Source organism: Micromonospora sp. NPDC050795, from assembly GCF_044456785.1.
Classification (GTDB): Bacteria; Actinomycetota; Actinomycetes; order Mycobacteriales; family Micromonosporaceae; genus Micromonospora.
The window spans coordinates 56,775-114,445 of the sequence record NZ_JBITGE010000020.1 but is presented as its reverse complement, the minus strand read 5'-3'; the positions used below and the strand labels follow the sequence as shown (position 1 = coordinate 114,445).

Here is a 57,671-nt window from a genome sequence, read left to right as displayed (position 1 = left end):
GAACAGCACCGGCAACTGGCCGAGCAGCTTCTTGTCGATCGCGCGGGTGGTGATGCCCACCGAGACCAGACCGACGAGGCGTCGCTGCTCGTCGTACACCGGCACGACCGCACGCACCGACTCGCCGAGCGTCCCGACGTTGGTGGTGGTGAACGCGCGGCCCGCCAGAGCGGGCCCGATCTCGCCGACGAACGGCTCGCCGATCCGGTCCCTGGTCGGGTGCGAGAAACGGGTGCGGTCGGGGGCCATCACCACCACGAAGTCGGTGCCCGTCGCCTGCCTTGTCGATTCGGCGTACGGCTGGAGGACCTTCGCGGGGTCGACGGTCGTGAGGGCCGCGCGGACGTCGGGGGAGCCGGCCACGGTCTGCGCCACCGCGAGCACCTCCTCCTGCGCGGCCTGGCGGGAGTCGCTGCGGGCCAGCCAGACGGCACCCGCCGCGCCGGCCAGCACGAGCAGCGTCACCACCATCGCCTGGAGGGCGAAGAGTTGCCCCGCGATGCTCCACTGGCGTCGGGCCACCTCCACCACCCTCCTCGTCGCGCCACCGTTTCCGCCGACGCGGTGAACAGAATGACCGCAAGGCTGTCAACGGGTGAGACGCGCTTCACATTGTCGACATGGACACCACCGCATCCGCCACCACCCCGGCACCGGCGGTCCGCCGGGACCGTACCCGTTACCTGTATCTGGCCGTCATCGTGGCCGTGGTCGCCGGCATCGTGGTCGGCCTGGTCGCCCCCGATTTCGGCAAGGAACTCAAGCCGATCGGCACCGGCTTCGTCAACCTGATCAAGATGATGATCAGCCCGGTCATCTTCTGCACCATCGTGCTCGGCGTCGGCTCCGTACGGCAGGCCGCGAAGGTCGGCAAGGTCGGCGGCCTGGCCCTCGGCTACTTCCTGACCATGTCGACGGTCGCGCTCGCCATCGGCCTGGTCGTCGGCAATCTCATTCACCCCGGTTCGGGCCTGAACCTCGGCCCGGATCTGGTCGGCTCCGGCAAGGCCGCCGCCGGTGACGAGGCCGCCGGTACGGCCGAGTTTCTGCTCGGGATCATCCCGACGACGCTGCTCTCCTCGCTCACCGAGGGCAAGGTGCTCCAGACGCTGCTGGTCGCCCTGTTGGTCGGCTTCGCCGTGCAGGCCATGGGCCGGCGGGGTGAGCCGGTGCTCAGCGCCATCACCGTCATCCAGCGGGTCGTCTTCAAGGTCCTTGCCATGATCATGTGGCTGGCGCCGATCGGCGCGTTCGGCGCGATGGCCGCTGTGGTCGGCGCGACCGGCGTGGACGCCCTCAAGAGCCTCGCCCAGATCATGGTGGGCTTCTACGCCACCTGTCTGATCTTCGTGCTGGTGTTCCTGGGCGCGCTGCTGTGGTTCGTGGCCCGAATCTCGATCTTCTCGCTGCTGCGTTACCTGGGCCGGGAGTTCCTGCTGATCCTGTCGACCTCGTCGTCGGAGTCGGCGTTGCCGCGGCTGATCGCCAAGATGGAGCACTTCGGTGTGAGCAAGCCGGTCGTCGGCATCACGGTGCCGACCGGCTACTCGTTCAACCTGGACGGTACGGCGATCTACCTGACCATGGCGTCGCTGTTCATCGCCGACGCGCTGGGCAAGCCGTTGGCCGTCGGCGAGCAGATCTCGCTGCTGCTGTTCATGATCATCGCGTCGAAGGGTGCCGCCGGGGTCACCGGCGCCGGGCTGGCCACGCTGGCCGGCGGCCTCCAGTCGCACCGCCCGGACCTCGTCGACGGGGTCGGGCTGATCGTCGGCATCGACCGGTTCATGTCGGAGGCTCGGGCGCTGACCAACTTCGCCGGCAACGCGGTGGCGACGGTACTGGTGGGAACCTGGACCGGCGAGTTCGACCGGGAGCGGGCGACCGCGGTGCTGAGCGGCAACGACCCGTTCGACGAGGCCACCATGGTCGACGAGCACGACGACGAGGCGGCGTCCCGCCCCGACGAGAAGGAGTCCACGCCTGCCGGAGCCCCGGCCTGATCCATGGCGTGGACCGGGCTCGCGGTGGCGTCGGCCGCCACGATCCCGGTCCACGCCGTGGTCTCGTCACAGGGGACGCCGATGCCGACGTTGACGCGGTCGGTCTGGCCGTTCGACGTCACGATTAGTGGTACGCAGGCGGCCTGCGCGACCCAGGTGCCGCCGACGAAGGCCAGCCACTGAGCCTGCCCACCCTCCGGCGCGCAGGCGTGCACGGTCACGGCCGCAGCGGGCGTGTCGGTGCCGCCCCAGCCGAGCCGCGCCTTGTCCTGCCACCCCGGTGCCACCCGCAGGTCGACGACTGTGCCGGCACGGACGACGAGCCCCCATTTGGCGAACAGTCGCGCCGCCGGATCGGCCTCCCCGGAAGTCTCGGCCGACATCACGGGGGCGTCGGGCACCGCCACGTCTTCGCCCACCAGCCGGTAGCCCGCCGGCGGTGCTGGCAGCGTGTCGACCGATCGCGTGCACGGCGACCCACCAACGCTGGCACCCGTCGACGGCGCCGCACGGTCGGCCGGTGGCGTGGTGTGCCGGCGCGAGTCACCTGCCGATGTGCAGGCGGACAGGACCATCACCAGGCTCAGGAAGCCCCACCAGGCGGTCGGCCTGTTCCGGCTGCCCGCCCCGGGATCTGGAAGGGCTGGGACGCGCGGGGGCCGGGTCGCACCGGCATGGGCACTCATCCGACATTCATAGCTGGTGGCCGAACCTGGCGCGGTCCTGAACGGCGGGGCTCGCCGCCTATCTGATCACGGCAGCCGGGCGCCAGGCAGAAGTTGGCGGGCCAGCTGAGCGCTGACGGCAGGGGCGTCGTCGCCAAACCCGCCGCCGGTGGCGAGGCGCAGTGAAGAATGGTGGGCCGGGGAGGGGTGCCGCGACGAACCGGGGGGAGCGGTAATGCTCGCAACCAGCCTCCTTGGCCGGCTTCGCCGCCGTGACCCGGGTGACGCCGTCCTGCGGCGCGCGGTCCGGCTGACGCTCGTCGCGTCCGTCGTCTTCTACGGCTGCCGGTACGGCGCGGGCAGCTCGACGCTCGCCACGTACGGGTTGTTCGGCACGATCGCCGCCGGGTCGTTCGCCCAGCTACCTGGTCCGGCGCCGCAACGGGCGCGGATCCTCGTGCTGTCGCTGCCGGTGGTGTGGGCGCTCATCGCGGTGGGCTCGCTGTTGGCGTGGAGCACCTGGGCGGCCGCCGGTGGCATGCTGGTCGTCGGGTTCGTGGTGGCGTTCGCCGGGGTCGGCAACCCGCGCCTGGTGGGGTTGGCCAGCGCGTTCCAGCTCTTCTACATCCTGGCGTCGTTCCCGCCGTACCAACCCGACACCCTGCCGGAGCGACTCGGTGGGGTGACCCTCGCCGTCGTGCTGCTCGCCGTGGCCGAGGTGTTCCTCTGGCCCGACCCGGTGCCGGTCTCCTACCGGCAGCGCCTGGCCGAGGCGGCCGACGGCGTCGCCGCCTTCATCGACGCCACCGCCAAGCGGCTGACCGGCCCGCACCCCGCCGTGGGTGATCAGGATGCGCGACGCGAGCGGGCGCACGACGTGGTGGCGGCGATCGCGCTGAACCGCAGCCCTCCGGCGTGGGCGCCCACCGCTGCGGGCGCTCAGGATCGGGCGTTGCGGATCTGCGGGGCAGCGTTACGGGAGGTGCTCGCCGACGCGGACCGGTTGGTGGCGGACGCCCCGCCGGAGCCGATCCCGGACCTGGCAGCGGCGCGTCTGCTGCGCTCGTGCGCGGACACCACCCGCGCTGCCGGCCGGAGCCTGTCTCCGGGTGCCCCGGGGGTGGCCCCGGCCGACCTGGACCTGGCGGTCGGACGAGCCGAGGCGGCGTACCCGGTGGGTTCCGGCCAGGTCCGCGACGCGCCGGACGTACCCCGGTTGTGTCGGGACGCGACGGCGCTGGCCCTCGCGGACCAGGTGCGGGTCTTCGTCGTCGGTTCCCGGGTGGCGACCGGGGCGCGGCTCGGCGGCGACGATGATTCCTCGGAGCTGTTCGCGTACGCCCGGCGCAGTCCGTGGACGCTGTACTGGTGGCAGTTCCGCTCACACCTGGCGCCGCGCTCGGCCCACCTGCACAGCTCGCTGCGGCTGGCCGTGGCGCTCGCCATCGCCCGGGTGGCCGCCGGGGTGTTGGAGCTGACCCACGGTTTCTGGGTGCTGCTGGCCACCCTCACGGTCCTGCGCACGTCCGCCGCCGACACCCGCACGGCGCTGCGACCGGCCGTGCTGGGGACCATCGTCGGTGCGGCCGTCAGCGGCGGGGTGATGCTCGTCGTCGACGAGCCGATCGTGTACGCCGTCGTCCTGCCGGTCACCCTGCTGCTGGCCTTCGGCGTCGGCCGGCTGCTCGGCCCGGTGTGGCAGCAGGCGCTGTTCACAGTGCTGCTGACAGTCGTCTTCGCCCAGCTCAGCCCGGAAGGTTGGCGGCTCGCCGAGGCGCGCCTCGTCGACGTGCTGCTCGGCGCGGTGATCGGCGTGCTCGCCGGGGTGGCGATCTGGCCGAGCGGCGCGGGCCACGACCTGCGCCGCAACGCCACCCGCTACCTGGCGGCCAGCGCGGACGCTGTCGAACAGACGGTCCAGGCGATCCTCGGTGACGCTCCGCCGCCCGCGGGCGCCCTCGACCGGGTCCGTCGCCGGATGGTCCTCATCGACTCGTCGTACTGCCAGTACCACTCGGAGCGGCACGATCCGCACCGGCAACAGGTGAACTGGGACGCCGTGCTGAGCGCCGGGCACCACGTCGTGCCCGGAGCGGAGTCGCTGCTGCGGCGCAACCCGCCCGGCTGCCTCGCCGGCTGGCCCGGGGCGGCGACGCTGCTGCGGGACTCCGCCGGACGCCTGCGATCGGCGTACGACGCCCTCGCCGAGGACGTCGCCCACGGCCGGGCATCGGACCGGAAGCCCGTCTCGACCACCTGCGTCGACCAGCTGGACCGGATCCGTCCGCTCCTCGGCGAGGCCGACCATCAGTCGGTCCGGCACCTGGTGGAGGTCGACCGGTGGCTCGCCGGCCTCGCCGACAGCCTCGCCCGGATCCACCCGCCTGCCGCTGGCGGGCCGACCGGCCATCGCGACAAGCCCTGACGAGCCGCGTCGTCGCCGCTCGGCGCTCGGCGCTCGGCGCTCGGCGCTCGTGGAGCAAGTCAGGGCGACCGCGTCCTCGGGCTGACCATCGACGGACTGCGAGCTGCGCCTGCTCACTGAGCAACCGCACCCCGCCCCGCAGGGTGCTCGCGAGCGTGATGACTGTGAGTCATCTTGATGCCTCACAGTCATCACGCTCTTCAGGGATTGATGCCCTACTGACGCAGCTCGGAGCCCCGGGAGCGCGCCACAGGTCGCCGAGCCCCGGGAGCGCGCCACAGGTCGCCGATTGGTCGTGCCCGTCGCGCGTCGTTCGGCATAGCGTCGAGGGCATGGAGATCGAGCAGGCGCAGAAGCTGTGGAAGCCGGAACCGGGCTGGTTGAACACCGCCAGTTACGGGTTGCCGCCGGAGCCGGCGTGGGCGGCGTTGCAGGAGGCTCTCGCGGTCTGGCGGGTCGGTCGTACGTCGTGGGAGGGCTGGGGCGAGTCGACGAGCCGGGCTCGGGTCACCTTCGCCGGCCTCATCGGGGTGCCGGTCGCTGACGTGGCCGTCGGCGTGGCGGTGTCCCAGCTCCTCGCGCCGGTCGCGGCGGCGCTGCCGGCCGGTGCCACGGTGGTGGTCCCCGAGGTCGAGTTCACCTCGAATCTCTTCCCCTGGCTGGTCCAGGAGGAGCGTGGCGTCACGGTCCGCACGGTGCCGCTGGGGTCTCTGGTCGACGCCATCGACGCCGATACCGACCTGGTGGCGTTCAGCCTGGTGCAGTCGGCCGACGGGGCGGTCGCGCCGTACGACGAGATCGTGGCCGCGGCCCGCGCGCACGACGCGCTGGTGGCGGTGGACGCGACCCAGGCGTGCGGCTGGCTGCCGTTCGACGGCAGCCGGGCCGACGTGGTGGCGGTGGGCGGCTACAAGTGGCTGATGAATCCGCGCGGGACCGCGTACGCCTATCTGGCCCCCGGGTTGCGCGAGCGGCTGCGCCCCGACGCGGCCGGCTGGTACGCGGGCCGTGACCCGCACGCCTCCTACTACGGCCCGCCGCTGCGGCTGGCCGACGACGCCCGCCGGTTCGACATCTCACCGGCCTGGTTCAGCTGGGTCGGTGCGGCGCCCGCCCTGGAGGTGGTCGCCGAGATCGGCGTGCCGGCGATCGGGGCGCACAACGTGGCGCTGGCCAACCGCTTCCTGACCGGGCTGGGCCGGGCGCCGGGGGAGAGCGCCATCGTCAGCGTGGACGTGCCGGACGCGGAGCAGCGTCTGGCGGCGGCCGGCATCCGGGCGGCGGTGCGCGCCGGCCGGGTGCGGGCCTCGTTCCACATCTACTCCACCGAGGCCGACGTGGACGCCGCGTTGACGGCGTTGACCGGCTGAACCTGGTGCCGAGGACGGCCGGGCGTCAGGCCAGGTGGCCACCGATCTTCGTGTACCCGCGCAGCAGGTCCCGCGAGATGATCAGTCGCTGCATCTCGTCGGTGCCCTCGAAGATCCGGTAGAGCCGGACCTGCCGGTACCAGCGTTCGATCGGCAGCTCCCGGGTGTAGCCCATGCCGCCGTGGATCTGGAGCACCCGGTCGACCACCCGGTTGACCATGCCGGCGCCGTAGAGCTTGCCCATCGACGAGGCGTGCCGGGGGTCCAGGCCCGCGTCGACCGTCCACGCCGAGCGCAGCACCAGCCAGCGGGCGGCCTCCAGCTCTGTCTCCGAGTCGGCGATCATCCACTGGATGGCCTGGTTGGTGCCGATCTTCGTGCCGAAGGTTTCCCGGGTGTTGGCGTACTCGATGGCCATCTGCAACACCCGCTCTGCGATGCCGATGGCGTGCGACGGGATGGTGTAGCGCCCCTTGCCGATCCACTCCATGCCGAGCGTGAAGCCCTGCCCGATCTCACCGAGGATGTTGCGGTGCGGCACGCGTACGCCGTCGAAGATGAGTGACGCGGGCCCGCCCTCACCCATGGTCTGGATGAACTCCGAGCGCCAGCCCATCGACCGGTCCACCAGGAACGCGGTGGCGCCGCCGTTGCGGGCGCCCTTCTCCCGGTCGGTCACGGCGACCACGATGGCGAAGTCGGCGTCGTGACCGCCGGTGATGAAGGTCTTCTCGCCGTCGAGGATCCAGTCGTCGCCGTCGCGGCGGGCGGACAGCCGGATGTTGGCCGCGTCGGATCCGGCACCCGGCTCGGTGATCGCGAAGCAGGAGCGTCGTTCGCCCTCGATGGTCGGGATGAGGAACTCCCGCTTCTGTTCCTCGGTGGCGTGGAACAGGATGTTGTCCGCCTCGCCGCCGAAGCGGAACGGCACGAAGGTCCGGCCCAGCTCGGTCCAGATCAACGACTGGAGTACGGCTGGCAGGTTCATCCCGCCGTACTCCTCCGGGGTGGCCAGGCCCCAGAAGCCGAACTTGCGCGCCTTCAGTTGCAGTTCGCGCACCTCGGAGTGGTCGAGGCCCGGCTGGTGCGCCCGTTCCCGGCGGAGCACCTCCGCTTCCAGGGGCATCACCTCGCGGGTGATGAACGCGCGCACGGTGTCCCGGACGGCGCGTTCCTCGTCGGACAGTGCGAAGTCCACGGTTCCCCCTCGGTCGGCGTGGTGGTGCGCCGCCACGGGCCGTAGCGGTCCCTCATAAACTAGCGGTGTAAGTTTTCATTCGTCCAGACCCCTCCTCCGGCCGACGTGGTGACGCCCGTCCGCAGGTGGTCCCCGATAGGGTGCGTGAACAGGTGGTTCCCACGGGGAGGGACACCGCAGACCGAGGAGTTCTGACGTGCCCCGACCTCGACGGCCTCTGCTCACCCGCGACCGGATCGTCGAGACGGCGCTCGCGCTGATCGACGCCGACGGGCTCGACGCGCTCTCCACCCGCCGACTCGCCGCCGCGCTCGGCGTGCAGGGTCCCTCGCTCTACAACCACTTCGCCACCAAGGACGAGATCCTCGACGCGGTCGCCGACACGGTCACCGGTGCCGTCGACACCAGCGGCTTCGCCAGCCGGGACTGGCTCGCCGCGCTGCGGGACTGGGCGTGGTCGTACCGGCGGGCGCTCACCGCGCACCCGAACGTCGTGCCGTACCTGGCGCAGGGCCCGGGTCGTCGACCGGCGGCCCTCGCCATGGCGGACGCGGTCTACGGAGGGCTGGTCCGGGCCGGTTGGCCGCCGGCCCGGGCCACCCACATCGGCGCGGCGCTGCGCTACTTCGTGGCCGGGTCGGCGCTCGGCTCGTTCGCCCGCGGTTTCGTCGAGGACCCCGAGCTGTACGCGGCGCACTACCCGCACCTGCGCCAGGCCCACCGGCTCGCCGAGCACCAGCAGAGCGTGGACGAGGGAGCCTTCGCCCTGGGCCTGGATGCCCTGCTGCACGGTCTGGCCGCCGAGTACACCCGCAGCGTCGACACGGTGGAGTCCACCCGGCCCAACGGGTAGCGTCCAAACTCCCAGCGCTAGTTTCATCGCCCGTCGCGACCCCATCGCCCACCCCCTCGAAGGGACGACATGGACCTCGCCGCCCCGCCGTCGCTGTTGCCCGACTCCCTGCGCCTGCGGCGTCACCTGCACGTCGGCGGGGAGTGGACTCCTCCTGCCGACGCCGGCCTCCTCGACGTGGAGAACCCGAGCACCGGGGAGCTGATCGGGCAGGTGCCGGCCGGCACCCCGGCCGACGTGGATCGGGCCGTTGCCGCGGCCCGGTCCGCGTTTCCCGGCTGGTCGGCCGCCACCCCCGCCGAGCGCTCCGCCCACCTCGACCGGCTGCACGCGGCGCTCACCGCCCGCGCCGACGACCTCGCCCGCACCATCGCCGTCGAGCTGGGATCTCCGCTCAAGCTCGCCACCCGGGTGCAGGTCGGGCTCCCCCTGACCGTGCTGCGCGACCACGTCGCGCTCGCCGCCCGCGCGCCGGTCGAGGAGAGCATCGGCAACTCCCTCGTCGTCCGGGAGCCGATCGGCGTGGTCGGCGCGATCACCCCGTGGAACTACCCACTGCACCAGGTGGTGGCGAAGCTCGCACCCGCCCTGGCCGCCGGCTGCACTGTGGTGCTCAAACCCAGCGAGCTGACCCCGTTGACCGCGTACCTGCTCTTCGACGCGGTCACCGAGGCCGGCCTGCCGCCGGGCGTGCTCAACCTGGTGCCCGGCACCGGGTCGGTGGTGGGTGAGGCACTTGCCGGGCACCCCGACGTCGACCTGGTCTCCTTCACCGGCTCCACCGCCACCGGTGCGCGAATCATGCGGCTCGCCGCCGACCGGATCGCCCGGGTCGCGCTGGAGCTGGGCGGCAAGTCCGCCAACGTGATCCTCCCCGACGCCGACCTGGCCACCGCCGTCAGGGTGGGCGTCGGCAACGCCCTGCTCAACTCCGGGCAGACCTGTACCGCCTGGACCCGAATGCTGGTGCACCGCGACCGGTACGACGAAGCCCTCGACCTGATCGCCGCGGCGGTGGCCGGCTACCGACTCGGCGACCCGTTCGATCGGGCGACCCGGCTCGGCCCGCTGGTCTCCGCCGCCCAGGCCGAGCGGGTGCGGGGCCACATCGACCGGGCCCTCGCCGACGGCGCCCGGCTGGTCGCCGGCGGGCCCGACGCCCCGGTGCCGACCCGGGGGCACTTCGTCGCCCCGACCGTCTTCGCCGACGTGCACCCCGACAGCGCGCTCGCCCAGGAGGAGGTCTTCGGCCCGGTGCTCGCCGTCATCCCGTTCGCCGACACCGACGAGGCGGTCGCCATCGCCAACAACTCGAAGTACGGGCTGGCCGGCGCGGTCTGGTCCGCCGACACCGACGCGGCGCTCGCGGTGGCCCGGCGGCTGCGTACCGGCGCCGTCGACATCAACGGCGCCCCGTTCAACCCGCTCGCCCCGTTCGGTGGCTACAAGCAGTCCGGCCTGGGCCGGGAGTTGGGCGTGCACGGGCTGGCCGAGTTCTGCGAGCTGAAGGCGATCCAGCGATGACCGGTCCCGAGCTGTCCCCGGCCGTGCCCGCAGGCCGTCCCGACCTGTCCCCGGCCGCGCCGGGTGGCGGCACCGGACCGGCGTCCGCGCCGGTCATCGTTCGCGCGTTGGTCGCGCGCGGTTCCGGCGCCGAACTGCGGGTCGAGCGGGTACGCCTGCCCGCGCCCGGCCCCGGCGAGGTGCGGGTGACGATCCGGGCGGCCGGTGTCTGCCACTCCGACCTGTCCATGGTCAACGGCACCCTCGCCGCGAGGTTCCCGCTGGTGCTCGGGCACGAGGCGACCGGTGTGGTGGCCGAGGTCGGGCCGGGCAGTCAGCTGACCGTCGGCACACCGGTGGTGCTCAACTGGGCTCCGGCGTGCCGGGCCTGCTGGTGGTGTCGGCGTGGCGAGCCGTGGCTCTGCGCCGACACCACGGCCCCGACCGTGTCGCGCGGCGAGACCGACGACGGGGTCCCGTTGCACCTGACCCTCGGCCTCGGCGCGCTCGCCGAGGCGGTGGTGGTACCCGAGCGTGCCGTCATTCCGATCCCCGCCGGGCTGCCGCCCGAGCAGGCCGCACTGCTCGGCTGTGCGGTGCTCACCGGCGTCGGTGCGGTCCGGAACACCGCCCGGGTGACACCCGGCGAGTCGGTCGCGGTCGTCGGGCTCGGTGGGGTCGGGCTCGCCGTGCTCAGCGCGGCCCGCCGGGCCGGTGCCACGACCATCCTGGCCATCGACGTCGCCGAGGCGAAACGGGACCTGGCGCTCGCCGCCGGCGCGACCGACTTCCTGCTCTCCGACGACCGGCTTTCCAAGGAGGTACGGGCGCGCACCGAGAGCCGGGGCGTCGACCACGCCTTCGAGTGCGTCGGTCGGGCCGCCACCATCCGCGCCGCCTGGCGGCTGACCCGGCGCGGGGGAGCGGTGACAGTGGTCGGCATGGGCGCCAAGGACGACATGGTCAGCCTGGGCGCGCTGGACATCTTCCACTCCGCGCGCACCCTGCGCTCCTCGGTGTACGGCTCGTCCGATCCGGACCGGGAGGTGCCGGTGCTGGCCGCCGAGCTCGCCGATCGCGCACTTGATCTGGGTGTGCTGGTCAGCGGGACGATTCCGTTGGACGACGCGCCCGCCGCGTTCGACCGGTTGGCCCGGGGCGAGGGCGCCCGCTGGGTGGTCACCCTGGATTGAGCTGGCGCCTCACCCGATCAGCGTGATGCTGCCGAGCCCCCGGGGTCGATCGCGAGGGTCGACCCCGGGTACCTGGGGCCAGACGCCCAGGCTGACCCCGGGTGGGGCCAGCCTGGGCGTCCCAGTGACGAGAACCGGACGACTGATCAGAAGGGTGGGGCGTCCTCGCCCATCAGCGCCAGCACGACGCCACCCTTGCCGCTCTTGAGGCCCTGGACGACGACTTTGCCGGTGCTGCCGTCGGGCAGCTCCAGGGTGAAGGTCTTTCCGACCGCGTTCTTGGGGCCGTTTCCGGCGCTGTTGGCAGGTCGGAAGTCGCCTGCCCAGGGCGGAATTCCGCCCCTACGGGCCGGCTCGGCGAAGAGCGCGGCGGTGCCGGGGGTCCTGGTGCCGTCTGAGGAAAGGAGCACTGAGGCGCTGCGGAAGGTAGCCATATGTGCAAAGGCTAACCCGGACAACGCCGATCGCGGCGGCACAGGTGCCCCGTGGCGGCGATTCGGTCGACTTCTGGCCGACCCGCCAGTGGTGGGCCGGCCTCGGATCACTTGCCGGTGACGATGCCCGGGTTGATGCAGAGCCCCGGGTTCGCACCGTTCTTCTCCGCGATCTCCAGACAACGTGTCACCTTGTCGACCTTCGCGTTGGTCTCGGTGATCTGCTTGGAGATCTCGGCGTTCTTGCGGTCCTGCTCCAGGTTGCGGGTCTGCGCCAGCTTGTCCTGGAACGCCTTGATGTTGCCCTCGGTCTTGTCGTCGTGGTTCACCCGGGTGATGGTCACCGAGAGGATGTCGACGTCAGTGGTGAGGCGCGCCTCCGCGCTGGTCTTGATGTTCGCGGAGAACGGCTTCAGGTCGACGTTGAGGTCGCCGGTCTGGGCGTCGATCTTCTCCAGCGGGTTGTACGCGGCGAAGGCGTCGTTGACCGCGCTGTCCAGCTGCACACCCACCCGCTGACCCCGGAAGCTGCCGAAGTCGCCCTTGTAGTCCATGAACTGCTTCGGCGCGTTCTCCGGCTTGACCTGCCATTCGACCAGCACCTCGACGCAGGCGTCGGCGAGGGTGCCGGTGCGCACGCGGACGCAGTTGTTGCCACCGATGTGGTCGTACTTCTGGCGGCCCGCGTCCCACTCGCCGACCTTCTGCCAGGGCGCCACCCACTTCAGGCCCGAGCCGGTCACCTTCCCGGTGGGCTTGCCGAAGCTGGTGACGATGCCGACCGAGCGGATGGGCACGGAATGGGCGCTGGAGGCGACGCCGACCACCAGCGTGAGGGCGAGGAAGCCGAGCGCCGCGAGGGCGGCCATCCGCTTGAGTGGCCGTGCGGGAGCGACGAGAGCGACGACGGCGCTGACCGCCAGGGCGACGGCGAAGACGATCGCCATGGTGAAGCCGACGGGCATGGGGTGGAGACCTTCCGGTGGGCTGTGTGGATCATCAACCTAGGGGGTCCGGTCAAGTCGCGGAAATTGTGCGACGGCGCATCCGTCGTGCGCACGTCGAGCGAACACCCGGGTAGAGAACGTCTACCCGGGGGTACGTCTGGTGCTGACCGATCCGATGTCGGCGGAGGCCGTGGAGATCGCGCGCAAGCAGGTTTTGCTGGCGGCCGAGGACCTGGACGCCAACGGCGTCGCGACGCTGGTGCTGGAGTTGGTCCAGGCGTGGGGCGTGCCGGCGCTGTGGGATCAGGTCTGCCGGCCGCTGCTGGCCCGGCTGTCGGGGCGTACCGCCGCCGAGATCGTCATCGAGCACGCCCTCTTCGAGGGCGTCCGAGTCGGGTTGGACGCGTACCGCCGGGAGCCGGGCCGGTCACTGCCCGCCGGCGGGTTGTTGCTGGCCGGTGCCGAGAAGGAGGCGCACAGCCTGGGTCTGCTGGCGCTCGCCGCCGCGTTGCGCGAGCAGGGCCGCGGCTGTCTGAACCTTGGCCCCGCGCTTCCCTGGTCCGCGCTCACCAGTGCGGTGTACCGGGCCCGTCCGCGCACCGTCGTGCTCTGGTCGCAGACGCCGCTGACCGGCCGCGCGTACCGCCTGGTGCGCTTCGCCCGGGACTTTCCGCGCCTTCGGGTGTACGGCGCGGGGCCGGGCTGGATCGAGCCGCTCAGCGGTCCGGCGGTGCGTCTCGGCACGTTGACGGAGGCCGTCGACGCCTGCCTGTCGGTCGCGTCCGGGCGTGATGCCCACCACATACGATACGGATCGGTGCCGTATCGTTAATGCGCGTCGTAGGCTGATCCGCGTTACGAGTCTGACCCGTATCGTATTGCGTCTCGGGTGACAAGCGTGGGGGGAAAGCCAGGCATGGAGCTGCACAACAACACCGGACACCCGAGGCGGTGGGCGATCCTGGGGGTGCTGGTGATCAGCCTCCTCGTGGTCGTCCTCGACAACACGATCCTCAACGTCGCCCTGCGCACCCTGGCCGACCCGGTGCACGGTCTCGGCGCCAGCCAGGGCGAGCTGGAGTGGTCCATCAACTCCTACACGCTCGTCTTCGCCGGGCTGCTGTTCACCTTCGGAGTCCTCGGCGACCGCGCCGGCCGCAAGCGCTTCCTGATGATCGGACTGGTGCTGTTCGGCCTGGCGTCGCTGCTCTCCGCGTACGCCCAGAGCCCCGGACAGCTCATCGCGGCCCGCGCCCTGATGGGGGTCGGCGGCGCGGCCATCATGCCGGTGACACTGTCGATCATCTCCAACGTCTTCGACCCGCGCGAGCGTGGTCGGGCCATCGGTGTCTGGGCCGGCGCGGTCGGTCTCGCCGTGGCGATCGGCCCGATCCTCGGCGGCGCGCTGCTGGAGCACTTCTGGTGGGGCTCGGTCTTCCTGATCAACGTGCCGGTGGTCGCCGCCGGCGTGGTCCTGGTGGCGCTGCTGGTCCCCGAGTCGCGTGACCCGCGGCCCGGCCGGATCGACGTACTCGGCGTGCTGCTCTCCGTGGTCGGCCTGGTGGCCCTCTCCTACGGCATCATCGACGGCGGCGAGCACGGCTTCGACCGCCCGGTGGCCTGGGGCTCGATCCTGGTGGGCATCGCGGTGCTGGCCTGGTTCGTGCAGCACGAGCGGCGCAGCGACCACCCGTCGCTGGACGTCCGACTGTTCAAGGTGCCCCGGTTCGCCGCGCCGGTCGCCATCGTCGGCCTGGTCTTCTTCGCCGCGATGGGCTCGATGTTCTTCGGCTCGTTCTACCTGCAACTCGTACGCGACTACAGCCCGTTGCAGACCGGCCTGCTCTTCCTGCCCTTCGCCGGCGCCCAGCTGGTCTTCGCGCCGCGCAGCGCCGCGATGGTCCGCCGCTACGGCGGTAAGGCCGTCGCCGCCGTCGGGTTGGGGTTGACGGTGGTGTCCCTCGCTGCCTTCGTCTTCATCGGCGCCTCCACCCCGATCTGGATCGTGCTGCTGGTCTTCCTCATCCAGGGCGCCGGGATGGCCAACATCATGCCGCCGGCCACCGAGTCGATCATGTCGGCGCTGCCCCGGGAGAAGGCCGGTGTGGGCTCCGCGGTCAGCAACACCATCCGCCAGGTGGCCGGCGCGCTCGGCGTGGCCGTCCTCGGCTCGGTGCTCTCAGCGGTCTACCGCAGCGACATCGGTGACGCCCTGACCGGTCTACCCACCCAGGCCAAGGACGCGGCCAACGAGTCGATCTCCGGGGCGTACGCGGCGGCGGGCCAGCTCGGCCCGGCGGCGCCGGGTCTGATCTCGGCGGCCAACGACGCCTTCGTCACCGCCATGCACTGGGCAGCCGGGCTGTCCGCGGTGATCGCCGCACTCGGGATGATCGTGGTGCTGCGCTGGATGCCGGGCAAGGAGGACGCGAGCGTCGCCCCGGCGGCGCCGGTCGCCGAGCCTGAGTTGGCCGGCACGGCATAGGTCCGGGAAGAATGACGGAAATGACGTCCACTGCCGATGCTCCGCGGTCGCCCGGTCGACCGCGGAGCATCCGCGCCGACGAGGCCATCATCGAGGCCACCCTCGACCTGCTCGCCGAGGGCAGCACCATCGAGGCGCTCTCGATCGAGGCTATCGCCGCCCGCGCCGGAGTCGGCAAGGCCACCATCTACCGGCGCTGGGCCGGCAAGGACGCGTTGCTGCTGGACGCGTTGCGCCGCCTCAAGGGCGTCATGGCCCAGCCGGCGGGCCACTCCGTCCGCGACGACCTGGTGCTGCTGGTCGGCGCGATCGGCAAGAACGTCGACCCGCGGGCAGCCAAGATCATGCCCTGCCTAGCACCCGCGGTGAACCGCAGCGCCGACCAGTTCCAGCTCTACCAGAACATCATCTCGCCCCGACGGCAGCTGATGCGCGAGGTGCTGCGGCGCGGCATCGACGAGGGGGTGCTGCGCGCCGACATCGACGTCGAGGTGACGATGGCGCTGCTCACCGGGCCGATGCTGATCCAGCGGGTGCTCCAGTGGAACCCGGACCTGGACGAGCAGACCCTGCCCGAACGGGTCGTCGACGCCGTGCTGGAGGGCATCCGGGCCCGCTGACGCCGCGCGTTCGGTCGGCGCGTTCGTGCCCGGCTGAGGCTGGGCGTCTGCCCGCCCGCTGATCGCCGCGTGCTCGGTCGACGGCGTTCCTGCCGCCGGCCGGCCTCGGTCAGCCGGCCGGTGCGCGCAGTCGGTGCAGGCGCAGCGCGAGTTGCACCTCCAGCGCCCGCTCGGGCCGCTGCCAGTCGACGCCGAGCAACTGCCCGACCCGCTCCAACCGCTGGGTCACCGTGTTGACGTGCACGTGCAGTTGCTCGGCGGCCCGGGCCAGGCTGCCGCCCACACCGAAGTACGCCTCCAGCGTCTTCACCAGAGCCGTACCGCGCCGAGCGTCGTAGTCGAGCACCGGCCCGACGGTGGCGGTGAGAAACTGGTCCACGTCCTTCTCGCCCCGGTCACCGACCGTGCCCAGCAACAACCCGACGAAGCCCAACTCCACGGTGCTCGCGCCCTGCCCGGCGCGGCCCAGCGCGCCCAGCGCCGTCAGGCACCGGTCCGCCTCCTGAAACGTCCCGGCCAGCGCCGACGGCGTGTCCGACGGGCCACTCGCCCCGGCGGTCACCGGTCGACCGGTCACCCGGGACAGGTCCCGGGCCACCGCGCGGGCGCTGCCGCCCGCGTCCAACCCCGGCAGCATCAGCACCACGCGGCCGTCGCGCGCCGCGGCCAGCCCGCCGCGCGCCGACGCGTACGTGGTGGCCCAGGACAGCACCCGCTGCCGAGCCGAACCGGTCGCGGCGATCGCGTCGTCGCCCACCGCCACCAGCACGTGCGGCGCGTCCAGGTCCACCCCCAGCCGACGGGCCCGACTGCGAAGCGCGTCGGTGTCGCGCAACGGGCGGGCGATCAGGTCGTCCAGCAACTCGCCGCGCACCCGTCCCTCCGCCTCCGCGACCGTCCGGCGGAACAGCAGCAGCAGCGCGGTCACCAACGCGGCCCGCTCCAGGATGCGCTGGTCGGCGTCGACCAACTCGTCGTCCGGGCGCAGCACCAGGGCGCCCAGGTTCTCCGCGCCCGCCACCACCGCCGCGTACCAGAGCGGACCCCGACGTACGCTGCGCCCCTCGGTCCGGGACGCGGCCACCGCCTCGACGATGTCCGCGCGGTCCGGCTCCTCGATCTCACCCACCCGGGCCAGCAGGCGGCCCTCGGCGTCCAGCGCCAGCAGCGCGCCGCCCAGCACCTCGGTCACCGCAGCTGCCACGTCCTCCACGCCGCCGCCGCGCAGCACCAGCGCGGTCATCCGGTCGTGTGCCGCGGCGGCCCGCTCCACCGAACTGCTGTGCGCCCGGATGGTGGTGTTCGCCGCCGACAACTCGGCCAACGCCGAACGGGTCTCGGTCAGCAGCCGGGCGGTGTCGATCGCCACCGCGGCGTGCGCGGCCAGCGACACCAGCAGCGCCACCTCCTCCCGAACGAACGGCCGGGCCGAACGGTTGGCCGCGTAGAGCACCCCGATCGAGGTCGACCCGAGCCGCAGCGGCACCCCCAGGATCGCCACCAGACCCTCCTCGCCCACCCCGGCGTCGATCTCGCCGGTGTGGTGGAAGCGCGCGTCCTCGCCGTAGTTGGCGGTGACGTACGGGGCGCCGGACTGGGCCACCAGGCCACCGAGACCGGCACCCATCGGCAGGCGCAGCCGCTGGAAACGGGCCGAGACCGACCCGTCGGTCACTCGCATGTAGGTGTCGCCACGTTCGTCGTCGTTGAGCGTCATGTACGCCACGTCCGCGCCCAGCAGATGACGGGCCCGGTGCACGATCGCCCGCAACACGTCGTCCAGATCGCGCAGCCCCGCCAGGTCGCTGACCGTGTCGTACAGGCCGGACAGCTCGCTCTCCCGGCGGCGGCGACGCTCCAGTAGCGCGCGGACCCGCAACGCCACCGACTTGGCCTGCTCCAGCTCGGCCAGCCGGTCCGGCGGCAGCCCGGCGGCCCGCGCGGCCACCAGGGGTCCCTCGAACTCGACCGCCGCGGCCTCTCGGGCGAGCAGCTCCAGGAACTCCACCGGCGAAGACATGGTCGACATTGTGCTCAGCCCCACTAGTTGGCCGTCCAGCCCCCGTCGAGGGCGATCGACGCCCCGGTGATGAACGCCGCCGGCGGCGAGCAGAGGTACGCCAGCAGCTCGGCCACCTCCTCCGGCTCGATCAACCGTTTGATCGCGGCCCGGGCCAGCATGATCTTCTCGATCACCTCGGCCTCGTCGATGCCGTGACTGGCCGCCTGGTCGGCGATCTGGCTCTCCACCAGCGCGGTACGCACGTACGCCGGGTTGATGCAGTTGGCGGTGACGCCGTGCGCGGCCCCCTCCAACGCGACCACCTTCGACAGCCCCTCCAGGGCGTGCTTGGCCGAGACGTAGGCCGCCTTGTACGGCGAGGCGCGCAACCCGTGCACCGAGGAGATGTTGACGATCCGCCCCCAGCCCCGCGCGTACATGTGCGGCAGCGCCCGGCGGATCAGCAGGAACGGCGCCTCGACCATCACCCGCTGGATGTACTCGAACCGCTCGACGGGAAAGTCCTGCAACGGTGCGACGTGCTGGAGCCCGGCGTTGTTCACCACGATGTCCACGTCCACGTCGAGCGAATCCACCGCCGCGGCGTCGGACAGGTCCACGCCCTCGGCCCGGCCCCCGGCCTCGGCGGCCACCGCCTTGGCCGCCTCCAGGTTGCGGTCCACCACCAGCACCTTGGCGCCGGCCGCGCCCAGCCGCAGGGCGCACGCCCGCCCGATGCCGCCGCCGCCCCCGGTCACCAGGGCGGTCCGACCGGAGAGGTCGACCTGTACGACGTGGGGGACCACCACGGGTTCTGCCGTCATGGCGCAAGAAGTTACGAGCTGTGTGCTCCCCGGCACATGGGCCAGCGACACATACTCCGTACCAAAGCTGTGTGGCCCACCCGCCCTCTGCAACCGCTCCCACCTACCGCCCCCTTCCGCCTCGCCTCGTCTCGTCTCGCCGCCTCGCCTTGCCGCCTCATCTCGCCGCCCCGCCCGCCCGGCCCATCCCGTCTCGCCGCGCCTTGTGCCGCGCGGTCCCGTCTCGCCGCCCCGGCCGGGCCTCGGACCGCCCCTGCCGGGCCTCGGACCGCCCCTGCCGGGCCTCCCGCTGCCGGCACTGGCCTCTGCCGCAGCCCGCCACGCCGCGCGCCGCAAGATCGCGCAACATCCTGGATGTAGTGGCATCCCGGCGCGCCGTGGCCACTAAATCCTGGATCGAGCGTGACCTTGACGGCGGTGGGCGCCGAAGGCCGCTCCCGGCCACTCGGAACGGCGTTTGTCGTCAAGATCCGCGCAATAACAGGGATGTTGCTGTCTCTCGCGCGCCGGAGGCAGCAACATCCGGCAAGTTGCGCAGATCTTGGGGCGAGGGTGCGGGGCAATTGCGGACGTGCGGGCGTGGGGCGCGAGGTGCGGGGCGCGCGAGGTGCGGGGCGCGTGGGGCGCGGTGGGGTGGGGCGCGGTGGGGTGGGGCGCGGTGGGGTGGGGCGCGGTGGGTGGGGCCGCCGGCTCGTCCCTGTCGTGCGGGGGATGACGCGCGGGGGTGGCGGGGGATGATGCGCGAGGCGGGGGGCGGGTGGGGCCTGCGGGGGGTTGCGGGGCGCGCGGGCCGCGTTGCGTGGGGGTGCGGGCGCGTGGGGCGCGCGGGGGCGTGCGGGTGAGACGGCGTTGGGCGCGTGGGGCGTGAGGGGGTGGGGTGTGGGAGGGCGTGTCCCGTGGGGCTGGTGGGAAGGGCGCCGGTTAGGGTGTCGAACACACGTACTGCTGATGGCTGGGGAAGGGGCGGCGTGCGCGTGCTCGGCGTGGACCCGGGGTTGACCCGGTGCGGGGTGGGTGTGGTCGAGGGTGTGCCCGGCCAGCCCTGCACCCTGGTCGCCTACTACGTGGTCTACACGGACCCGGCCGACGACCTGGCGTTGCGCCTGTTGCACCTGGACCGGTCGCTGAACGAGCTGGTCGCCGAGCATCAACCGGAGAGCGTTGCCGTCGAGCGCGTGTTCAGTCAGCACAACGTTCGTACCGTGATGGGCACCGCGCAGGCCAGTGGCATCGCCGTGCTGGCCGGGGCGCGGGCCGGGCTGCCGGTGCAGACGTACACCCCGAGCGAGGTGAAGGCCGCCGTGACCGGCTCCGGTCAGGCCGACAAGGCGCAGATGACCGCGATGGTGACCCGGCTGTTGCGCCTGGCCGAGCCGCCGAAGCCGGCGGACGCCGCCGACGCGCTGGCCCTGGCCATCTGCCACGTGTGGCGCGGCGGGACCCGCTCCAAGCTGGCCGCCGCGGCGGACCGGGCACGACGAGGAGGAGCGCGATGATCGCCAGCGTGCGCGGCACGGTGACCGCGACGGGTCCGGACCAGGCGGTGATCGAGGTCGGCGGGGTCGGGCTCGCCGTGCACTGCGCCCCGGGGACCCTCGCGGAGCTGCGGGTCGGCCAGGTCGCCCGGCTCGCCACCAGTCTGATCGTGCGGGAAGACTCGCTGACTCTGTACGGCTTCGCCGACGACGACGCCAAGTCCCTGTTCGAGCTGCTCCAGACCGCGAGTGGTGTCGGCCCGCGACTGGCCCAGGCGGTGCTGGCGGTGCACACCCCGGACGCGGTACGCAAGGCGATCGCCAACGCGGACACGGCCGCCCTGACCCGCGTACCCGGGATTGGCAAGAAGGGCGCGGAACGTCTGGTGCTGGAGCTACGTGACCGGATCGGCCCGGTGCCGATCGGCGCCGACGGGGCGGCGGGGGTGACCCGCGGCAGCTGGCCCGACCAGGTCCGGCAGGCGCTGGTGGGGCTGGGCTGGACGGCCGGGCAGGCCGATCAGGCGGTGGCCGCGGTGGCGGAGTCGATCGAGGGTGAGACCCCGCCGGTGCCGGTCCTGCTCAAGCAGGCCATCCGACTGCTGGGCCGCACCCGATGACCGCCCGGGCCGCACGATGAGTGAGACCGAGGGGCTCGTCTCGGCGTACGTCAGCGACGCCGATCGGGACGCGGAGGCCACGGTGCGGCCGAGGCGGCTGGCCGAGTTCATCGCCCAGGATCGGGTACGCGACCAGCTCGACCTGTTGTTGCAGGGCGCGATGCGGCGGGGGTCGCCGCCGGACCACATCCTGCTGTCCGGCCCACCCGGGTTGGGTAAGACGAGTCTGGCCAACATCGTCGCCGCCGAGCTGGGCGCGGGCATCCGGGTGACCAGCGGCCCGGCGATCGAGCGTTCCGGCGATCTGGCGGCGATCCTCACCAGCCTCGCCGAGGGCGACGTGCTCTTCATCGACGAGATCCATCGGATCGCGCGGCCGGCAGAGGAGTTGCTGTACAGCGCGATGGAGGACTTCCGGGTCGACGTGGTGGTGGGCAAGGGGCCCGGGGCGACGGCGATCCCGCTGGACGTCGAGCCGTTCACCCTGGTCGGCGCGACGACCCGTTCGGGTCTGTTGACCGGGCCGATGCGGGACCGGTTCGGCTTCGTGGCGCACCTCGACTTCTACGCGCCGGCGGATCTGGAGACGCTGCTGCACCGTTCGGCGCGGATCCTGGGGGTGCCGATCACCCCGGAGGGCGCCACCGAGATCGCCGGTCGGTCCCGGGGCACGCCCCGGATCGCGAACCGGCTGCTGCGCCGGGTCCGCGACTACGCCGAGGTCCGGGCGGACGGGGTGGTCGATCTCGACACGGCGCGTGCGGCCCTGATCGTGTACGACGTGGACGCGCTCGGCCTGGACCGGCTGGACCGGGCGGTGTTGACCGCGTTGGTCGACTCGTTCCGGGGCGGCCCGGTCGGGTTGTCCACCCTCGCGGTGGCGGTGGGGGAGCAGCCGGACACGGTCGAGGAGGTCTGCGAGCCGTTCCTGGTGCGGGCTGGGCTGTTGGCCCGTACGCCGAGGGGGCGGGTGGCGACCGAGGCCGCTTGGCGGCATCTGGGGCGCACGCCACCGAATGGTACATTTGGTGCGGATAGCGCACCTGTGCCCGACTTGTTCTCCTTGGACGTCGATCAGCCGTGATGTGAACGTGATCTGTGCCGCATTCGGCGTTCCCAGGTGCAGGGTTTAGACTTCGCCGCGGTCTGTACAGGACGTGAGAATCCGCCTCCGCTCCGGCACCCCGGTGCCGGGCAGGTGGCCAATGGGAAGGTCAGTAACCGTGCAATTGGCAGCAGCGGGTGGCGGGGCCGGCGGTTTCACGCCGATCCTGATGATCGCCCTGCTCTTCGGTGTCATGTACTTCATGATGATCCGGCCGCAGCAGAAGCGCCGCAAAGAGGCAGAGGCGATGCAGTCCAACCTCGGCCCCGGCGACGAGGTCGTGACCATCGGTGGGCTCTACGGCACTGTCACCGGCATCGAGGACGACACCGTCCTGATCGAGGTCGCCCCGGGCGTGCAGACCCGGTACGCCCGCCCGGCCATCGCGCGGGTGGTCACCCGCGCGGAGCTGCCGAGCGAGCCGGTCACCGAGGACGCGGACACCGTCAAGGAGTGACCCCTTCCCTCGGGGAGCGGCGATTGCGGCGTACGGCCGGGCCGCCTTCCGGGGTCGTCGCGCCCGGACGGGGCAGCGGGCGAGACGTGAAAACTGGATAGTTGGGTCGACGCCGGGCGTCGGCACGTTCCCGTGACCGTCGGCGTTCCGCGCCGGGGGCGCCCGGTCCTCGTGTCGGCATTCCGTCGGCTCAAGGCAGACCCGTCGGGCGGGACCCCCGGCCCGACACCGCCGCCGCTGTGACAGCGGCGCGACCGTACAGGGAGACAGGACAGCCGTGGCACCACCTCAGGGACAGATGCGCCCCGGGCGGCAGCTCGCCGTGCTCGGGTTCATCTTCGTGGTCCTCTATCTTCTGGTGTTCTTCGCCGGCGCCAGCGGCAGCTGGAAGGACCGGCTCGAGCCCAAGCTCGGCCTGGACCTCATCGGCGGCACGCGGGTGACACTGGAGGCGACCAACAGCGTCGACGGCAAGCCCCCGACGGCGGAGAACCTCGAGGAGGCCCGCGAGATCATCGAGAGTCGGGTCAACGCGTTCGGCGTGGCCGAGGCCGAGGTGGTCACCGAGGGCAACCGCAACATCGTCATCTCCCTGCCCGGTGAGAACCGGAACCTCGACGACGTGGGCGAAGCGGCCGAGTTGCGCTTCCGCAAGGTGCTCAAGGGCGCGTCCGGCAGCGGGGTGGCCGAGGCGCCGCCCGCCGCCACGCCGACCCCGTCCGGCAGCGCCGCGCCGACCGGCAGCGCGACCCCGTCCGGTGCCGCGACCCCGTCCGGCAGCGCCTCGCCGAAGGTGACCTCGTCGCCCAGCGGCGGTCAGGGCGGGATGGCCCCGGCGTCGCCCAGCGCCACGCCTACCCCCTCCGCGTCCGCCACGGCCTCGCCGAGCGCCGCCGCGCCGAGCGCCAGCACCGAGCCGGTGCCGGCCAGCGTCGAACAGCAGCGCAAGGTCGTCGAGCAGAAGGTCGGCGCCGCCGCGTGGCAGGCCGCCAACGGATTGCAGGCCCCAGCCGATCTGACCGCCGATCCGTCGTTGGCCGAGAAGCTCAAGCCGTTCGGCACGCTGTCTCCGCAGGAGGTCGCGGTGCTGCCGGCGCAGATGCAGTTCAACGTGCCGACGATCGGCTGCGCGCAGCTCGACCAGCGCCCCCCGGCGTCGATCTCCGACCCGAAGCAGCAGGTGGTCTCCTGCGAGGACGGCGCGACGAAGTACCTGCTCGACCAGGCCAAGGTCGAAGGCACCGACGTGTCCGACGCCGACGCGGTGCTCGACCAGACCAACGCCTGGGTGGTCAGCCTGGACTTCACCGGCGACGGCCAGGGCAAGTGGACCTCGCTGACCCGTGAGGCGTTCAACAACGAGGGTCAGGCCTGCGACGCGACCGCCCTGGGCCAGGACGGCAAGTGCCGAGTGGCCGTCGTGCTGGACAACAAGATCGTCTCCTCCCCGGAGATCCAGGGCGTGCTGACCGGCAACTCTCAGATCACCGGCACCTTCACCCAGAAGGACGCCAGCACCCTCGCCGGTCAGCTCCGCTACGGCGCGCTGCCGGTGACCTTCGAGCAGCAGGAAGCGCAGAACGTCACCGCCACGCTGGGTGCCAGCCACCTGCGCGCCGGTCTGCTCGCTGCCGGCATCGGCATGCTGCTGGTCATCATCTACGCGTTCTTCTACTACCGGCTGCTCGGCTCGGTGATCTTCCTGAGCCTCATCCTCTCCGCGCTGCTGGTCTTCGGCGCGCTGGTGGTGCTCGGCCGGCAGATCGGCTTCACGCTCACCCTCGCCGGCATCGCCGGAATGATCGTCTCGCTCGGTGTGGCGGCGGACTCGTTCGTCATCTACTTCGAACGACTGAAAGACGAGATCCGGGAGGGGCGCAGCCCGCGTAGCGCGGTGCCCCGCGCCTGGATCCGGGCCCGTCGGACGATCATCTCGGCCAACGCGATCACCCTGCTCTCCGCCGTGGTGCTCTACGTGGTCTCGGTCGGCACCGTCAAGGGCTTCGCGTTCGCGCTCGGCCTCGCCACCGTGCTGGACCTGGTCGTGGTCTTCCTCTTCCGGCACCCGATCATGACGATGTTCGCCCGGACCCAGGCGTTCCTGTCCCCGCGGGTCAGCGGTCTGGGCCGAGCACTGCCGGCTCGTAACCAGCCGACTCAGCCCCGCAACCCGCGCGCCAAGGAGGCCTGAGATGGCTGAAAACGGTTTGGCGAGCCGCCTCTACAACGGCGAGGCCGGTCTCAACATCGTCGGTCGACGCAAGCTCTGGTTCGGCGTCGCCGGAGTCCTGGTCCTGATCGCGATCCTCAGCTTCTCGATCCGTGGGTTCAGCCTGGGCATCGAGTTCGCCGGCGGCAACTCGTTCCAGGTGCCGGCCAGCGTCGGCACCCTGGACGACGCCGAGCGGGAGGTCAACTCGGCCCTCGCCGCCGAGAACACCGGCGTCACGGTGGCCACCACGCAGAAGGTCGGCGGTCCGGGCGGCGACTCCTACGAGCTCCGCACCCCGCAGCTCACCGCCGACCAGGCCACCGCGGTCAAGGCCCAGATCGCCGAGGATCTCGGCATCAGCGCCGACCAGATCAGCGACAACCAGGTCAGTGAGGCCTGGGGCAGCCAGGTGACCGAGCGGGCCCTACTCGGTCTGGTCATCTTCATCGCGCTGGTGATGGTCTACCTGATCCTGCGGTTCGAGTGGCGGATGGCCGTGGCCGCGGTAGCCTCGCTGATCACGAACCTGATCCTCACCGCCGGCATCTACTCGCTGGTCGGCTTCGAGGTCACCCCGTCGACGATCATCGGCTTCCTCACCATCCTGGGCTTCGCGCTCTACGACGTGGTGGTGGTCTTCGACAAGGTCCAGGAGAACACCCGGGGCATCACCGCCAACAACAACCAGACGTACGCCGAGGCGTCCAACCTGGCCGTCAACCAGAGCCTGATGCGGTCGTTGAACACCTCGGTGGTGGCCCTGCTGCCGGTCGGTGGTCTGCTCTTCATCGGTGCCGGCCTGCTCGGTGCCGGCACGCTGAAGGACCTGGGTCTGGTGCTGTTCGTCGGTATGGCGGTGGCGTTCCTGACCTCCATCCTGGTGGCCACGCCGCTGCTGGCGCTGTTGAAGAACTACGACCCGCGGATCCAGGCGCACAACAAGCGCGTCCTGACCCGGCGGGGCGCGATCGGCCGCGGCGAGGTCACCGGTAAGGGTGCTGCCGCGAGCCCGGTGGCCCAGGCCGACGCGACCGACGAGCCGGTCGACCAGGACGCCGCCGCGCTGGCCGGTGCCGCCCCCAAGGTGGGCGCTCGGCCGGCGGGCAAGCGGTCCACCGGTGCCCGGGGCGGTCGCCCGGGTGGTGGCGGCAACCGTCCGGGTGGCGCCAAGCGGCGCTGACCCGACAGGAAACACCCGAACGGCGTCCGGCATGCTGTTGCCGGACGCCGTTCGTCGTCGAAGGAGAGCGAAACAGCCGTGACGGAGACCCACAGCGCCGCAGTGCACGGGGACAGTGGCCCGGAGGTGGCCCGACTGGTCGCCAGTCGGGTGCTGGACGTGCCCGACTTTCCCAAGCCCGGCGTCATGTTCAAGGACCTGATGCCACTGTTCGCCGACGGCGCGGTCTTCCGTGAGGTGATCGACGGGATCGTCGCCCACCACGGGCGGGACACCTTCGACGTGGTGGTCGGCATCGAGGCGCGCGGGTTCGTCGTCGCGGCGGCCATCGCGTACGCGACCGGGGTGGGCGTGGTGCCGGTGCGCAAGGCCGGCAAGCTGCCGCGCCCCGCGCACTCGGTCTCCTACGAGTTGGAGTACGGCGAGGCCACCCTCGAAGTGCACGAGGACGCCTTCACCGCCGGGCACCGGGTGTTGGTGGTCGACGACGTGCTGGCCACCGGTGGCACGGCCGAGGCGACGCTGGACCTGGTCGAGCGGGCCGGCGGCACCGTCGCCGGCTTCACGGTGCTGCTGGAACTCGGCTTCCTGGGTGGGCGCGAGCGACTGGCGCCGCGTCCCGTCCACGCCCTGTTGACTGTTTGAGCCGGTCGGTACTCTGCTGACCGTTTGGTCCCGGACCGGTCGGATGGACGCGGCGCCGACCGTCCGGCGGAGCGGCAGGGGGCCGTCCGTGCGGGTAGCATTGCCCTTTGCTGACGCCGGCGGTATCCCCGTCCGGCGGGCGAGACCAGGCCGGCCGATCTTCGGTCGGCGTGTTTCCGGCGAGCGGTGAGGAGGCCGGTGTCCCACGATGTCGTCCCTCCGGCGGAGGGCACGGTGCACCCGACAGGCGACGCTGACGGCTCGGTGACCGACCCGACAGGCGACGCGCCGGCCCGGGTGACGGGCAACGGCAACGGCTCCGGCCGGGCTCCCGGCGAGAGCGCGGTGAATCCGACCAGCGGCCCGCCGAGCGTCGAGGCGTCCCCTGGCGCCGATGGCGTCGTGGTGCCGTTCCCGACCGACGCCGGCATCGACCCGTCACCCAGCGGCGGGTTCGGGCTGTCCAACGCGCCCACCGGTCGGCGGGTCCGGGCCCGGCTGGCCCGGTTCAACGCGCCCTGGCAGACCTCCCAGGTCAGCGAGGTGCTGGAGCCGCTCATCGCCAGCCACCGGGACAACCACCCCAAGGCGGACGCCCGGCTGCTCCAGCGCGCCTTCGACACGGCCGCGCGGTGGCACTCCGGGCAGTACCGCAAGTCCGGTGACCCCTACATCACCCACCCCCTCGCCGTGGCGACGATCCTCGGCAACCTGGGGATGGACACCACCACGCTGGTCGCCGCGCTGCTGCACGACACCATCGAGGACACCGAGTACACCCTCGACCAGATGCGCGCCGACTTCGGTGGCGAGGTCGCCCTGCTGGTCGACGGCGTCACCAAGCTCGACAAGGTCAAGCTGGGTGACGCGGCCAAGGCCGAGACGATCCGCAAGATGGTCGTGGCCATGGCCAAGGACCCGCGGGTGCTGGTGATCAAGCTGGCCGACCGGCTGCACAACATGCGCACCCTGACCTTCCTGCCCCGCCCCAAGCAGGAGCAGAAGGCCAAGGAGACGCTGGAGATCCTGGCGCCGCTGGCGCACCGGCTCGGTATGAACACGATCAAGTGGGAGCTGGAGGACCTGTCCTTCGGCACGCTGTTCCCGAAGCGCTACGAGGAGATCAACCGGCTGATCGGGGAGCACCAGCCGCAGCGTGAGGCGCTGCTGCGGCAGGTGACGCAGAAGGTGCAGACCGACCTGAAGGCCGCCAAGATCAAGGCGGAGACCACCGGCCGGCCGAAGCACCTCTACTCGATCTACCAGAAGATGATCGTGCGGGGTCGCGACTTCAACGACATCTACGACCTGGTCGGTGTGCGGATCCTGGTCGACACGGTTCGGGACTGCTACGCGGCGCTGGGGGTCATCCACGCCAACTGGCAGCCGGTGCCGGGCCGGTTCAAGGACTACATCGCGATGCCCAAGTTCAACATGTACCAGTCGTTGCACACCACGGTCATCGGACCCACCGGCAAGCCGGTGGAGATGCAGATCCGCACGTACGCGATGCACCGCACCGCGGAGTTCGGCATCGCCGCGCACTGGAAGTACAAGGAGCACAAGGGCACGCAGATCGTCGGCCCGCCCGCGCACATCGACGAGATGACCTGGCTGCGGCAGTTGCTCGACTGGCAGCGTGAGGCGGCCGACCCGAGCGAGTTCCTCGACGCGCTGCGCTTCGACCTGTCCAGCCAGGAGGTGTACGTCTTCACCCCGAAGGGTGACGTCATCCCGCTTCCGACCGGGTCGACGCCAGTGGACTTCGCGTACGCGGTGCACACCGAGGTGGGGCACAAGTGCATCGGCGCGCGGGTCAACGGCAAGCTGGTGCCGCTGGAGTCGACGCTGTCCAACGGCGACGTGATCGAGATCTTCACGTCGAAGTCCGAGACGGCCGGCCCGACGCAGGACTGGCTGGGCTTCGTCAAGAGCCCGCGCGCCCGGACGAAGATCCGCCAGTACTTCAACAAGGAGCGGCGCGAGGAGGCGATCGAGGCCGGCAAGGACGCGATCGTCAAGGCGATGCGCAAGCAGGGCATGCCGTTGCAGCGGATGCTCACCTCCGACGCGCTCATGTCGATCGCCCGGGACCTGCACCTGGCCGATGTGGCGTCGCTCTACGCGGCGGTCGGCGACAGTCAGGTCTCCGCGCAGTCGGTGGTGCAGAAGCTGATGGCCGCGTACGGCGGCGAGGAGGGCGCGGCGGAGGACATCGCCGAGACCGCCGTCGCCACCCGGCCGCCACGCAGCCGGCAGAGCAGCAGCGACCCGGGCGTGGTGGTCCGAGGCGTCAGCGACGTCTGGATCAAGCTGGCCCGCTGCTGCACCCCGGTCCCACCGGACTCGGTGTTCGGCTTCGTCACCCGCTCCGGCGGGGTCAGCGTGCACCGCGACGACTGCGCCAACGCCGAGGACCTGCGCGCGCAGAGCGAGCGGGTCGTCGAGGTGAGTTGGAAGCTCACCTCCGCGTCGACGTTCCTGGTCGCCATCCAGGTCGAGGCCCTGGACCGGCACAAGCTGCTGGCCGACGTCACCAGGGTGCTCTCCGACGAGCGGGTCAACATCCTCTCCGCTACCGTCACCACCACCCGCGACCGGGTGGCGGTGAGCCGGTTCAGCTTCGAGATGGCCGACCCGAAGCACCTGGGCCACCTGCTGGCCACGGTTCGCAAGGTCGACGGCGTCTTCGACGCCTACCGGGTCACCTCCGGGGCCTGAGCGCCCGTACCCCGTACCCTGGGAACACGACAGCGCCCGCCGGCTCAGCCGGCGGGCGCTTCGTCGTGCGCGTGGGGTCAGCCCTGCGGGTTGCTCATCGTGAGGTCCTTGATGATGACCTCCTTCTTCGGGTGGCCGCCGCCGGCCTGCTGGGCGAACGCCCCGTCGTCGCCGGCCTTGGCCACGTCCTTGACCAGGTCCATGCCGCCGGTGATGGTGCCCAGCACGGTGTACGCCGGGTCCAGCGGCGAGTCGCCGTAGACGATGAAGAACTGGCTGCCGGTGCTCCCGGCATCCTGCGACTTGGCCATCGCGATGACGCCCTCCGGGTACGGCGGGCGCTTGTCGGTGGGCAGGTTCTCCTCGGCCATGCGGTAGCTCGGGCCGCCCTGGCCGTCGGTGTCCCTCCAGCCGTTGCCGGTGGCGCTGGGGTCACCGCACTGCAACACCTTGATGCCCTCGCTCACGAGGCGGTGGCACTTGGTGTTGTCGAAGAAGTTCTTCTCCGCGAGGTAGGTGAAGCTGCCCGCCGTGCACGGCACCAGCGAGCGGTCGACCTTGGCCGTGATCGGGCCGAGGTTGGTGTCGATCGTCATGGTCTGCACGCCCGTGGCGGACTGTTGGTTGCTCGGTAACCCCACGTCCTTGATCTGCGGGGGCCGCTGGTCGGTGGGCAGCGCGTTGTACGCGCACTCGGCCGCACCGGCCGCCGGCGCGGCGGTGTCGCCCTTGTCGTCGTCGCCGCCGAGGCTCACCGCCAGCCAGACGGTGCCGGCGACCACGAGCACCAGCGCGGCAGCCGCGCTGACGATCGCCGTCGTCTGCCGGCGCTTGCGGGCCTTGGCCGCGCGCTCGGCCATCTCCTTCTCGAGCCGGGCGCGTGCCGCCGCGCGCTGCCGCTCTCTGGTGGACGTCACGCCTGGATCCTCCTGGCTGTCTGCTGCTGGGTGCCGCTTGGGTGGTTGGTGGCGCCCGGTCAGCCGGCGCTCGGGCTGCTGGCCGGGGTGCCGGAGGCCGACGGAGCCGGTGCCGCACCGGTGACCGGCTCACCGACCGTGAGGCTCTGGATCGTCACATCGGTGCTGGGCTTGACCTTCGCCCCGGTCCCATTGTCCACGGTCGGGAGGGCGCCGATCTTCTCCACCACGTCAAGCCCGCCGGTCACCCGGCCGATGACCGGGTACTTCGGGTCGGCGGTGGTGAAGTCCTTGAAGAAGATCAGGAACTGGCTGCCGTTGCTGCCAGGCGGGTTGGAGACCATCGTCACCGTGCCCTTGGGGTACGTCGGCGGCTGGCCGGGGGCCGGGCTGGCCGACGGCGACGCCGACGGCACGGTCGGCACCTCTTCGTCGTAGAACGAGTAGGTCGGCCCACCAAGACCCGTGCCGCTGGGGTCGCCGCAGCGCAGCGCGCCCTCGGCGGTGATCTCGTGGCACTTGGTGTTGTCGTAGAACGACCGGCTCGCCAGGTGGGCGATGCTCGCCGCCGCGCACGGAGAGTTGGTCAGGTTCAGTTCCGCGGTGATCGGCGCGCCCTGGTTGGTGGTCACGGTCATCGCCCGGGTGCCGTCGGTGGGCAGATCCTTGGTGGCCGGCGTGCCGACGTCCTTGAGGTTGGTGTTGGCCGTCGCGTCCTGTGGCGTCCAGAGGCAGGTGTCCTCCGCGGCCGTGTTCTGCTTCGGGTCGGAGTCGAAGGCCCCGAGCGCCCAGGCTGAGCCGGCCACGACCAGCACGAGGATCAGAGCGGCGCCGACTCCGGCCTGGATCTGCCGTCGGCGCCGCGTCGAGGCGGCCCGGCGGGCCAACTGCCGGTCGAGCTTGGCCCGCGCCAGTTTGCGCTGCCGGTCCCTGCTGGAAGCCACCGGTGCTCCCCTTTCCTCTACCTGGTCGTCGCCGGCGGCCGGTCGCCCCGGCCCGTCCGGGCGTCACGTGTGCCGCGCCACACGCCCGCCAGAGTGTACGGCTAGTGACTGGGAATGTGGTGTACGAGGTCCACCCCATCCCGAGCAGCGCTTATCGGAGGTTGTCACTGTGCCTGACGGGACGTGTGGGACGGACGCGGCAAACTCGCTCGGCCCGCCCGATAGGCTGCTGTGCAGGACGACAGCTGCTCGACGGAAAGGACAGCGCCTGTGCTCGTGGCCGGCTTTCCCGCGGACGCCTTCGGCACCAACTGCTACGTGGTTGCCACCGCGCCGGGGGAGCAGTGCGTGGTGGTCGACCCGGGCATCGGGGTGCTCGACCAGCTCGACGCGCTGCTCGCCGAGCACCGCCTGCATCCGGCCGCCGTGCTGCTCACCCACGGCCACCTCGACCACACCTTCTCGGTCGCGCCGGTCTGCGGCGCACGCGGCATCACGGCGTACGTGCACCCCGGTGACCGGGAGATGTTGGCCGACCCGTCGAAGGGCCTCTCGACCGACCTGACGTCGCTCTTCGGCGGCCGGCTGAGCTACACCGAGCCGGAGGACGTGGCGGAGTTGACCGACGGCGCCACCCTCACGCTCGCCGGCCTGGAGATCGCCGTCGACCATGCGCCGGGCCATACCGGCGGGTCGGTGCTGTTCCGGCTGCCGGGCGCGGGGTCGGGCTGGGAGGCTGACGAGCTGTGCCTCTCCGGTGACGTCCTCTTCGCCGGGTCGATCGGCCGCACCGACCTGCCGGGCGGGAGCATGCCGGCCATGCTCACCAGCCTGCGCGACAAGATCCTTCCGCTGGCCGACGACACCGTCGTGCTGCCCGGCCACGGCCCCAGCACCACCATCGGCCGCGAGCGCGCCAGCAACCCGTACCTCATCGAGGTGGCTGGCACGTCGCCGGCCGCTCCCACCCGGGGCCTCTAGATCTTCTGTCCGCGCCGCGCGCGGACCCACGACACCACCGCGCCACCGGCGCGGAACCGCAAGGAGTACGCCGATGAGCAAGCCCACGCCCATCTCCGGCTTCCCGGAGTGGACTCCCGGACAGCGGATGATCGAGCAGTTCGTGCTCGACAGGATCCGGGCCACCTTCGAGCTGTACGGCTTCGCGCCGCTGGAGACCCGCGCCGTGGAGCCGCTGGACCAGCTGCTGCGCAAGGGCGAGACCTCGAAGGAGGTCTACGTGATCCGGCGGCTGCACGCCGACGCCGAGGGTGCCGGTGGTGACGACCAGCTCGGCCTGCACTTCGACCTGACCGTGCCGTTCGCCCGATACGTGTTGGAGAACGCCGGCAAGTTGAGCTTCCCGTTCCGCCGCTACCAGATCCAGAAGGTGTGGCGGGGCGAGCGGCCGCAGGAGGGCCGCTACCGGGAGTTCGTCCAGGCCGACATCGACATCGTCGACCGGGACACTCTGGCCGCGCACCACGAGGCGGAGATGCCGCTGGTCATCGGCGACGCCTTGCGGTCGTTGCCGATCCCGCCGGTGACGATCCAGGTCAACAACCGCAAGATCTGCGAGGGTTTCTACCGGGGCATCGGGCTGACCGACCCGGAGGCGGCGCTGCGGGCCGTGGACAAGCTCGACAAGATCGGCCCGGCGAAGGTGGCCGAGCTGCTGGCCCAGACCGCCGGGGCGAGCGAGGCGCAGGCCAAGGCGTGCCTGGCGCTGGCCGAGATCTCCGCCCCGGACGCCTCGTTCGCCGACGCCGTCCGGGCGCTCGGGGTGAGCGACCCGCTGCTCGACGAGGGCATCGAGGAGCTGGTCCGGGTGGTGGACACCGCCGCCGAGCACTCGCCCGGCCTCTGCGTGGCGGACCTGCGCATCGCCCGTGGGCTGGATTACTACACGGGCACCGTCTACGAGACCCAGCTGCGCGGCTACGAGCGCTTCGGCTCCATCTGCTCCGGCGGCCGGTACGACAATCTGGCCAGCGCCGGCGCTGTCTCGTACCCGGGGGTGGGGATCTCGATCGGGGTGACCCGGCTGCTCGGTCTGCTCTTCGGCGCGGGGGAGCTGTCGGTCTCGCGGGAGGTGCCGACCGCCGTGCTCGTCGCGGTGACCAGCGAGGAGCACCGTACGGCCAGCAACCGGGTGGCCGAGGCGCTGCGGCGGCGCGGGGTGCCGACCGAGGTGTCGCCGAGCGCGGCGAAGTTCGGCAAGCAGATCCGTTACGCCGAGCGGCGCGGAATCCCGTACGTGTGGTTCCCCGGTGCCGAGGGAGCGCCGGACGAGGTGAAGGACATCCGCTCCGGTGAGCAGGTCACGGCGGGTGCGGGGGAGTGGACGCCACCCCCGGGAGACCTCAAACCCACTGTCGGTTGAGCGTCCCCACTGGCGCTGACGGCCGCGGGGACCTACGGTAGCGTAAGTTACGCCACCGTAGGGAGTTTCTCGTGACCGTCAGCACCACAGTGAGCCAGACCGCGCTGCTCGTCGAGTTGGAGCCGGTTGTCGCACGCAACCTGGACCGCCACCTCTCGCTCGCCAAGGAGTGGTTCCCGCACGAGTACGTGCCGTGGAGTGAAGGGCGGACCTTCGACGGGCCGCTCGGCGGCGAGGCGTGGTCACCGACCGACTCCACCATCCCGGACGTGGCCCGCACCGCGCTGATCGTGAACCTGCTGACCGAGGACAACCTGCCCTCGTACCACCACGAGATCGCGACCCTGTTCGGACGCGACGGCGCGTGGGGCACCTGGGTGCACCGGTGGACCGCCGAGGAGGGCCGGCACGGCGTCGCGATCCGCGACTACCTGACCGTCAGCCGGGCGGTCGACCCGGTGGCGTTGGAGCGGGCCCGGATGACGCACATGTCGGAGGGCTACACCAACGCCCACGGCGACGAGGTGCTGCACTCGCTGGCGTACGTCTCGTTCCAGGAGCTGGCCACCCGCATCTCGCACCGCAACACCGGCAAGGCCACCGGCGACCCCACCTGCGAGGCGCTGCTGGCCCGGGTGGCCGCCGACGAGAACCTGCACATGGTCTTCTACCGCAACCTGCTCGCTGCCGCGTTCGAGCTGGCCCCGAGTCAGGCCATGCGGGCCGTCGCCGACGTGGTGGCCGATTTCCAGATGCCGGGCAGCGGCATCGACGGGTTCGCCCGCAAGTCGGTGGCGATCGCCCTGGCCGGCATCTACGACCTGCGCCAGCACCGCGACGAGGTGCTGCAGCCGGTCCTGCGTCAGTGGGACGTCTTCAACGTGACCGGCCTCAACGCCGACGGTGAGGCCGCCCGCGAGCAGCTCGCCGCCCAGTTGGAGAGCCTGGACCGCGCCGCGAGCCGCTTCGAGGAGAAGCGCGACGCCCGAGCCGCCCGCCTAGCCCTCCGCTAAAACCCAACCCCCCACCCCCCACCCCCCACCCCCATCCACCCCACCCCACCCCTTGCCCAGCCCTTGTTGATCATGAGGTTGGCGGGTCTGTCCATCTTCGAAGCGCCCGCTAACCCCATGATCACCGCGGCGAGGGCGGGCGTGAGGGGAGGGTCAGGGGTCAGGGGTCGGGGTCAGGGTCGGGGGAGGGGGAGGAGGAGGCAGGTGCTGGTGGCGTGGGCTACCAGGCGGTCGGTGGCGTCGGTGATGCGGGCCTCGGCCAGGGCCGTACGGCGGCCGCGTTGCAGCACGGTGCCCTCGCAGCGCAGGGTGCCGCTGTCGACGGTGACCGGGCGGAGGAACTTCACGTTGAGGTCCAGCGAGGTGTAGCCCACCCCGGCGGGCAGGGTGGTGTGCACGGCGCACGCCGCGGCGGTGTCCAGCAGGGTCGAGAGCACGCCACCGTGGACGCTGCCGAGCGGGTTGTAGTGGAACTCCTGTGGAGTCAGCTCGACGACGACACGGCCCTCGTCGGCTTCCATCCTGGCCATGTCGAGAAGGTGCATCACCGGCGGCGCGGCCAGCTCGCCGGCGATCATCGCCCGGAGCATGTCGAGGCCGCTTCGCCGACCGACCTGGGCGGCGTTGGTCGCCGGGTCCGCCCACGTGAAGGTACGGCTACGCACTGGGTCCTGCGTCTGCGTCATGGACGCAGCCTGGCAGCCTGTTGCTGAGTCTGTCAACGAGATCTAGCCTGGTCGGATGCGACCCGCGGCTCTGGACTGGTCAGTGGAGAACTGCACCATCGCCCGCGCGATGGAGGTCCTCGGTGAGCGGTGGACGCTGGTGGTCCTCCGTGAGGTGTTCACCGGCGTGCGCCGCTTCGATGACATGCGGGTACGCACCGGCATTCCGCGCCAGGTGCTGACCAACCGGCTCGCCACCCTGGTGGAGCAGGGCGTGCTCGGTCGCGAGCCGTACCGGGAGCCCGGCAGTCGGCTGCGCCACGAGTACCGGCTCACGGACAAGGGCCTGGACCTGTGGCCGGTGCTGGTCGCCGTCCTCGCGTGGGGCGACCGGTACCTCGCCGACGCGGAGGGCCCACCGTTGCGCGTCACGCACCGCGACTGCGGCGCCGAGGTACGCGCCGACCTGCGCTGCGCCGACGGCCACGACGTGGGCCAGCCACGTGACGTGGTGCCCAGCCCGGGCCCCGGTGCCCGACGCCGTACCCCCTGACCCGACGCCCGCCGCGCCCCGCGCTGAGCGGAGACTCGGAGAAGGCATTGATGACCGTACGCGCCGAAAGTGTGGCGGTCGTCGATTGGGCGTGACGGTGGCTGTTCGCCAACGTGTCGGGGGTGTTGCGGCCGCGCGGCCAGACGGGGTCGACGAATTCGGGCGAATCCAAGCCTTGTTAATGATCTTAAGTATGTGAATACTTCAGTCTCATCCGGCCGGTTTCCCCAGATCGGCCGGGTTGCCCTCGGGTCAGCCGCCCCCGGTAGACCCGCTCCCCCGCCCAGGAGGTTTGTTACATGCGACCCACGAGGTCCTTATTCCGTGTTGCGGCCACAGTCGCCGTTTCCGGAACCCTGGTCGTCGGCTCGCTCATCGGCGCGCCCGCCCAGGCCGCTCCTGCCGCGTCGCCCGACGCCGCCGCCGCGATCTCCGCGGAACTCGGCGACCGTTCCGCCGGCTCGTACATCGACGCCAGCGGCAAGTCCGTCGTCACGGTGACCGATGCCGCCGCCGCCAGCAAGGCGAGCAAGGCCGGCGCCGTCGTCCGCTACGTCACCCGCGGCGCCGCCGAGCTCAACCGGGCCACGGCCGAGCTGGAGCGCTCCGCCAAGATCCCGGGCACCGCCTGGTGGAGTGACCCGGTCACCAACCAGGTCGTCGTCTCCGTCGACAGCACCGTCACCGGTGCCAAGCTGGAGCGGGTCAAGGCCGCCGCCGCGCGCGCCAACGGCGCGGTCCGGGTCGAGGCCGAGGCGGGCGTGCTGAGCACCCGGATCTCCGGCGGCCAGGCCATCTACGCCGGCGGGGGCGGGCGCTGCTCGCTCGGCTTCAACGTGCGCAGTGGCAGCACCTACTCCTTCGTGACGGCCGGGCACTGCACCAACATCTCGGCCAGCTGGTACTCCAACTCCGCTCAGACCGCGCTGCTCGGCAGCCGTACCGGCACCAGCTTCCCGGGCAACGACTACGGCATCGTGCGGCACAACAACTCGGCCAACGCCGCCGGCAACGTCTCCCTCTACAACGGCAGCTTCCGGGACATCACCGGTGCCGGCAACGCCTCCGTCGGCCAGTCGGTGCAGCGCTCCGGCAGCACCACCGGCCTGCGCAGCGGCACGGTGAACGCGACCAACGCCACGGTGAACTACGCCGAGGGCTCGGTCTCCGGTCTGATCCGCACCAACGTCTGCGCCGAGCCGGGCGACAGCGGCGGCTCGCTGTTCGCCAACACCACCGCCCTGGGCCTGACCTCCGGTGGTAGCGGCAACTGCCGCACCGGTGGCACGACCTTCTTCCAGCCGGTCACCGAGGCGCTCAGCCGCTACGGCGTCAGCGTCTTCTGATCCACGCACCGCTCGCGGGCCGTCGGAACTCTCCGGCGGCCCGCGTCGCGTTGACAGCCACCGAACACGACGACGCTCAGCCGGGCCCGGACGGTCCCGGTCGACGCCGGGAGACCAGCACGGCGGCCAGCGGTACGCCCGCCTCGGCGGCCGCCGCCAGCCGCTCGGTAAGCCCGATCAATGCTCCGTCGGTGAAGAGCTCGGCGGCGAACCAGCCGACCAGCGCGAGGAGGACCACCGCCGCCGCGAGCGCCAGCCGGCGTACGACAGCCGGAGCGTGGCGGTGCTCCCGGTCGAGGGACCGCCTCGCGCGACTGGGCACCGCCAGGGCCGGCCAGACGGCCAACGCCCCGAACGCCACACCGGCGGCCACGGCGTGTGTCGTCGAGTCACCGGTCGGGTGCTGCGGGAATGCGCCCACGACCAGGGTCGCCAGCCCGCCCAGTGCGAGTAGCGCTCGGCCCGCCGGTGCGGCACTGACCAGGCCGAGCGCGGTCGTCAGGTGGCAGAGCCCCAGACCGGCCAGCCCGACCGTCATGATCCAGCGATGGTCCGCACCCGTGGCGGCGAGCGCGCTGATGGTCTGCCGCACCGGGTCGAATCCGTCGGGCTGGGCGGCCTGCGCCAGGGTCCAGCCGCCGACAAGGAACAGTGGTGCGCCGCCGGCTGACAGCAGGGCCCAACGGGGAACGGTGGACATCGGGCGATCGTAACGATGCGAGACCGGCGCTGTTTCCGGGCCGCACGCACGGGCTCACCGGCCGCCGTGCGGGCGACGGAAGGATCAGACGGGCCGCCGACTCACGACAGCCGGTCGGGGCGCCCGGAAGCGGGCCCGCTCGGTGGTCCGAGGGGATCCGGGGGTACGACGCCGATGGTCGGCAGGTCCGGGCCGACGCGTACGGTGCCGCCGGTCGACCAGGCGAGGTGCGCCCGGCGGGCGGAGAGAACCGCCAGCAGCGGCCAGAGAGAGACCGCCACCGCCGTCACCCGCTCGGCCAACCCCGTGCGGGAGCCACTGGTCACCTCGAACGCGCACCAGCCGAAGAGCACGAGCAGCACGAGCGTGGCGCTCAGCCCGACCGTCCGGCGGAACGCCCAGGGCGGCTCCGGTCGGGTGGGGTGCTCGGTGTCGTGGCCGCGCGGCAGCCGCAGTGCCGAGCCAGCCGGCCAGAGCACCAGGGCGAGAACGGCCACCGTCGCCGCGACGCCGTGGCTGAGTGAACCGCCGACCGGCGGCCGGGGGAAGGCGACGAGCGCGATGGTGGCCACCCCACCGATCGCGAGCAGGAAGCGGCTGGGCAGCCCGGCCGCGTGCAGGACGGCAGCGACCGACAGGTAGCAGCAGCCGAGCAGCACCAGGGCCACCACCATGATCCAGGCGTCGGTGGCGTCCTGTCCTGCCAGCTCGCTGATGGTGTCCCGGACGGGGTCGTACCCGACGGGCTGTCGGGCCTCCGCCACCGTCCAACCGGCCACCAGCAGCACGGGTGCCGCCGCCGCCGTGGCGACGGCCCAGTTCGGTACGGGCCGCATTTCGCCACGTTAACCGGCGCGGCTGCCGGGGGAGCCGGGTTCGCCGGTCCACCCCACCAGCGAATCGTGCCGGCCTGCCGGGTGCCCGGAGGCGGGGCGGCCACCCCTGACAGAATGCGGGTGAGGACTGTTCCACGATGAGGAGTTGCCAGCCGTGATCCGTACCCACAATGCCGGAAGCCTGCGCGCCGCGGACGCCGGCTCGACGGTGACGCTCGCCGGCTGGGTGGCCCGCCGCCGCGACCACGGCGGGGTCATCTTCGTCGACCTGCGCGACGGCTCCGGCGTTGTCCAGGTGGTGTTCCGCGAGGAGGACGCGCACGCGCTGCGCAACGAGTTCTGCGTGAAGGTCGTCGGTGAGGTGACCCGCCGCCCGGCCGGCAACGAGAACCCGGAGCTGCCCACCGGCGAGGTCGAGGTGACCGTCGTCGAGCTGGAGGTGCTCTCCGAGGCGGCGCCGCTGCCGCTGCCGGTGGACGACCAGATCGAGGCCGGCGACGACATCCGACTCCGGTACCGCTACCTGGACCTTCGCCGCAGCGGCCCGGCGAACGCGCTGCGGCTGCGCTCGCGCGCCAGCCAGCTGGCTCGGGGCGTGCTGCACGAGCGGGACTTCCTGGAGATCGAGACGCCGACGCTGACCCGCTCGACGCCGGAGGGGGCCCGCGACTTCCTGGTGCCGGTGCGGCTTCAGCCCGGCAGCTGGTACGCGTTGCCGCAGTCGCCGCAGCTGTTCAAGCAGCTGCTGATGGTGGGCGGCATGGAGCGGTACTACCAGATCGCCCGCTGCTACCGCGACGAGGACTTCCGCGCCGACCGGCAGCCGGAGTTCACCCAGCTCGACATCGAGATGTCGTTCGTGACCGAGGACGACGTGATCGACCTTGGTGAGGCGATCGTCTCGGCGCTGTGGAAGGACCTGGCCGGGCACGAGATCAGCCGTCCGATCCCGCGGATCACCTGGCACGACGCGATGGCACGGTACGGCTCGGACAAGCCGGACCTGCGCTACGGCGTCGAGCTGACCGAGCTGACCGAGTACCTGCGCGGCACGGAGTTCCGGGTCTTCGCCGGGGCCATCGACGCGGGCGGTTACGTCGGCGCGGTGGTGATGCCGGGCGGCGCGGCGCAGAGCCGCAAGGAGCTGGACGGCTGGCAGGACTGGGCTAAGGCGCGTGGCGCGCGCGGCCTGGCGTACGTGGTGCTGGACGCGGAGACCGGCGAGGCACGTGGCCCGGTGGCGAAGAACCTCTCCGCCGAGCACCTGGGTGGGCTCGCCGACGCGGTCGGCGCGAAGCCGGGTGACGCGGTCTTCTTCGCCGCGAGCGCCACCACCCGGGAGGCGCAGGAGCTGCTCGGGGCGGCCCGCGTCGAGATCGCCAAGCGGTCCGGCCTGATCGACGAGAGCGCCTGGGCGTTCTGCTGGGTGGTCGACGCGCCGATGTTCGAGCGCACGGACGAGGGCGGTTGGACGGCCGTGCACCACCCGTTCACCTCGCCGAACTCGGAGTGGGTCGACCGGTTCGAGGAGGCTCCGGACCGGGCCCTCGCCTACGCGTACGACATCGTCTGCAACGGCAACGAGATCGGCGGCGGGTCGATCCGTATCCACCGGGGTGACGTGCAGAAGCGGGTCTTCGACCTGCTCGGCATCACCCCCGAGGAGGCGCAGGACAAGTTCGGCTTCCTGCTGGAGGCGTTCAAGTACGGCGCCCCGCCGCACGGCGGCATCGCCTTCGGCTGGGACCGGGTCTGCATGCTGCTCGCCGGTGCCGACTCCATCCGCGAGGTCATCGCGTTCCCGAAGACCCGGGGTGGCTTCGACCCGCTGACCAGTGCGCCCACCCCGATCACCGCACAGCAGCGCACCGAGGCCGGCATCGACGCCAAGCCCAAGCCCGCCGCAACCGCCCACACCGGAACGGCCGGCCCCGCAGCCCCGGTGGCAGACCCGGTCTGACCCCCTATCGCGCCGTCGATCATGAGGTTGACGGGGCCGCGCCACGGCGTGTCGCTCGTTAACCTCATGATCGACGGCGGCGGGGGAGTGGGCTGGCATGCGGGTGCTTGTTGTCGGGGGTAGTGGGTTAGTCGGGCGGGAGGTCTGTCGGCGGGGCGTGAGCGCCGGGTTCTCCGTTGTCGGGACGTTCCACTCCGGTGAGGTCGCGGTGCCGGGGGTCGCGGCACGGCGGCTGGACGTGACCGACCGGTCCGCCGTGCGCGCGCTGGTCGCCGAGGTACGGCCGGACGCCGTTGTCGGGACCCCGTATCGGTACGGCGACTGGGCGGTCACCGCCGACGGTGCCGCGCACGTGGCGGTCGCCGCCGCCGAGGTGGGTGCCCGGCTCGTGCACGTGTCCAGCGACGCGCTGCACGCCGGACGACCCGTGCCGTACGCCGACGACGAGCCGCCGACGCCGGTGCACGCGTACGGTGCCGCGAAGGCGGCGGCCGAGACCGCCGTGCGGGCGATCGACCCGGGCGCGGCGCTGGTGCGGACCTCCCTGATCGTGGGGGAGGGCAGCAAGCAGATCCAGCTCTGCCGGGACGCGCTCGCCGGTCGGGCCACCCTGTTCAGCGACGAGCTGCGCTGCCCGATCGACGTCGCCGACCTGGCCGCCGCTGTGCTGGAGCTGGTCGCCTCGACGTACGCCGGTGTGCTCAACGTGGCCGGCCCGGACGCGGTCAGCCGAGCCGAGCTGGGCCTGCTCGTGGCCGGGCGGTACGGCCTGGACCCGGCCGGACTGAAGACCACCACCAGCGCGGCCACCGGCCTGGTCCGCCCCTTGGACGTACGCCTGGACAGCGCGCGAGCGGCGGCCCTGTTGCGCACCCGGCTGCGTGGGGTTCGTGAGCTCCTGACTCCCTGAACCACCGACTCCTGCACGAACCAGATGCACATCTTCTATGCACAGAAGTTGTGCATAGAAGATGTGCAGAGATAGTGTGCGTGTATGGAGAGCCCTTCCCCCGGCGGTCCGGCCGAGCCGCGCCGCGTCCATCTGGACAACCGACAGGTCCGCACGCTGGCCCATCCGCTGCGGATGAGGCTGCTCGGCTCGCTCCGCGTCGACGGCCCGGCGACCGCCACGGCCCTGGCCGAGAAGCTCGGCACCAACACCGGTGCCACGAGCTACCACCTGCGGCAGCTCGCCGAGGTGGGGCTCGTGACCGAGGACCCCGCCCGGGGCACCAGCCGGCAGCGCTGGTGGCAGTCGGCACACGACGTCAGCGACTTCGAGCCCACCGACTTCGACGACGATCCGGACGCCCGTGCCGCCGTGCAGTGGATCCAGGCGGACCAGGTGCGCGTGATGGCGGACCTGGCCCAGCGCTGGCTGGCCGTCGAGCACCATCAACCCCGCAACTGGCGCGACGCGGTCGGCATGAGTGACCTGGTGCTGCCGCTCGACCCGACCCGGCTGCGGGCCCTCAGCGACGAGTTGTGGGCGGTGCTGATGCGCTACCGCGACGACGCCGTGGCCGAGGGCGCTGACGTGAAGCCGGTGCACCTGTTCCTGGCCGGCTTCCCACGGCTGGACGAGCGCTGGTGAGCGCGAGGAGTGGGCCGGGTCTGCGAGCCCCGCAGTCGCGAACGGAGGTGGCGGCGTGAGCGCGTTGACCGTACGTCAGGTTCGGCGTCGTTACCTCACGCTCTACGGCCTGCGCTGGCTGCCGACCGGTCTGATGATCCCGGTGATGATCCTGCTGATGCAGGAGCGCGGCCTGTCGTTGCCGCAGATCGGCCTGGTCGGCACGGCTCAGGGGCTGCTGGTGCTGGCGCTGGAGTTGCCCACCGGCGGGCTCGCCGACGCTCTCGGTCGTCGACCCGTGCTGCTCGCCGCCGGGGTGCTCAACCTTGTCTCCCTCGCGCTGTTCGCCGTGGCGGACTCGTTCGCGCTGTTCTTCGTGGTCTGGGCTCTGCAGGGCATCTACCGGGCGTTGGACAGCGGCCCGTTGGAGTCCTGGTACGTCGACGCCACCCTGGCCGCCGACCCGCAGGCCGAGTACGAGCGTGGCCTCGGCTACGCCGGCACCGTCGTCGGCGGCGCCATCGGCGGTGGCGCGCTGCTCAGCGGTGGTCTCATCGCGCTCGGCCCGATCGGGCCGGTCACCGCGCTCACGGTGCCCGTGCTGGCCGCCATCGTGGCGCAGGCGGCGGCGCTCGTCGCGCTCGTGGTGCTGCTGGTCGAGGAGCGGCCGGCCACCGGGGTCGCGGCGCTGCGGGCCTCGGTGGTCCAGGCGCCCCGGATGATCGGGCAGGCCGTCGGGCTGCTGCGTCGTTCCCGGGTGCTGCTGGCGTTGGTGGCCGTCGAGCTGTTCTGGGGCTTCGGCATGGTCACCTTCGAGTCGTTGCTGCCGGTCCGACTCGCCGAGGTGATCGGTGATCCGGAACGCGCCGCGGTGCTGCTCGGGCCGGCGAACTCGGCCGCCTGGCTCGCCTCGGCCGCCGGCGCGGCACTGACCCCACTGCTGCTGCGCTGGTTCGGCGCCGCTCCGGGTGCGGCCCTGCTGCGCATCCTGCAGGGCGTGACGGTGGTTGGGATGGGGTTGTTCGCCGGGCCGGTCGGCGTGCTGATCGCGTACCTGGCCTGCTACACCGTGCACGGCGCGTCCAACCCGCTGCACAGTGGGCTGCTGCACCGGCAGGTCGACGGCCCGTACCGGACCAGCGTGCTCTCGCTGAACTCGATGATGGCCCAACCGGCCGCCGCGTTCGGCGGGGTGGTGCTCACCGCGCTCGCCGCCAGCACCAGCATCAGCACCGCGATGGTGGTCGGCGCTGTGGTGATGGCCGTCGCCGCCCCGCTCTACCTGCCCGCCTGGCTGGCCGGCCGTCGGAGCGCTCCGGCCGTCGAGCCGACCGCGGTCCCGGTACCCGCCGCCGACCGTTAGCGACGACCCCTCGCCTGGCCGGCCGAGACGCCGGTCAGGCGAGGCGGATCGAGCTGAGCGGGAGGGTGAAGGTGTAGCCGAGCCGACGGTAGAGCCGCGCCGCACCGACGTTGTGCGTGTAGACGCCGAGCCCGACCAGGTCGTGACGTGCCAGCAGCGCCCGGGTCATCCCGGCGGTCAGGGACGCGCCCAGCCCCCGACCGCGTTGGTCGGAGGCGACGGTCAGGCCGGCCAGGAAGCCGATGTCACCCTGGCTGCGGTCCGCGCCGCACGCCACCAACCGGTCGCCGGCCCAGATGCCGTACCAGTCGACCACCCGTGGGTCGCCCGGCCGGGAGGTGCTGGTGGGGAACGACTCTTCGACAAGTGCCGCCAGCGCCGGCTGATCGGCCGCGGTGAGGCGGACCACCGGCTGTTCGTCCGGCTGCGCCGGCGGCGCCGTGTCGGTCCAGTGGAAGTCCCAGTCGCTGTGCTCGGTCACCGCCAGCCGGTCGACCAGCAGACCGCGGTCGTGTCGAGGCAGGTGCAGGTGCGGGCGCTGTCCGGACTGGAACATCCCGTCGGCGGCCAGCGCGACACAGATCTCCAGCGCCGGCTCGGCCGGGCCGATCGCGCAGCCGGCCGGCCCGTGTTCCGGCGGCACCACCCACAGCACGGCACCATCACGCTGGTACGCGCGTACCGGCCCGGCCCGCCCGAGCGCGTGCCGGGCGAACGGGTGGTGCCCGACGGCGGCCAGAACGGCGCTCCGGTCCTGGAGCACCTGGTCGTCGATGATCATGGGGTCCAGCCTAGAAGTCGGGGGTCGAATGCCTCCGCCGGGCCGTCGCGGCGTGGCCACCTCCACCGTGGAGATTGGCGAGTCGACCGATTGGGTACATCACGCGCCGACCTACTGGGAACCCCCACCGGAGGACCGACATGCTCGCCATTCTCGCGGCCATCGTCTTTGGCTTTGCTTTGCTGCTCGACCTGCTCGGCACCGACTTCGGAGCGCCGGACCTGTTCAACTGGAACACCCTCGTACTCATCGGGTTGCTCCTGCTCTCGCTCTACCTGGCCGGCGTGGGCAGCGGCCCGCGCGGCGGTGGCGGCGGCCGCTGGTACCGGGGCCGTCGCCCCGGGCGTGGCTGACCGGAACCGATCACCGGTGGCGGGCCCGCGGCGCGATTCCGGCGTCGTGGGCCCGGCCCGGTACTGTCTTCGTGATGGAGTCCGACGCCCTCTTCTCCCTCGGTGAACCCGCCGGGTCGCGCAGCGCGCCCGACGGTCCCGCCGGTGTCGACGGCTTCACCGCGGTGGCCGACGATTCGCCCCTGCCCGTCCGGATGCGCCCGGTGACGCTCGACGAGCTCGTCGGGCAGGAGCACCTGCTCGCTCCCGGCGCACCCCTGCGGCAGCTGGTCTCCGGCGGGGCGCCGATGTCGGTGATCCTCTGGGGCCCGCCGGGCAGCGGCAAGACCACCATCGCGCACCTGGTGGCCGGGGCCACCGACCGCCGCTTCGTCGCCATGTCGGCGCTCTCCGCCGGCGTGAAGGACGTCCGGGCGGTGATCGAGGCGGCTCGCCGCCAGCGTCGTTCCGGTGGCCCGCAAACGGTGCTCTTCATCGACGAGGTGCACCGCTTCAGCAAGACCCAACAGGATTCGCTGCTCGCCGCCGTCGAGGACCGTACGGTCACCCTGCTGGCGGCGACCACCGAGAACCCGTACTTCTCGGTCATCTCACCGTTGCTGTCGCGGTGCGTGCTGCTCACCCTGCAACCGTTGGACGACGAGGCGGTACGGGGCCTGCTGCGCCGCGCGGTCGCCGACAAGCGTGGCCTGGACGGCGCGCTGGTGCTGACCACCGAGGCCGAGGATCACCTGGTCCGGCTGGCCGCCGGTGACGTCCGTAAGGCACTCACCGCCCTGGAAGCGGCGGCCGCCTCCGCGACGGCCCTCGGTGGTGGGCGGATCGACCTCGCCACCGCCGAGCAGGCCGTCGACGTGGCGGCGGTGCGCTACGACCGCGACGGCGACGCCCACTACGACGTGGTCAGCGCCTTCATCAAGAGCATGCGCGGCTCGGACGTGGACGCTGCGGTGCACTGGCTGGCCCGCATGCTGGTCGCCGGTGAGGACGCCCGGTTCATCGCCCGTCGCCTGGTCATCTTCGCCAGCGAGGACGTGGGCATGGCCGACCCCGGGGCGCTGAGCGTGGCGACCGCCGCGGCGCACGCGGTCGAGTACGTCGGGTTGCCCGAAGCGCAGCTCAACCTCGCCCAGGCGGTGATCCACCTGGCCACCGCGCCCAAGTCGAACTCGGCCACCACCGCCATCGGCGCCGCCATCGCCGACGTCCGGGCCGGGCGCGGTGGCCCGGTGCCGCGAGGGCTGCGCGACGCGCACTACGCCGGCGCCCGAGGGTTGGGCCACGGGACCGGCTACCGCTACCCGCACGACGACCAACGCGGCGTGGTCACCCAGCAGTACGTCCCGGACGACCTGGTGGGCACCGACTACTACCAGCCCAGCCCGCACGGCGCGGAGCGGTCGGTGGCCACCAGGTTGCCGCTGCTGCGCCGGATCGTGCGTGGTCTGCCGGCTCCGGCCACGCGCCCGCAGACGCCGACATCCGAGCCGTCCGTAACGGCGCAGACCGCGCCAGCGCTATCCCCGGGGGCCGCCCGTCCGACGACGGGCACGGATGCCCCCGGCACGATGCAGGACAGCGGCACCGACGCCGCAGGAGAGGGTCAACAGTGAGATCGCGTGGTGGGGACCGCCCGGACGAGGGCCCGGACGAGCGGCGCGATCCCCGCGCCAAGACCCGCCGTTGGGGTCGCGGCCGGGCTGCTGAGCCCGAGCCGGAGGAGCCGGTCGCCGGCGAGGAGTTCGGCTGGATCGACGATCTGCGCTCGGCCAAGCAGCAACGCACCGAGCTGGGCCCGGACGGCGCACCGGCGGAGCCGAACCGGCCCCGCGGGGGGATGCCGCCGGCAGACCCGGCCGGGCCTCCGGCACAACCCGCCCCGCGTACGGCGGGAGAGCCGGCCGGTGCGCGCGGCAGTGCGCCGGAGCCCTCGGCACCGCCGGCTCCGCGTCAGAGTGAACCGGGCGGTGCCGCCGCCCGTCGCCCGGTCGACGGGCCCTGGCCCGGGGAGACGCCGCCGGCGGGTCGCCGGCCGGACACCCGGCCGCCCGCATCCGGCCCCGCAGCCGGGCAGCCGCCACGCCGCGGCGTCCAGCCGGTACCCGGCGCCCGTGGTGCCGTACCGCAGTCCCCGCCCCCCGCTCGCCCGGGCGGAGGTGACCCGGCCGGACCGGCGGGGCCTCGTCCGGCACCCGACGCGCCCGGCGGCCTGGCCCGTCCGCGCGGTGCGGCCGCCCCTCCCGGCCCGCCCGTGGGCCCACCGACCTCGGGCCCCCCGGCCGGTCGTCGCCCGGACGCCGCCGCTTCGCCGGCCCGTCGGCCGGACGCCGTTGTTCCGCCGGGCCGTCATCAGGACCCCGCCGCACCCGGCGGTCAACCCGACTCCATGCCGCCGCTGCGCCGTCCGGACGCCGGTCCGCCGGTCCGCCGACCGGGCCCGGAGCAACCGGTCGAACCCGGCCGTGCCCGGCCTCCCGCCGACGGCCCGCCCGCCGGTCGCCGCGCCGCCGGCTCGGCACCCGACCCGACGCGGGCCGCCGGAGCACCCGCCGCCCCCGGGCCGGCCCGCTTCGACGGCGCGCCGGCTGGCGTCGTGCCGCCAGCAGCGGACGGCCTGCGGCCCGACCCCGCCATCGACCGTGATCCGCGTACCGCCCGGCGTCGTCCGGGCCCGGCCGACCCCGGTGCACCCGAACCCGCCGGGCGCGCGTCCGAGGGTCCCCGTCCGACAGCCGGCGGGCGTCGCCGCGCCGCGGAACCCGACGAGCCGGTCGTGCCCCGCTCGGGGAACGCGCCGCCCGTGCCCCGCTCGGGGAACGCGTCGTCGGTGCCCGAGGCGACCGGCGCGCACAGTGGCGCCCTGCCCACCACCGGCCCCGCCGACGGCACCGGTCGCCGCCGCGTCGTCTCCGATGAACCGGAACGCCGAACGCCGCCCGGCGGCGAACCCCGCCCGGACCGGCCGGACCGCCCGGAGCGGCCAGCGGACTGGCTGCGCCAGGCCGGCCGCCTGCCACACACCGACCCCGGCCTGCGGGTGGTCAACCGCCGAGACGGCAGTCCGCCGGCCGGGGGGCGCCGTCCGGCGCCGCCCACCGGGCCGGTAGACCTCACCGACCAGGCGTCCGGTCGACTCGCCGTGCCCGACCCGGCTGCGGAACGCACCGCCGCCCGCCGCCCCGCCGGCCCGCCGGTCGACCCCGGCGCGGACACACCGACCGGTCGTCGCGCCGTCCGGCCCGACGGGCCGGGATCCACCGGAGAGCAGGCGCTGACCTACCCCGCGCCGCCCGGTGACCGGCCCGCCCGTGGGCGGGGCGCTGCGGCGCTGCCCCCCACTCCGGACCCCACTGTTCGGCGCGGCCGTGCCGTGGCGGGGCCCGGCCCGGACGCACCGCCCGCCCCGGATCCGACCGGCCGACGACGACGTGGACCGGCCGAGCCGGGCCCTGACGGTACGGCTGTCCCCGGTCGACCGGGGACCGCGAGCGACAGTGGCGACGACCCCTACGCCGGCGGTCGACCCGGCGGCGGTCCCGCTGCTCGGGGCGCTGCCCGCTCCGTCCCACCCGGTCGGGCCCGCCCCGCTCCGGGCGACGCGCCGGCACCCGGCACCGGGCGCCGTGGCGCTGACGGCCCACCGCGTCCCGGCCCGGGTGGCGATGCGGCACCCCCGGACACGACCCGTCCGGATGGTCCGGCCCGTGCGGCCGTGCCGCCGGGTGTGGACGGTCCGCCGCGTGCCCGTCCGGATGGTCCGGCTCGTGCCGCCGTGCCGCCGGGTGTGGACGGTCCGCCGCGTACTCGTCCAGATAATCCGGCTCGTGCCGCTGTCCGCCCACCCGGCGGCCAGCCGCCCGCCGACGACCGGACCGGTGAGCCCGGCCCGGCCCGTGGTGCTGCGCCGGCCGGGCGACCCATGCCGGCCGACCGCGCCGCCGGCCGCGCCCTGCCGCCGAATCGGGAGCCCGGCCGTGCCGAGCCGAGCGGTGTCGCGCCCGTGCCGCCGCCCGGACGCGCCGGCGAGCCCGTCGGCGTGGCCCGCGCCGCCGCCGCGGTGCCCGCCACGGCCGGTCCGGTGGACCGGCCGGAACCGGAGCCCTCCGACGGGCCGGCGCTGCGCTCGGCCGGTCAGGACGCGCCGGACGACGACGCCGCACCGGGTGCCCGTTCCGAGGAACGCCGGCAGACCCGTGAACGACGTCGGCTGCGCGCGGCGGTGTTGGTGCTGGTCAGCGTCGTGCTGCTCGGCGCGGTGCCGCTCTTCTTCGGGCTCCGGACGCTGAGCCGTGACCCGGTCTTCGACAACCTGGACCAGCTCGGCGTGCCCGCCTGGGCGGCCGCGAAGACGGTCGACGACGTCAGCGGGAGCCGCTGGTGCCTGCTCGACTGCCGGCTGCGTGAGCGCACCGTGACCTCGGAGAAGGCGCCGAAGGAGACGGCGCAGGTCTACGAGGACGCGCTGCGGCGGGACGGGTGGCAGCCGTGGAAGGTGAGCCGCTGCCCGGAGCAGGAGACGAAGGGCAGCTACACCTGCTGGCGTCGTGACGAGTTGACCCTCGACCTGTGGGTACGCGAGCCGACCTGTGTGCCGCCGCCGGTGGACGGCGAGCCGGCGGTCGTGCCGTCCGGCGACCCGTCGGCCGCTGCGACCGAGTGCACCGGCTCGTTGGTGTCGGTGAAGGTGCGCAATGCGATCGACGACGAGCGGACCAGGCCGCAGCCGACCACCGACCCGTCACTGACCGGTGAGGATCCGTTCCCGACGGTCAGTGCGGATCCGCTGGGTGAGCCGACACCCTCACCGTCCTGAGCCGGTCTCCATCACGGACGGTAGGGTCTGGGGCTGGCGGGCACACCCGCTACCGGTGAGCGCCGACGGCTCGGCGGCCGGTACGGGTGGCATGGTTGTGCGTTCCGGGGACGTCGGGTCCTGCGGAACTCTGTTTGAGGAGGACAGGCGTGGGCGACATTGGAGCGATAGCGGCGCTGATCGCGGCATCCGCGTTCGCGGTGCTGGTGCTCATCCTGACGCTGCCCATCCTGCGGCTGCGGCACACGGTTGACGCCACCACCCGCATGATCAACGACCTGAACGATCGGACCGCGCCGCTGCTCGGTGACGTGAACACCACTGTGAAGAACGTCAACACCGCGCTGGAGCAGGTGCAGATCTCGCTCGACGGTGTGAACCTCCAGCTGGCGAAGGTCGACACCATGACCAGCCACGCGCAGAACGTCACCGCCAACGTCGCCAACCTGGCCACCGTGGTCTCCGCCGCGGCCGCCAACCCCCTGGTGAAGGTGGCCGCGTTCGGCTACGGCGTGCGGAAGGCCGCCGCCGGCCGCCGGCACGCCGAGACCGAGCGCGAGGTACGCGACACCATCAAGCAGCAGCGACGGGCCGCGCGACGCGGCAACAGCTGACCGGCCCGGCGCACCAGGAGGTAGCGGGACATGAGGCGCTTGTTCTGGCTCGGCATCGGGGTGGCCGTCGGTGTGATCGTGGTCCGCAAGGCGACCCGGACCGCTCAGGCGTACACGCCGGCGGGCATCGCCAGCTCGCTGACGGAATCCGCTGGCGGGCTCGTCGAGTCGCTGCGTAGTTTCGTGGAGGACGTCCGGGTCGGGATGGCCGAACGCGAGCAGGAGATCCACCACGCGTTCGCCCAGGGCGAGGCGTTCGACGACAAGTTCGCCGACCTGCGGGAAGACCCGCGAATCGGCGATCGAGAAATCTTTCCGGAGGAACACCAGCGATGAAGACGGCGGAGATCAAGCGGCGGTACCTCGCGCATTTCGAGGCGAATGGGCACGCCGTGGTGCCGTCCGCTCCGCTGCCCGCCATCAGCGATCCGAACCTGCTGTTCGTCAATGCCGGCATGGTGCAGTTCGTGCCGTACTTCCTGGGTCAGCAGACGCCCGCGTACCAGCGGGCGGTGAGTGTGCAGAAGTGCATTCGCACGCCGGACATCGACGAGGTCGGTAAGACGAGCCGGCACGGCACGTTCTTCCAGATGAACGGCAACTTCTCCTTCGGTGACTACTTCAAGGCCGGTGCGATTCCGCTGGCGTGGGAGTTGTCCACGAAGCCGATCGCCGAGGGTGGGTACGGGCTGGATCCGGAGCGGATCTGGCCGACGATCTACCTCGACGACGACGAGGCGTACGAGATCTGGCGGTCGGTGGGTGTGCCGGCGGAGCGGATCGTGCGTCGGGGCAAGGCGGACAACTTCTGGTCGATGGGCATTCCCGGGCCGTGTGGTCCGTCGTCGGAGCTGTTCTACGACCGGGGCCCGGAGTACGGGCGTGAGGGCGGTCCGGCGGTCGACGAGGACCGGTACATGGAGTACTGGAACCTCGTGTTCATGCAGTTCGAGCGGGGGCCGGGCACCAACAAGGAGGACTACCCGATCCTGGGTGACCTGCCGGCGAAGAACATCGACACGGGCATGGGCCTGGAGCGGATGGCGTCGATCCTGCAGGGTGTGGACAACCTGTACGAGATCGACGAGGTCCGGCCGATCCTGGCGCGGGCGGCCGAGCTGACCGGGAAGCGGTACGGGGCGCACTCGGGGCACGTGGCGAGTGAGTCGCACCCGGACGACGTGCGGTTGCGGGTGATCGCGGATCACGTGCGTACGGCGTTGATGCTGATCGGTGACGGGGTGACCCCGTCGAACGAGGGTCGCGGGTACGTGCTGCGGCGGATCATGCGTCGGGCGATCCGGTCGATCCGGTTGCTGGGTTGGCAGGAGCGGGCGCTGCCCGAGCTGCTGCCGGTGGCGCGGGACTGCATGGCGCCGTCGTACCCGGAGTTGGCGACTGACTTCGACCGGATCGCGGACTACGCGTACGCGGAGGAGGAGGCGTTCCTGTCCACGCTGCGGGCGGGAACGACGATCCTGGACACCGCGATCGCGGAGACCCGCACGGCGGGCGGCTCGGCGTTGTCCGGGGCGAAGGCGTTCCAGTTGCACGACACCTACGGCTTCCCGATCGATCTGACTCTGGAGATCGCCGCGGAGCAGGGCCTCAGCGTCGACGACGAGGGGTTCCGGCGGCTGATGGCCGACCAGCGGACCCGGGCGAAGGCCGACGCGCAGGCCCGCAAGACGGGGCACGTCGACCTGTCGGCGTACCGGTCGGTGCTCGACGCGGGTGGTCCGGTGACGTTCACCGGGTACGGCGAGGTGTCCCGCGAGTCGACGGTGCGGGCGCTGCTCGGCGCCGACGGGCCGCGTCAGGCGGCGACCGAGGGCGACACCATCGAGCTGGTGCTGGACACCACCCCGTTCTACGCCGAGGGCGGTGGGCAGCAGCCCGACCAGGGCATGATCACGGTTGGTGGCGGGCAGGTCGAGGTGCTCGACGTGCAGCAGCCGGTGCCCGGTCTGATCGTGCACCGCGCTCGGGTGATCCGGGGCGAGGTACGCGCCGGTGAGGCCGGCTTCGCCGAGATCGACACGACGCGGCGTCGGGCGATCTCCCGGTCGCACACCGCCACGCACCTGGTGCACCAGACCATGCGCAACTTCCTCGGTGAGTCGGCCACGCAGGCCGGGTCGCTGAACGCCCCCGGTCGGCTCCGGTTCGACTTCAACACCCCGACCGGGGTGTCGCCGAGCGTCCTTCGTGACGTGGAGCAGCAGGTCAACGAGGTGCTGCTGGCCGACCTGGAGGTGCACGCCTTCATCACCTCGTTGGAGGAGGCGCGGCGCATCGGCGCGATGGCGCTCTTCGGCGAGAAGTACGGCGAGGAGGTGCGGGTCGTCGAGGTGGGTGACTACGCCCGGGAGCTGTGCGGCGGCACGCACGTGGCCCGCTCGGCCCAACTCGGCCTCGTGAAGATCCTCTCCGAGTCGTCGATCGGCTCCGGTGTCCGCCGGGTGGAGGCGCTGGTCGGCATGGACGCCTTCGGCTTCCTGGCCAAGGAACACCTGTTGGTGTCCCGGTTGGCCGAGCTGTACCGGGTGCCCAACGATCAGGTCGCCGACCGGGTGGAGCAGACCGTCACCCAGCTTCGGGACGCCGAGAAGGAGCTGGAGAAGCTGCGCGCCCAGTTGGTGCTGGGTGGCGCGGCGGCGCTCGCGGCGCAGGCCAAGGACGTGCGCGGGGTCGCGTACGTGGGCACGGAGGCGCCGGAGGGCGCGGCCGGTAACGATGTGCGCACCCTGGCCCAGGAGATCCGCGGCAAGATCGACCCGGCGCGGCCGGCGGTCGTCGCGGTGGCGGCGCGGTCGAACGGCAAGGCGTCCCTGGTGGTCGCGGTCAACGCGGCGGCGCGCAGCCGGGGCCTGGCCGCGTCGGATCTGGTGAAGGCGGCGTTCTCCGGGCGCGGCGGTGGCAGCCCCGACCTGGCCCAGGGCGGCGGTCTGCCCGCGGCCGAGGCGCCGAACCTGCTGCTCACCGTCGAGAAGGCGATTACTGAAGCGTGACGGATCATCACTGTGGGTCAGGGCGGGCCGATTGGTCCGCCCTGGTTCGTACCCGGTCGGTGGTGACCCTCGGTGGCTGAGCTGACGCGCGGTGTGCGGATCGGTGTGGATGTCGGTCAGGTGCGGGTGGGCGTCTCCCGCTCGGATCCGGACGGGATCTTGGCAACGCCGCTGGTCACCCTGGCCCGCGATCTCACGGCGGCGCCGGACGCGGTGCCGAGCGACCTCGCCGAGTTGGCCGCGTTGGTGGCCGAGCACGAGGCCGTCGGGGTTGTCGTCGGTCTTCCGGTCAATCTCGCCGGCAAGCATGGTCCTGCGGCCGTCCATGTGAAGGCGTACGCTGACCGACTGGTCGATGTGATAGCGCCTGTCCCGGTAACGCTCACTGACGAGAGGATGTCGACCGTGGTCGCTTCTCGTAGGCTTGCCGAGCGTGGCGTCCGAGGTAAACGTCAACGTGCGGTTGTCGATCAGGCGGCCGCGGTGGAGATCCTGCAGAGCTGGCTGGACGCGCAGCGGAGGCGGACGTAATGATCGACGATCTGGATCTTGGGTTCGACGATGCGGAGCGGGGGGAGAAGGGTCGGCACCGGCGCGGCTTCCGCAAGCGCAAGAGCGGGTCCGGCGGCGGCCGGGGCAAGACGTTCCTGGCTCTGCTGATGGCCCTGCTCCTGTTGGGCGGCATCGGCGGTGGCGCGTTCTACGGCTTCGACCGTATTCAGAACTACTTCGTCACCCCCGACTACGACGGCAGCGGGGCCGGTGAGATCACCGTCGAGATCAAGAGCGGCGCGCTGCTCGCCGACATGGCCGACGCCCTGGTGGCGGCCGACGTGGTCAAGAGCCAGAAGGCGTTCATCGAGGCGGCCGAGGCCAACTCGCGCAGCAAGAACATCCAGCCGGGCACGTACAAGCTGCGCAAGCAGATGAGCGGCGCGAACGCCGTGACCGCGATGCTCGACCTGAAGAACAAGATCGTCAACGGGTTGACCATCCCCGAGGGCCGCACCAGCTTCAACATCTACAAGCTGCTCTCCGAGAAGACCAAGATCCCGGTCAAGGACTTCCAGGCCGCCGCGAAGGACCCGGAAGGGCTCGGCGTCCCGGACTGGTGGTACACGCGCGGTGACGGCAAGAAGAGCGTCAAGTCCATCGAGGGTTTCCTCTTCCCGGACACCTACGAGATCCCGCCGAAGTCCACCGCCGAGAGCATCCTCAAGCTGATGGTGAACCGCTTCCTCTCGGTGACCGGTGAGATGAAGTTCGCCGACCGGGTGCAGGAGGAACGCAAGGTCAGCCCGTACGAGGCGCTGATCGTGGCCTCCCTCGCGCAGGCCGAGGCGGGCAACAAGGACGACCTCGGGAAGGTCGCCAGGGTCGCCTACAACCGCGCGTACGGCGAGTTCCCGTGCAACTGCCTGGAGATGGACGTCACCGTCAACTACTACCTGGAGTCGATCGGTAAGCCGACCAAGTCGTCCAAGCAGATGACGGCGGCCGAGCTGGACGACCCGAAGAACCCGTACAACCGCAAGCTGCGGGGCATGATCCCCACCCCGATCAACAACCCGGGCAAGCAGGCCCTGGAAGGCGCGATGGACACGCCGACCGGCAAGTGGCTCTACTTCGTGGCCATCGACAGGGAAGGCCACTCGGAGTTCGCCGAGACGTACGAGCAGCACCAGCGCAACGAGAACAAGGCCCGGGAGGCCGGCATCATCTGACCGGCCGAATCACGCCGTAACGGCTCCCTTCCCATTGCGACCGCAATTGTGGTCGTCGCCGGGAAGGGAGCCGTTACGTTTTCAGTCCTGACGCGCAATTACTGCGTCATTGTCAGTGACTCGTGCCGGTCCACGTGCCGGTGCGCGGGTTGAGGAACGTCCACACGCCATTGCTGTTCTGCTTGCGCAGACCGAACGTGCGGTTGTAGCCGTAGTAGAAGTAGCCGGTCTGGGTGCTCGTGTCGAACCCCGTGTTGCGGTTGACCGCGCCGTACGCCTTGCCCCAGGTCTGCGGCCCGACGGAACCGTCGATGCCGATGTTCATCACGTCCTGCCAGGTCCTGGTCTTGGCAGCGGTGTTGGAGCCGAACTCCCCGTCGATGAAGCTGGTGCCGACGGTGCCGCTCAGGTCGTCGGCCCAGACGATGGCCTGCCAGAGCCGCACGATGTTGCCCGAGCGTACGCAGGAGCTGGAATTGCACAGCTGGTGGTTGTCCGACCAACTGCCCGCTGCGGCGTCCGCCTTGGCGGGCGCGCCGATCATCAGCGAAAGGCTGAAGGCTGCGGCAATTGCGACCAGGGCACGCAGAATGCGTTTGTTCAAGGTTCCCCCCATTTTCAGATCGGTCGTACCGTCGCCGGAATGCTTTCACTCCCATCGATGAGCGTCAAGCGTTGGCCGCCCCCGGGCGTGGTCCTCGACAGTGGGTCTCTGGTGGCTCGATCTGCCTGCTGGGTAGGGTCGATCCGAGGGTCCGCGAGGACGGAGACGTGATGCGGAACACGACAGCAGCGCTGGGTGGTGCGGGGTGACCGAGGCGAGCCGTAGGGCCGCGGTGCTGGGCAAGCCGATCGCGCACTCCCTCTCCCCGGTCATCCACACCGCGGGTTACGTCGCCGCCGGGCTGACCGGCTGGTCGTACACCCGGATCGAGTGCGCGGCCGCGGAGCTGCCGGATCTGGTCGCCGGCCTGGGCCCGGAGTGGGCCGGGTTGTCGGTGACCATGCCGGGCAAGGAGGCGGCGCTCGCCGTGGCCGACGCCGCGTCGCCGGTCGCCGCCGCCGTCGGTGCGGCCAACACGTTGGTACGCCGTCCGGACGGCTCCTGGTACGCGGACAACACCGACGTCGCCGGCATGGTGCGGGTTCTCGCCGACGCCGGCGTGGCAGCCGGTGCCGCCGTGACGGTGCTCGGCGCCGGCGGGACGGCCCGCGCCGCGCTCGCCGCCGCCGCGCAACTGGCCTGCTCGTCGGTGACGGTGGTGGCCCGCCGACCCGAGGCGGTCGACGAGTTGCGCCCGGTGGCGGACGCGGTGGGTGTCGCGCTGACACCCGCTTCGTGGGCCGATGCGCCTCGCCGGCTCGGCACCGCCGACGTGGTCGTCTCCACGGTGCCGAAGGGGGTGGCCGACCCGCTGGCCGGCGCGGTGGCCTGGCGGCCGGGCGCGGTGTTCTTCGACGCGCTCTACGACCCGTGGCCGACGCCGTTGGCGACGGCCGCCGACACGGCCGGTTGCCGGATCGTCTCCGGTCTGGATCTGCTGCTGGCTCAGGCGGTCGGGCAGTTCGAACAGTTCACCGGCGTGACCGCGCCGAAGGCGGCGATGGCCGCCGCGCTGACTGCCGCTCGCGCCGGCTGACGGACCGAACAGGCAGCCGCGACGTCCTGGAGGCCGGCAGCTTCCCACGGGTCCGTTGACTGCGCGCGTGCTCCACGGGCAAGGTGTGTGGCGGGCTTCGGTCGCGCCGGTGGCCGGAGGCCCTGATCTCCCCGAGGCGGTTTCTTAGCTGACGGTTAAGACGCGCTTACGGAAAACTGTCCTACCTGCCACATGTCCTGGTCATCGATACGCTGCTCACCGTTACGGACGCAGACACAGGGAGTTTCCTTGACCAGGCACGGACTGCACCGCATCACCCGGTTCCGCTCCGGACCCCGGCGTAAGGCGATTGCCATCGGCGTGGTCGGCGGTTCGGTGGTGGCCGGCATCGTGGCGACGATGATGCCGCTGCTGGCCAGCGACGACCTGTCGATCCGGGCGGCGGCCGACACGACCGCCACCGCGGTGTCGCAGGACGGTGACAACGCGGCAAAGTCGACGCTGGCCACCTGCGCGACGCGCTGCGACGGCAACCCGCGCGGTGGCCGCGAGGCGGTCATCGAGTTCGCGGTGACCACGGTGCCGTCCACCGCGGTCAACATCCGGGCGACGCTGCGGGTGCACGCCTGGCAGCAGTTTCCCGCCACGGTGACGGCGCACGCCTCGCCGCTGAGCGCCCGCGAGTCGCGGCCGCCGCTGACGTCGGCCGGTGCCGCGCTGGACAGCGTGACCAGCGTGTCCAAGGGCTTCAACGAGTGGGACGTCTCCAAACTGGTCACCGGCAACGGCACCTGGACGGTCTCGTTGACGCAGAGCGGCCTGGAGAGCCGGATCTACTGGGCGTCGGTCGAGAACCGCAACCCGGACCTGCGACCCAGCCTGCTCATCAGCTACGACCTCGGGTCCCGGCCGTCGCCGGTGACGCCCACCCGGCCGGCACCGCCGCCCTCGCCGAGCGCGTCGCCGACCACCTCCTCGCCGAAGCCGTCGCCGACCATCGCCCCGACCCGGACGGCGACCCCGAGCGCCAGCGGCACCCTTCCGTCGGGCAAGTGTGGTTCCGTCTCGGACAAGCTCGTCCCGTCCTGTGGTGCCTGGTGGGGCATGTACTCGCCCGCCGGTGCGGCCGGCGGCTGGGACCACGGCAAGGCCGTCTCCGATGTGGAGACTCAGGTCGGGCGCAAGTTCGACATCGTGCACCGCTACCACGACTTCTCCAACGCCGGCAGTAACGGCGCCTTCCCCGACATGTACGAGCAGCAGCAGATGCGCGAAGGCCGACTGATGTTCTTCGCCTGGGAGTCCCGGGACTTCTCGGCCGGCACCACCCTGAAGTGGTCGGACGTCTACGGCGGCAAGCAGGACGGCACCATCGACGCGGTCGCGGGCCGGATCAAGGCCGCCGGTGTGCCGGTCTTCATCGGTTTCGACCACGAGCCGGAGGACGAGCCGAACAAGGGCAGCGACGCCGATTTCGTCCGGGCCTGGCGCTACGTCCACGAGCGGTTCGCCAACGCCGGCGCTACCAACGCGGTCTGGGTCTGGACGATGATGGGCTGGTCCGGGCACTACTCCCGGTACGCC

General features: G+C 71.9%; 48 protein-coding genes and 1 pseudogene (2 of these 49 cut by a window edge). 36 read left to right on the top strand and 13 right to left on the bottom strand.

The features are described 5' to 3' along the window. Positions 1-522, bottom strand: the start of a protein-coding gene (locus ACIBEF_RS19255; protein ID WP_396794582.1) for an ATP-binding protein. 1,065 nt of this gene lie to the left of the window's left edge; only the first 522 of its 1,587 coding nucleotides appear in the window; the start codon lies at positions 520-522; its stop codon lies beyond the left edge, outside the window. A gap of 98 nt (positions 523-620) precedes the next feature. On the opposite strand from ACIBEF_RS19255, the gene ACIBEF_RS19250 reads away from it, so the two are divergent. From ACIBEF_RS19250 to ACIBEF_RS19240, 3 genes are all read left to right on the top strand, one after another. Beyond that, a complete protein-coding gene (locus ACIBEF_RS19250; protein WP_396794581.1) occupies positions 621-2,003 on the top strand; it encodes a cation:dicarboxylate symporter family transporter in 1,383 nt (460 codons plus the stop codon). 900 nt (positions 2,004-2,903) lie between these two features. Further along, a complete protein-coding gene (locus ACIBEF_RS19245; protein ID WP_396794580.1) occupies positions 2,904-5,093 on the top strand; it encodes an FUSC family protein in 2,190 nt (729 codons plus the stop codon). Between the two features lie 332 nt (positions 5,094-5,425). Next, the gene (locus ACIBEF_RS19240) at positions 5,426-6,463 is read left to right on the top strand and encodes an aminotransferase class V-fold PLP-dependent enzyme (RefSeq protein ID WP_396794579.1); all 1,038 of its coding nucleotides are present in this window, start codon (positions 5,426-5,428) and stop codon (positions 6,461-6,463) included. Positions 6,464-6,488: 25 nt separating this feature from the next. Here the strand turns inward: ACIBEF_RS19240 and ACIBEF_RS19235 are convergent, their stop codons facing one another. Then, positions 6,489-7,661, bottom strand: coding sequence for an acyl-CoA dehydrogenase family protein (locus ACIBEF_RS19235; protein ID WP_238670770.1), 1,173 nt, complete (start codon positions 7,659-7,661; stop codon positions 6,489-6,491). Between the two features lie 196 nt (positions 7,662-7,857). Between ACIBEF_RS19235 and ACIBEF_RS19230 the strand changes: the two genes are divergently transcribed. The 3 genes from ACIBEF_RS19230 to ACIBEF_RS19220 all read left to right on the top strand — a co-directional run bounded on the left by ACIBEF_RS19230 (position 7,858) and on the right by ACIBEF_RS19220 (position 11,210). Beyond that, positions 7,858-8,514: a TetR/AcrR family transcriptional regulator C-terminal domain-containing protein gene (locus ACIBEF_RS19230; protein WP_396794578.1), complete on the top strand. Its 657-nt coding sequence runs from the start codon at positions 7,858-7,860 to the stop codon at positions 8,512-8,514. A 69-nt stretch (positions 8,515-8,583) separates the two neighbouring features. Then, positions 8,584-10,038, top strand: coding sequence for an aldehyde dehydrogenase family protein (locus tag ACIBEF_RS19225; protein WP_396794577.1), 1,455 nt, complete (start codon positions 8,584-8,586; stop codon positions 10,036-10,038). Beyond that, entirely contained in the window at positions 10,035-11,210 is a 1,176-nt protein-coding gene (locus ACIBEF_RS19220; protein WP_396794575.1) for an alcohol dehydrogenase catalytic domain-containing protein, read from the top strand. The genes ACIBEF_RS19225 and ACIBEF_RS19220 overlap by 4 nt, the downstream gene beginning before the upstream one ends. Before the next feature lie 146 nt (positions 11,211-11,356). Here ACIBEF_RS19220 and ACIBEF_RS19215 read toward each other — a convergent pair whose 3' ends face one another. Beyond that, the gene (locus ACIBEF_RS19215; protein ID WP_030488337.1) at positions 11,357-11,644 is read right to left on the bottom strand and encodes a hypothetical protein; all 288 of its coding nucleotides are present in this window, start codon (positions 11,642-11,644) and stop codon (positions 11,357-11,359) included. Positions 11,645-11,751: 107 nt separating this feature from the next. Then, a complete protein-coding gene (locus ACIBEF_RS19210; RefSeq protein ID WP_396794573.1) occupies positions 11,752-12,609 on the bottom strand; it encodes an SPFH domain-containing protein in 858 nt (285 codons plus the stop codon). 142 nt (positions 12,610-12,751) lie between these two features. Between ACIBEF_RS19210 and ACIBEF_RS19205 the strand changes: the two genes are divergently transcribed. From ACIBEF_RS19205 to ACIBEF_RS19195, 3 genes are all read left to right on the top strand, one after another. After that, positions 12,752-13,423, top strand: coding sequence for a transcriptional regulator (locus tag ACIBEF_RS19205; RefSeq protein ID WP_396794571.1), 672 nt, complete (start codon positions 12,752-12,754; stop codon positions 13,421-13,423). Positions 13,424-13,507: 84 nt separating this feature from the next. Further along, positions 13,508-15,076 carry an MFS transporter gene (locus tag ACIBEF_RS19200; protein WP_396794593.1) on the top strand — a complete coding sequence of 523 codons (1,569 nt, stop codon included), beginning with the start codon at positions 13,508-13,510 and terminating at the stop codon, positions 15,074-15,076. An 11-nt stretch (positions 15,077-15,087) separates the two neighbouring features. Continuing rightward, on the top strand, positions 15,088-15,696 hold the full coding sequence (locus ACIBEF_RS19195; RefSeq protein WP_357233019.1) for a TetR/AcrR family transcriptional regulator: 609 nt from the start codon (positions 15,088-15,090) through the stop codon (positions 15,694-15,696). 109 nt (positions 15,697-15,805) lie between these two features. Here ACIBEF_RS19195 and ACIBEF_RS19190 read toward each other — a convergent pair whose 3' ends face one another. Together ACIBEF_RS19190 and ACIBEF_RS19185 are read right to left on the bottom strand one after the other, a co-directional pair. After that, a complete protein-coding gene (locus tag ACIBEF_RS19190; RefSeq protein ID WP_396794570.1) occupies positions 15,806-17,725 on the bottom strand; it encodes a helix-turn-helix domain-containing protein in 1,920 nt (639 codons plus the stop codon). A gap of 14 nt (positions 17,726-17,739) precedes the next feature. Further along, positions 17,740-18,522: a 3-hydroxybutyrate dehydrogenase gene (locus ACIBEF_RS19185; protein WP_124817383.1), complete on the bottom strand. Its 783-nt coding sequence runs from the start codon at positions 18,520-18,522 to the stop codon at positions 17,740-17,742. A 968-nt stretch (positions 18,523-19,490) separates the two neighbouring features. Here ACIBEF_RS19185 and ruvC point away from each other — a divergent pair. The 8 genes from ruvC to ACIBEF_RS19145 all read left to right on the top strand — a co-directional run bounded on the left by ruvC (position 19,491) and on the right by ACIBEF_RS19145 (position 28,937). Next, positions 19,491-20,018 (top strand): crossover junction endodeoxyribonuclease RuvC, encoded by a 528-nt coding sequence (ruvC, locus tag ACIBEF_RS19180; protein WP_396794569.1) that lies wholly within the window; start codon positions 19,491-19,493, stop codon positions 20,016-20,018. Next, complete coding sequence (gene ruvA, locus ACIBEF_RS19175; RefSeq protein ID WP_210784947.1) at positions 20,015-20,617, top strand: Holliday junction branch migration protein RuvA; 603 nt, start codon at positions 20,015-20,017, stop codon at positions 20,615-20,617. The genes ruvC and ruvA overlap by 4 nt, the downstream gene beginning before the upstream one ends. Positions 20,618-20,633: 16 nt before the next feature. Further along, positions 20,634-21,701 carry a Holliday junction branch migration DNA helicase RuvB gene (gene ruvB, locus ACIBEF_RS19170; protein WP_396794568.1) on the top strand — a complete coding sequence of 356 codons (1,068 nt, stop codon included), beginning with the start codon at positions 20,634-20,636 and terminating at the stop codon, positions 21,699-21,701. Positions 21,702-21,840: 139 nt separating this feature from the next. Next, positions 21,841-22,179 carry a preprotein translocase subunit YajC gene (gene yajC / locus ACIBEF_RS19165; RefSeq protein ID WP_357199605.1) on the top strand — a complete coding sequence of 113 codons (339 nt, stop codon included), beginning with the start codon at positions 21,841-21,843 and terminating at the stop codon, positions 22,177-22,179. A gap of 277 nt (positions 22,180-22,456) precedes the next feature. Continuing rightward, complete coding sequence (gene secD / locus ACIBEF_RS19160; RefSeq protein ID WP_396794567.1) at positions 22,457-24,370, top strand: protein translocase subunit SecD; 1,914 nt, start codon at positions 22,457-22,459, stop codon at positions 24,368-24,370. 1 nt (position 24,371) lies between these two features. Then, a complete protein-coding gene (secF, locus tag ACIBEF_RS19155; protein ID WP_396794566.1) occupies positions 24,372-25,571 on the top strand; it encodes a protein translocase subunit SecF in 1,200 nt (399 codons plus the stop codon). 78 nt (positions 25,572-25,649) lie between these two features. Next, positions 25,650-26,216: an adenine phosphoribosyltransferase gene (locus ACIBEF_RS19150; protein ID WP_396794565.1), complete on the top strand. Its 567-nt coding sequence runs from the start codon at positions 25,650-25,652 to the stop codon at positions 26,214-26,216. A gap of 198 nt (positions 26,217-26,414) precedes the next feature. Continuing rightward, positions 26,415-28,937, top strand: coding sequence for a RelA/SpoT family protein (locus ACIBEF_RS19145; RefSeq protein ID WP_396794564.1), 2,523 nt, complete (start codon positions 26,415-26,417; stop codon positions 28,935-28,937). A 77-nt stretch (positions 28,938-29,014) separates the two neighbouring features. Here ACIBEF_RS19145 and ACIBEF_RS19140 read toward each other — a convergent pair whose 3' ends face one another. Together ACIBEF_RS19140 and ACIBEF_RS19135 are read right to left on the bottom strand one after the other, a co-directional pair. Continuing rightward, entirely contained in the window at positions 29,015-29,854 is an 840-nt protein-coding gene (locus ACIBEF_RS19140) for a peptidylprolyl isomerase (protein ID WP_396794563.1), read from the bottom strand. A 59-nt stretch (positions 29,855-29,913) separates the two neighbouring features. Then, on the bottom strand, positions 29,914-30,798 hold the full coding sequence (locus ACIBEF_RS19135; RefSeq protein WP_357206832.1) for a peptidylprolyl isomerase: 885 nt from the start codon (positions 30,796-30,798) through the stop codon (positions 29,914-29,916). Between the two features lie 270 nt (positions 30,799-31,068). Between ACIBEF_RS19135 and ACIBEF_RS19130 the strand changes: the two genes are divergently transcribed. The 3 genes from ACIBEF_RS19130 to ACIBEF_RS19120 all read left to right on the top strand — a co-directional run bounded on the left by ACIBEF_RS19130 (position 31,069) and on the right by ACIBEF_RS19120 (position 34,194). Further along, positions 31,069-31,779 carry an MBL fold metallo-hydrolase gene (locus ACIBEF_RS19130; protein ID WP_238659786.1) on the top strand — a complete coding sequence of 237 codons (711 nt, stop codon included), beginning with the start codon at positions 31,069-31,071 and terminating at the stop codon, positions 31,777-31,779. Between the two features lie 73 nt (positions 31,780-31,852). Then, a complete protein-coding gene (gene hisS, locus ACIBEF_RS19125) occupies positions 31,853-33,181 on the top strand; it encodes a histidine--tRNA ligase (protein ID WP_396794562.1) in 1,329 nt (442 codons plus the stop codon). 71 nt (positions 33,182-33,252) lie between these two features. Continuing rightward, positions 33,253-34,194 (top strand): acyl-ACP desaturase, encoded by a 942-nt coding sequence (locus tag ACIBEF_RS19120; protein ID WP_357206828.1) that lies wholly within the window; start codon positions 33,253-33,255, stop codon positions 34,192-34,194. Positions 34,195-34,367: 173 nt separating this feature from the next. On the opposite strand, the gene ACIBEF_RS19115 is transcribed toward ACIBEF_RS19120, so the two are convergent. Continuing rightward, positions 34,368-34,880 carry a PaaI family thioesterase gene (locus ACIBEF_RS19115; protein WP_396794561.1) on the bottom strand — a complete coding sequence of 171 codons (513 nt, stop codon included), beginning with the start codon at positions 34,878-34,880 and terminating at the stop codon, positions 34,368-34,370. A gap of 55 nt (positions 34,881-34,935) precedes the next feature. Between ACIBEF_RS19115 and ACIBEF_RS19110 the strand changes: the two genes are divergently transcribed. Together ACIBEF_RS19110 and ACIBEF_RS19105 are read left to right on the top strand one after the other, a co-directional pair. Beyond that, positions 34,936-35,412: a winged helix-turn-helix transcriptional regulator gene (locus ACIBEF_RS19110; RefSeq protein WP_396794558.1), complete on the top strand. Its 477-nt coding sequence runs from the start codon at positions 34,936-34,938 to the stop codon at positions 35,410-35,412. 299 nt (positions 35,413-35,711) lie between these two features. Then, positions 35,712-36,758: a S1 family peptidase gene (locus ACIBEF_RS19105; RefSeq protein WP_396794557.1), complete on the top strand. Its 1,047-nt coding sequence runs from the start codon at positions 35,712-35,714 to the stop codon at positions 36,756-36,758. Between the two features lie 76 nt (positions 36,759-36,834). Here ACIBEF_RS19105 and ACIBEF_RS19100 read toward each other — a convergent pair whose 3' ends face one another. Together ACIBEF_RS19100 and ACIBEF_RS19095 are read right to left on the bottom strand one after the other, a co-directional pair. Continuing rightward, positions 36,835-37,458, bottom strand: coding sequence for a DUF998 domain-containing protein (locus ACIBEF_RS19100; RefSeq protein WP_396794555.1), 624 nt, complete (start codon positions 37,456-37,458; stop codon positions 36,835-36,837). A gap of 101 nt (positions 37,459-37,559) precedes the next feature. Then, on the bottom strand, positions 37,560-38,294 hold the full coding sequence (locus ACIBEF_RS19095; RefSeq protein WP_396794554.1) for a DUF998 domain-containing protein: 735 nt from the start codon (positions 38,292-38,294) through the stop codon (positions 37,560-37,562). A gap of 154 nt (positions 38,295-38,448) precedes the next feature. Here ACIBEF_RS19095 and aspS point away from each other — a divergent pair, with 154 nt between their 5' ends. The 4 genes and pseudogenes from aspS to ACIBEF_RS19075 form a co-directional block, all read left to right on the top strand. Then, on the top strand, positions 38,449-40,254 hold the full coding sequence (gene aspS / locus ACIBEF_RS19090; protein WP_355009226.1) for an aspartate--tRNA ligase: 1,806 nt from the start codon (positions 38,449-38,451) through the stop codon (positions 40,252-40,254). Positions 40,255-40,351: 97 nt separating this feature from the next. Further along, positions 40,352-41,164, top strand: coding sequence for a sugar nucleotide-binding protein (locus tag ACIBEF_RS19085; RefSeq protein ID WP_396794552.1), 813 nt, complete (start codon positions 40,352-40,354; stop codon positions 41,162-41,164). Between the two features lie 84 nt (positions 41,165-41,248). After that, a complete protein-coding gene (locus ACIBEF_RS19080; protein ID WP_396794551.1) occupies positions 41,249-41,848 on the top strand; it encodes a helix-turn-helix domain-containing protein in 600 nt (199 codons plus the stop codon). Positions 41,849-41,903: 55 nt separating this feature from the next. Further along, positions 41,904-43,224: pseudogene (locus ACIBEF_RS19075) on the top strand (MFS transporter); the annotation flags it as partial. Here ACIBEF_RS19075 and ACIBEF_RS19070 read toward each other — a convergent pair. Further along, on the bottom strand, positions 43,225-43,971 hold the full coding sequence (locus tag ACIBEF_RS19070; protein WP_396794550.1) for a GNAT family N-acetyltransferase: 747 nt from the start codon (positions 43,969-43,971) through the stop codon (positions 43,225-43,227). Between the two features lie 140 nt (positions 43,972-44,111). Here ACIBEF_RS19070 and ACIBEF_RS19065 point away from each other — a divergent pair, with 140 nt between their 5' ends. From ACIBEF_RS19065 to mltG, 8 genes are all read left to right on the top strand, one after another. After that, the gene (locus tag ACIBEF_RS19065; RefSeq protein WP_124855015.1) at positions 44,112-44,324 is read left to right on the top strand and encodes a hypothetical protein; all 213 of its coding nucleotides are present in this window, start codon (positions 44,112-44,114) and stop codon (positions 44,322-44,324) included. Between the two features lie 74 nt (positions 44,325-44,398). Beyond that, positions 44,399-45,937: a replication-associated recombination protein A gene (locus ACIBEF_RS19060; protein WP_396794549.1), complete on the top strand. Its 1,539-nt coding sequence runs from the start codon at positions 44,399-44,401 to the stop codon at positions 45,935-45,937. A 2,504-nt stretch (positions 45,938-48,441) separates the two neighbouring features. Continuing rightward, complete coding sequence (locus ACIBEF_RS19055) at positions 48,442-49,137, top strand: hypothetical protein (protein ID WP_396794592.1); 696 nt, start codon at positions 48,442-48,444, stop codon at positions 49,135-49,137. Positions 49,138-49,286: 149 nt separating this feature from the next. Then, the gene (locus tag ACIBEF_RS19050) at positions 49,287-49,751 is read left to right on the top strand and encodes a DUF948 domain-containing protein (protein WP_124823092.1); all 465 of its coding nucleotides are present in this window, start codon (positions 49,287-49,289) and stop codon (positions 49,749-49,751) included. A gap of 30 nt (positions 49,752-49,781) precedes the next feature. Next, positions 49,782-50,087 carry a hypothetical protein gene (locus tag ACIBEF_RS19045; protein WP_091401860.1) on the top strand — a complete coding sequence of 102 codons (306 nt, stop codon included), beginning with the start codon at positions 49,782-49,784 and terminating at the stop codon, positions 50,085-50,087. After that, on the top strand, positions 50,084-52,762 hold the full coding sequence (alaS, locus tag ACIBEF_RS19040; protein WP_396794548.1) for an alanine--tRNA ligase: 2,679 nt from the start codon (positions 50,084-50,086) through the stop codon (positions 52,760-52,762). The genes ACIBEF_RS19045 and alaS overlap by 4 nt, the downstream gene beginning before the upstream one ends. A 72-nt stretch (positions 52,763-52,834) precedes the next feature. Further along, positions 52,835-53,293, top strand: coding sequence for a Holliday junction resolvase RuvX (gene ruvX, locus ACIBEF_RS19035; protein WP_112677948.1), 459 nt, complete (start codon positions 52,835-52,837; stop codon positions 53,291-53,293). After that, positions 53,293-54,486, top strand: a complete 1,194-nt coding sequence (mltG, locus tag ACIBEF_RS19030) for an endolytic transglycosylase MltG (RefSeq protein ID WP_357226083.1) — start codon at positions 53,293-53,295, stop codon at positions 54,484-54,486. Before ruvX ends, mltG begins: the two co-directional genes overlap by 1 nt. Positions 54,487-54,598: 112 nt before the next feature. Here mltG and ACIBEF_RS19025 read toward each other — a convergent pair whose 3' ends face one another. After that, complete coding sequence (locus ACIBEF_RS19025; RefSeq protein ID WP_355009217.1) at positions 54,599-55,030, bottom strand: peptidoglycan-binding protein; 432 nt, start codon at positions 55,028-55,030, stop codon at positions 54,599-54,601. A gap of 265 nt (positions 55,031-55,295) precedes the next feature. Here ACIBEF_RS19025 and ACIBEF_RS19020 point away from each other — a divergent pair, with 265 nt between their 5' ends. Together ACIBEF_RS19020 and ACIBEF_RS19015 are read left to right on the top strand one after the other, a co-directional pair. Further along, positions 55,296-56,126, top strand: a complete 831-nt coding sequence (locus ACIBEF_RS19020; RefSeq protein WP_396794546.1) for a shikimate dehydrogenase — start codon at positions 55,296-55,298, stop codon at positions 56,124-56,126. A gap of 249 nt (positions 56,127-56,375) precedes the next feature. Then, positions 56,376-57,671, top strand: partial view of a glycosyl hydrolase gene (locus ACIBEF_RS19015; RefSeq protein WP_396794544.1) — the 5' portion only. The gene runs 411 nt beyond the window's last position; only the first 1,296 of its 1,707 coding nucleotides appear in the window; its start codon is at positions 56,376-56,378; the stop codon falls past the right edge of the window.

Coding starts and splice junctions, on each gene's coding strand:
- ACIBEF_RS19105 (WP_396794557.1), top strand. CDS start 35,712: ATGCGACCCACGAGGTCCTTATTCCGTGTTGCGGCCACAGTCGCCGTT.
- ACIBEF_RS19195 (WP_357233019.1), top strand. CDS start 15,088: ATGACGGAAATGACGTCCACTGCCGATGCTCCGCGGTCGCCCGGTCGA.
- ACIBEF_RS19060 (WP_396794549.1), top strand. CDS start 44,399: ATGGAGTCCGACGCCCTCTTCTCCCTCGGTGAACCCGCCGGGTCGCGC.
- ACIBEF_RS19065 (WP_124855015.1), top strand. CDS start 44,112: ATGCTCGCCATTCTCGCGGCCATCGTCTTTGGCTTTGCTTTGCTGCTC.
- ACIBEF_RS19200 (WP_396794593.1), top strand. CDS start 13,508: ATGGAGCTGCACAACAACACCGGACACCCGAGGCGGTGGGCGATCCTG.
- ACIBEF_RS19250 (WP_396794581.1), top strand. CDS start 621: ATGGACACCACCGCATCCGCCACCACCCCGGCACCGGCGGTCCGCCGG.
- ACIBEF_RS19185 (WP_124817383.1), bottom strand. CDS start 18,522: ATGACGGCAGAACCCGTGGTGGTCCCCCACGTCGTACAGGTCGACCTC.
- ACIBEF_RS19095 (WP_396794554.1), bottom strand. CDS start 38,294: ATGCGGCCCGTACCGAACTGGGCCGTCGCCACGGCGGCGGCGGCACCC.
- ACIBEF_RS19110 (WP_396794558.1), top strand. CDS start 34,936: ATGCGACCCGCGGCTCTGGACTGGTCAGTGGAGAACTGCACCATCGCC.
- ACIBEF_RS19115 (WP_396794561.1), bottom strand. CDS start 34,880: ATGACGCAGACGCAGGACCCAGTGCGTAGCCGTACCTTCACGTGGGCG.
- ACIBEF_RS19045 (WP_091401860.1), top strand. CDS start 49,782: ATGAGGCGCTTGTTCTGGCTCGGCATCGGGGTGGCCGTCGGTGTGATC.
- secF (WP_396794566.1), top strand. CDS start 24,372: ATGGCTGAAAACGGTTTGGCGAGCCGCCTCTACAACGGCGAGGCCGGT.
- ACIBEF_RS19190 (WP_396794570.1), bottom strand. CDS start 17,725: ATGTCGACCATGTCTTCGCCGGTGGAGTTCCTGGAGCTGCTCGCCCGA.
- mltG (WP_357226083.1), top strand. CDS start 53,293: ATGATCGACGATCTGGATCTTGGGTTCGACGATGCGGAGCGGGGGGAG.
- ACIBEF_RS19085 (WP_396794552.1), top strand. CDS start 40,352: ATGCGGGTGCTTGTTGTCGGGGGTAGTGGGTTAGTCGGGCGGGAGGTC.
- ruvA (WP_210784947.1), top strand. CDS start 20,015: ATGATCGCCAGCGTGCGCGGCACGGTGACCGCGACGGGTCCGGACCAG.
- alaS (WP_396794548.1), top strand. CDS start 50,084: ATGAAGACGGCGGAGATCAAGCGGCGGTACCTCGCGCATTTCGAGGCG.
- ACIBEF_RS19220 (WP_396794575.1), top strand. CDS start 10,035: ATGACCGGTCCCGAGCTGTCCCCGGCCGTGCCCGCAGGCCGTCCCGAC.
- ACIBEF_RS19070 (WP_396794550.1), bottom strand. CDS start 43,971: ATGATCATCGACGACCAGGTGCTCCAGGACCGGAGCGCCGTTCTGGCC.
- ACIBEF_RS19100 (WP_396794555.1), bottom strand. CDS start 37,458: ATGTCCACCGTTCCCCGTTGGGCCCTGCTGTCAGCCGGCGGCGCACCA.
- hisS (WP_396794562.1), top strand. CDS start 31,853: ATGAGCAAGCCCACGCCCATCTCCGGCTTCCCGGAGTGGACTCCCGGA.
- ACIBEF_RS19245 (WP_396794580.1), top strand. CDS start 2,904: ATGCTCGCAACCAGCCTCCTTGGCCGGCTTCGCCGCCGTGACCCGGGT.
- ACIBEF_RS19225 (WP_396794577.1), top strand. CDS start 8,584: ATGGACCTCGCCGCCCCGCCGTCGCTGTTGCCCGACTCCCTGCGCCTG.
- ACIBEF_RS19215 (WP_030488337.1), bottom strand. CDS start 11,644: ATGGCTACCTTCCGCAGCGCCTCAGTGCTCCTTTCCTCAGACGGCACC.
- ACIBEF_RS19240 (WP_396794579.1), top strand. CDS start 5,426: ATGGAGATCGAGCAGGCGCAGAAGCTGTGGAAGCCGGAACCGGGCTGG.
- ruvB (WP_396794568.1), top strand. CDS start 20,634: ATGAGTGAGACCGAGGGGCTCGTCTCGGCGTACGTCAGCGACGCCGAT.
- ACIBEF_RS19080 (WP_396794551.1), top strand. CDS start 41,249: ATGGAGAGCCCTTCCCCCGGCGGTCCGGCCGAGCCGCGCCGCGTCCAT.
- ACIBEF_RS19025 (WP_355009217.1), bottom strand. CDS start 55,030: ATGATCGGCGCGCCCGCCAAGGCGGACGCCGCAGCGGGCAGTTGGTCG.
- ACIBEF_RS19210 (WP_396794573.1), bottom strand. CDS start 12,609: ATGCCCGTCGGCTTCACCATGGCGATCGTCTTCGCCGTCGCCCTGGCG.